The organism is Pseudomonas sp. A-RE-19 (genome assembly GCF_019956555.1).
Classification (GTDB): domain Bacteria; phylum Pseudomonadota; class Gammaproteobacteria; order Pseudomonadales; family Pseudomonadaceae; genus Aquipseudomonas.
Genome location: NZ_JAHBDQ010000031.1, coordinates 1 through 47402, shown reverse-complemented (window position 1 = coordinate 47402; position 47402 = coordinate 1). Strand labels below are relative to the sequence as shown.

The 47402-nt window shown below is 58.5% G+C and carries 41 protein-coding genes and 3 pseudogenes; 19 read left to right on the top strand and 25 right to left on the bottom strand.

What is annotated here, in order from left to right; translation table 11 throughout:
* Together KGB14_RS19350 and KGB14_RS28575 are read left to right on the top strand one after the other, a co-directional pair.
* On the top strand, window positions 1-782 hold a 782-nt coding region (locus KGB14_RS19350), incomplete at its 5' end, for a LysR substrate-binding domain-containing protein (protein ID WP_223488325.1).
* A gap of 281 nt (window positions 783-1063) precedes the next feature.
* Window positions 1064-1159 (top strand): annotated as a pseudogene (locus KGB14_RS28575) (hydrolase); the annotation flags it as partial.
* Between the two features lie 94 nt (window positions 1160-1253).
* On the opposite strand, the gene KGB14_RS19345 reads toward KGB14_RS28575, so the two are convergent.
* Window positions 1254-1490: a hypothetical protein gene (locus KGB14_RS19345; RefSeq protein WP_148057904.1), complete on the bottom strand. Its 237-nt coding sequence runs from the start codon at window positions 1488-1490 to the stop codon at window positions 1254-1256.
* On the opposite strand from KGB14_RS19345, the gene KGB14_RS19340 reads away from it, so the two are divergent.
* From KGB14_RS19340 to KGB14_RS19330, 3 genes are all read left to right on the top strand, one after another.
* Window positions 1477-1851, top strand: coding sequence for a DUF6124 family protein (locus tag KGB14_RS19340; protein ID WP_223488324.1), 375 nt, complete (start codon window positions 1477-1479; stop codon window positions 1849-1851). The two genes, KGB14_RS19345 and KGB14_RS19340, sit on opposite strands and share 14 nt — an antisense overlap.
* 34 nt (window positions 1852-1885) lie before the next feature.
* The gene (locus KGB14_RS19335) at window positions 1886-2143 is read left to right on the top strand and encodes a hypothetical protein (protein WP_223488323.1); all 258 of its coding nucleotides are present in this window, start codon (window positions 1886-1888) and stop codon (window positions 2141-2143) included.
* Window positions 2144-2370: 227 nt separating this feature from the next.
* Window positions 2371-3411: an EamA family transporter gene (locus KGB14_RS19330; protein ID WP_317851037.1), complete on the top strand. Its 1041-nt coding sequence runs from the start codon at window positions 2371-2373 to the stop codon at window positions 3409-3411.
* 63 nt (window positions 3412-3474) lie between these two features.
* Here the strand turns inward: KGB14_RS19330 and KGB14_RS19325 are convergent, their stop codons facing one another.
* The gene (locus KGB14_RS19325; RefSeq protein ID WP_223488322.1) at window positions 3475-4434 is read right to left on the bottom strand and encodes a GlxA family transcriptional regulator; all 960 of its coding nucleotides are present in this window, start codon (window positions 4432-4434) and stop codon (window positions 3475-3477) included.
* A 96-nt stretch (window positions 4435-4530) separates the two neighbouring features.
* Here KGB14_RS19325 and KGB14_RS19320 point away from each other — a divergent pair, with 96 nt between their 5' ends.
* The 5 genes from KGB14_RS19320 to KGB14_RS19300 all read left to right on the top strand — a co-directional run bounded on the left by KGB14_RS19320 (window position 4531) and on the right by KGB14_RS19300 (window position 8901).
* Complete coding sequence (locus KGB14_RS19320) at window positions 4531-4986, top strand: tautomerase family protein (protein WP_223488321.1); 456 nt, start codon at window positions 4531-4533, stop codon at window positions 4984-4986.
* 40 nt (window positions 4987-5026) lie between these two features.
* On the top strand, window positions 5027-5548 hold the full coding sequence (locus KGB14_RS19315; protein WP_223488320.1) for a GNAT family N-acetyltransferase: 522 nt from the start codon (window positions 5027-5029) through the stop codon (window positions 5546-5548).
* A gap of 295 nt (window positions 5549-5843) precedes the next feature.
* Window positions 5844-6407 carry a histidine phosphatase family protein gene (locus KGB14_RS19310; RefSeq protein WP_223488328.1) on the top strand — a complete coding sequence of 188 codons (564 nt, stop codon included), beginning with the start codon at window positions 5844-5846 and terminating at the stop codon, window positions 6405-6407.
* A 250-nt stretch (window positions 6408-6657) separates the two neighbouring features.
* A complete protein-coding gene (locus KGB14_RS19305) occupies window positions 6658-7026 on the top strand; it encodes a DUF6124 family protein (protein ID WP_223488319.1) in 369 nt (122 codons plus the stop codon).
* Between the two features lie 435 nt (window positions 7027-7461).
* Window positions 7462-8901, top strand: a complete 1440-nt coding sequence (locus tag KGB14_RS19300) for an ArnT family glycosyltransferase (protein WP_223488318.1) — start codon at window positions 7462-7464, stop codon at window positions 8899-8901.
* On the opposite strand, the gene KGB14_RS19295 is transcribed toward KGB14_RS19300, so the two are convergent.
* Window positions 8852-9715, bottom strand: a complete 864-nt coding sequence (locus KGB14_RS19295) for a phosphatase PAP2 family protein (RefSeq protein WP_223488317.1) — start codon at window positions 9713-9715, stop codon at window positions 8852-8854. The two genes, KGB14_RS19300 and KGB14_RS19295, sit on opposite strands and share 50 nt — an antisense overlap.
* 34 nt (window positions 9716-9749) lie before the next feature.
* The gene (locus KGB14_RS19290; RefSeq protein WP_223488316.1) at window positions 9750-10418 is read right to left on the bottom strand and encodes a histidine phosphatase family protein; all 669 of its coding nucleotides are present in this window, start codon (window positions 10416-10418) and stop codon (window positions 9750-9752) included.
* A gap of 261 nt (window positions 10419-10679) precedes the next feature.
* Here KGB14_RS19290 and KGB14_RS28715 point away from each other — a divergent pair.
* Window positions 10680-11693 (top strand): annotated as a pseudogene (locus KGB14_RS28715) (methyl-accepting chemotaxis protein); the annotation flags it as partial.
* A gap of 42 nt (window positions 11694-11735) precedes the next feature.
* Entirely contained in the window at window positions 11736-12599 is an 864-nt protein-coding gene (locus KGB14_RS28710) for a methyl-accepting chemotaxis protein (RefSeq protein WP_411740794.1), read from the top strand.
* 109 nt (window positions 12600-12708) lie between these two features.
* On the opposite strand, the gene KGB14_RS19280 is transcribed toward KGB14_RS28710, so the two are convergent.
* The 8 genes from KGB14_RS19280 to KGB14_RS19245 all read right to left on the bottom strand — a co-directional run bounded on the left by KGB14_RS19280 (window position 12709) and on the right by KGB14_RS19245 (window position 21546).
* Window positions 12709-13077 (bottom strand): glyoxalase superfamily protein, encoded by a 369-nt coding sequence (locus KGB14_RS19280; RefSeq protein WP_223488314.1) that lies wholly within the window; start codon window positions 13075-13077, stop codon window positions 12709-12711.
* Between the two features lie 161 nt (window positions 13078-13238).
* The gene (locus KGB14_RS19275; RefSeq protein ID WP_223488313.1) at window positions 13239-14696 is read right to left on the bottom strand and encodes an N-acyl-D-amino-acid deacylase family protein; all 1458 of its coding nucleotides are present in this window, start codon (window positions 14694-14696) and stop codon (window positions 13239-13241) included.
* A 1-nt stretch (window position 14697) separates the two neighbouring features.
* The gene (locus tag KGB14_RS19270) at window positions 14698-15558 is read right to left on the bottom strand and encodes a MurR/RpiR family transcriptional regulator (protein ID WP_223488312.1); all 861 of its coding nucleotides are present in this window, start codon (window positions 15556-15558) and stop codon (window positions 14698-14700) included.
* Window positions 15559-15573: 15 nt separating this feature from the next.
* Window positions 15574-16923, bottom strand: coding sequence for a gluconate:H+ symporter (locus KGB14_RS19265; protein WP_223488311.1), 1350 nt, complete (start codon window positions 16921-16923; stop codon window positions 15574-15576).
* A 223-nt stretch (window positions 16924-17146) separates the two neighbouring features.
* Window positions 17147-18592 (bottom strand): SulP family inorganic anion transporter, encoded by a 1446-nt coding sequence (locus tag KGB14_RS19260; protein ID WP_223488310.1) that lies wholly within the window; start codon window positions 18590-18592, stop codon window positions 17147-17149.
* A gap of 209 nt (window positions 18593-18801) precedes the next feature.
* Window positions 18802-19695 carry an NAD-dependent epimerase/dehydratase family protein gene (locus KGB14_RS19255; protein ID WP_223488309.1) on the bottom strand — a complete coding sequence of 298 codons (894 nt, stop codon included), beginning with the start codon at window positions 19693-19695 and terminating at the stop codon, window positions 18802-18804.
* A gap of 104 nt (window positions 19696-19799) precedes the next feature.
* Window positions 19800-20711 carry a LysR substrate-binding domain-containing protein gene (locus tag KGB14_RS19250; protein ID WP_223488308.1) on the bottom strand — a complete coding sequence of 304 codons (912 nt, stop codon included), beginning with the start codon at window positions 20709-20711 and terminating at the stop codon, window positions 19800-19802.
* Window positions 20712-20955: 244 nt separating this feature from the next.
* Entirely contained in the window at window positions 20956-21546 is a 591-nt protein-coding gene (locus tag KGB14_RS19245) for an NAD(P)H-dependent oxidoreductase (RefSeq protein WP_223488307.1), read from the bottom strand.
* 159 nt (window positions 21547-21705) lie between these two features.
* Between KGB14_RS19245 and KGB14_RS19240 the strand changes: the two genes are divergently transcribed.
* Window positions 21706-22020, top strand: coding sequence for a putative quinol monooxygenase (locus KGB14_RS19240; RefSeq protein WP_223488306.1), 315 nt, complete (start codon window positions 21706-21708; stop codon window positions 22018-22020).
* Here the strand turns inward: KGB14_RS19240 and KGB14_RS19235 are convergent.
* Window positions 22010-22774, bottom strand: coding sequence for a sulfite exporter TauE/SafE family protein (locus KGB14_RS19235; protein ID WP_223488305.1), 765 nt, complete (start codon window positions 22772-22774; stop codon window positions 22010-22012). The genes KGB14_RS19240 and KGB14_RS19235 overlap by 11 nt on opposite strands.
* A gap of 217 nt (window positions 22775-22991) precedes the next feature.
* Here KGB14_RS19235 and KGB14_RS19230 point away from each other — a divergent pair, with 217 nt between their 5' ends.
* The 4 genes from KGB14_RS19230 (at window position 22992) to KGB14_RS19215 (ending at window position 25369) form a co-directional block, all read left to right on the top strand.
* Window positions 22992-23876: a LysR substrate-binding domain-containing protein gene (locus tag KGB14_RS19230; protein WP_223488304.1), complete on the top strand. Its 885-nt coding sequence runs from the start codon at window positions 22992-22994 to the stop codon at window positions 23874-23876.
* 45 nt (window positions 23877-23921) lie between these two features.
* Complete coding sequence (locus tag KGB14_RS19225) at window positions 23922-24497, top strand: NAD(P)H-dependent oxidoreductase (protein ID WP_223488303.1); 576 nt, start codon at window positions 23922-23924, stop codon at window positions 24495-24497.
* 46 nt (window positions 24498-24543) lie between these two features.
* On the top strand, window positions 24544-24915 hold the full coding sequence (locus KGB14_RS19220; protein WP_223488302.1) for a MerR family transcriptional regulator: 372 nt from the start codon (window positions 24544-24546) through the stop codon (window positions 24913-24915).
* A 109-nt stretch (window positions 24916-25024) separates the two neighbouring features.
* Complete coding sequence (locus KGB14_RS19215) at window positions 25025-25369, top strand: cupin domain-containing protein (protein ID WP_007946320.1); 345 nt, start codon at window positions 25025-25027, stop codon at window positions 25367-25369.
* Window positions 25370-25506: 137 nt separating this feature from the next.
* On the opposite strand, the gene mmsB is transcribed toward KGB14_RS19215, so the two are convergent.
* Both mmsB and KGB14_RS19205 read right to left on the bottom strand, forming a co-directional pair.
* Complete coding sequence (mmsB, locus tag KGB14_RS19210) at window positions 25507-26394, bottom strand: 3-hydroxyisobutyrate dehydrogenase (RefSeq protein WP_223488301.1); 888 nt, start codon at window positions 26392-26394, stop codon at window positions 25507-25509.
* A 10-nt stretch (window positions 26395-26404) separates the two neighbouring features.
* The gene (locus KGB14_RS19205) at window positions 26405-27922 is read right to left on the bottom strand and encodes a CoA-acylating methylmalonate-semialdehyde dehydrogenase (RefSeq protein WP_223488300.1); all 1518 of its coding nucleotides are present in this window, start codon (window positions 27920-27922) and stop codon (window positions 26405-26407) included.
* A 162-nt stretch (window positions 27923-28084) separates the two neighbouring features.
* Between KGB14_RS19205 and KGB14_RS19200 the strand changes: the two genes are divergently transcribed.
* Window positions 28085-29032 carry a LysR family transcriptional regulator gene (locus KGB14_RS19200; protein WP_223488299.1) on the top strand — a complete coding sequence of 316 codons (948 nt, stop codon included), beginning with the start codon at window positions 28085-28087 and terminating at the stop codon, window positions 29030-29032.
* Window positions 29033-29913: 881 nt separating this feature from the next.
* Here the strand turns inward: KGB14_RS19200 and KGB14_RS19195 are convergent.
* The 4 genes from KGB14_RS19195 to KGB14_RS19175 form a co-directional block, all read right to left on the bottom strand.
* Window positions 29914-30687 carry a hypothetical protein gene (locus tag KGB14_RS19195; protein ID WP_223488298.1) on the bottom strand — a complete coding sequence of 258 codons (774 nt, stop codon included), beginning with the start codon at window positions 30685-30687 and terminating at the stop codon, window positions 29914-29916.
* A gap of 729 nt (window positions 30688-31416) precedes the next feature.
* Complete coding sequence (locus KGB14_RS28705) at window positions 31417-31848, bottom strand: DUF2971 domain-containing protein (protein ID WP_223488327.1); 432 nt, start codon at window positions 31846-31848, stop codon at window positions 31417-31419.
* 578 nt (window positions 31849-32426) lie between these two features.
* Window positions 32427-33173 (bottom strand): DNA translocase FtsK, encoded by a 747-nt coding sequence (locus KGB14_RS28570; protein WP_317851036.1) that lies wholly within the window; start codon window positions 33171-33173, stop codon window positions 32427-32429.
* Window positions 33174-33823: 650 nt separating this feature from the next.
* Window positions 33824-35308: a tyrosine-type recombinase/integrase gene (locus tag KGB14_RS19175; RefSeq protein ID WP_223488297.1), complete on the bottom strand. Its 1485-nt coding sequence runs from the start codon at window positions 35306-35308 to the stop codon at window positions 33824-33826.
* Window positions 35309-35355: 47 nt separating this feature from the next.
* Between KGB14_RS19175 and KGB14_RS19170 the strand changes: the two are divergent.
* Window positions 35356-35490: pseudogene (locus KGB14_RS19170) on the top strand (LysR family transcriptional regulator); the annotation flags it as partial.
* On the opposite strand, the gene KGB14_RS19165 reads toward KGB14_RS19170, so the two are convergent.
* The 6 genes from KGB14_RS19165 to recC form a co-directional block, all read right to left on the bottom strand.
* On the bottom strand, window positions 35487-35990 hold the full coding sequence (locus tag KGB14_RS19165) for an OmpA family protein (RefSeq protein WP_223488296.1): 504 nt from the start codon (window positions 35988-35990) through the stop codon (window positions 35487-35489). The pseudogene KGB14_RS19170 and the gene KGB14_RS19165 overlap by 4 nt on opposite strands.
* 5 nt (window positions 35991-35995) lie before the next feature.
* Window positions 35996-37264 (bottom strand): diguanylate cyclase domain-containing protein, encoded by a 1269-nt coding sequence (locus tag KGB14_RS19160; protein WP_223488295.1) that lies wholly within the window; start codon window positions 37262-37264, stop codon window positions 35996-35998.
* Window positions 37261-37836, bottom strand: coding sequence for a YfiR family protein (locus KGB14_RS19155; RefSeq protein WP_223488294.1), 576 nt, complete (start codon window positions 37834-37836; stop codon window positions 37261-37263). Before KGB14_RS19155 ends, KGB14_RS19160 begins: the two co-directional genes overlap by 4 nt.
* A 120-nt stretch (window positions 37837-37956) precedes the next feature.
* Complete coding sequence (gene recD, locus KGB14_RS19150; protein ID WP_223488293.1) at window positions 37957-40065, bottom strand: exodeoxyribonuclease V subunit alpha; 2109 nt, start codon at window positions 40063-40065, stop codon at window positions 37957-37959.
* The gene (gene recB / locus KGB14_RS19145) at window positions 40062-43751 is read right to left on the bottom strand and encodes an exodeoxyribonuclease V subunit beta (RefSeq protein ID WP_223488292.1); all 3690 of its coding nucleotides are present in this window, start codon (window positions 43749-43751) and stop codon (window positions 40062-40064) included. Before recB ends, recD begins: the two co-directional genes overlap by 4 nt.
* Window positions 43748-47200 carry an exodeoxyribonuclease V subunit gamma gene (gene recC / locus KGB14_RS19140; protein WP_223488291.1) on the bottom strand — a complete coding sequence of 1151 codons (3453 nt, stop codon included), beginning with the start codon at window positions 47198-47200 and terminating at the stop codon, window positions 43748-43750. The genes recB and recC overlap by 4 nt, the downstream gene beginning before the upstream one ends.
* Between the last annotated feature and the right edge of the window lie 202 nt (window positions 47201-47402).

Here is a 47402-nt window from a genome sequence, read left to right as displayed (position 1 = left end):
TATTGCACCGCAGCACCCGCAAAGTCAGCCTGACTGCGGAGGGACAGTTGTTCTATGAACGCTGCCGCAAGATCCTCGACGATCTTCAAGATGCCCGGGCGATGCTTTCCCATGCAACACAGGAACCCCGTGGAAAGTTACGCGTCAGCTTGCCCACCATCGGCTATCGCTTTCTCTTGCCCCATATGGCGCGGTTCCGCAAAACCTATCCAGAGATTGAGCTGGAACTGGACTTCAACGACCAGGTGGTGGATGTGATCGATGAAGGCTTTGACGTGGTGATTCGCAGCGGTGGGCAGGCCGACTCCAAGCTGATGGCACGCAAGCTGGGGCCTTTTAAGTTTGTCCTGTGCGCATCGCCTGACTATTTGCAGCGTAAGGGACGGCCCGTCACTATCAGTGACCTGGAGCATCACGAGTGCTTGCGTTACCGATTTGTCACGACGGGTAAAATAATGGACTGGAGTATGTCTTCGGCCCCCCAGTTCACGCAGTTACGCCTGCCAACCGCCCTGACATTGAACAACATGGAAGCCATGCTGATGGCCGTGGTGGATGGGCACGGTATCGCATTTGTCCCGGACTTCCTGGCGCGCGAAGCTATCGCCCAGGGGCGCCTGGAAACGGTGCTCGACGGTCACAGCGAAGATCAAGGGCAGTTCTGGGCATTGTGGCCGTCCAGTCGCCATCTTTCACCGAAGATCCGCGTATTCGTGGACTTTGCCGCCGAGCATCTATTTGCCATTCCTTCCGTAGACAGCCCAGATGCAACGCGCTCATGAAGCACTGTCGCGACCGCGCCGTCCTTATAGGTTGCGGCGGCTGTGCCGGTAATCGCTGACCGTCCGCTGTGGCCAGTTCACTGCCAATCATAGTTACGAAGCGTGCTGGTCAGATCGAATGCAAACGGGTGGTCAGGTGGAGCGCAGTATTCCAATTGGTATTCCAACGAAAAATTAAAATCATTATTAATGTTATAAATCAATAACTTACTTAGCCAATTCAAATTACCCCGGCCCAAGCCAAAGCCCGCCAAGTGCGGGTTTTGTTGCATCTAGGGTTTGGCATCCAAACACTCATCGACACCCTGCCCAGCGTCGCCACCATCGAACGCCACGACGAATCCAGAACCTTCAAGAAACAATTCTGGCTAGCACCCCGCTCCGTCCTAGGAAATTTCCCTCAAAACGTATCGACTTCCATGAACTAGCGGACGCTGCTTATCGAGGATAGCCTCCAGGTGTCGCTGCAAATCAGCGATCGGCTTTGACAGGCTGAAAACCGGAAACTTCCACTCTTCCTGATAAAACGGCATGCTTGCGCGCATGCAGCTTTTTCATGGCGGCTGTGCGTGGGGCATCTTCGGATGCACCGGTTTCCTGCGTTTCCGGTCTGTCAACCCGCGTATAGCTGCCACCCAATACTGTTTGACAGCAGGGTGTTGGCAGCTCCTCCAAACAACGCAGGAGCTCCACCATGAAGAAGATCACCCCCAACCCTCCAGAAACCGATACCCCTTCAGAACCCGAAACCCTCGACCTGACCCAACTCTCCAAAGCCACCCAACGCGCCGTCAGCGCCCGCTTGCGCAACCCGAAACAGCCCGATCCCGTGAGCCATGTTTTCACCATCCTCCCCGACGTCGACACACCCACCCTGCTCGCTCACGCCAGCGAAACCCTGGCCTCCATGAACGTCATGACCACCGACCTGGCCGACCAGCTCGAAGGCTCGCATCGCAACGTGGCATTGGCGATTCAGCAATTGGCCGTGCTGGCCGAGATGTTGATCAATCGAGCGCTGGATAACCTCGATTTGCCCACGCCTTCGGTCACGCCCGTCTGCCACTGAGTGATTTTGCTCGTTGATCGAATGGAGGTTTGTCATGGATCGATACATGCCGATTACCGGCATCGACTGCACCATCGCGTCGCTGCTGATCGACACCGAAGCACCGCTGGATGTGCTGCATGAAACGGCGGCTTACCGCATCCGCACCGCGACTCAATTGCTGGAGAGCTTCGCCGTAAGCGAAGGCGTTCACAGTGAGCTGGCGCGGGTGTTGGTGACTTCGTTGCGCGATGGTTGCGATTTGCTGGATGTGGTGGGGCGGCGGTTGCAGATGCAGGTTTCGGCGTCTTAACGAATCCGGCATAGGAAATCGTTGCCGCGTACCCAACGCAGAAAGGCACCTGACGAGCCTGTCGCAGGTGCCTTTTTTTTGGATTTGGAATGTTGCGAACGCCCCCGCGCGCTCAGGTATTCTTCAGGGGCCCCGCCAGTTTTCAGCGCACCCGCCGCGATTCAGTGCGCTATCCATGCATGACGGGTATCGTGTTTCTCAACCATGCCTTTGCTACGGAACAGATGATGAACAAAAGCGTTTTATACGCCTTGGGTGCTGCAGCCCTCTTTGGTGCCAGCACACCCCTTGCCAAGCTCCTGGGGCTGAACGTCTCCCCAGTCTTGCTCGCCGGTTTGCTTTATCTGGGAAGCGGCTTGGGTCTCACAATCACCAGACTGATCCGTGATCGCGGCTGGCAGCCTGTCGGTTTAACCATATCCGAATGGCCATGGCTCATTGGCGCTATCGCGTTCGGCGGAGTGCTGGGGCCGGTGTCTTTAATGTTCGGCCTTACCCTTACATCGGGTACCACTGCTTCACTGCTGCTAAACCTTGAAGCGGTGTTGACCGCCCTGCTGGCCTGGGTGGTTTTCAAAGAGAACGCCGACCGGCGGATCGTCGCTGGAATGATCGCAATCGTGGCGGGTGGCGTGCTCTTGGGGTGGCCTCAAACTTCCGCACAGACCCACGGTTGGGTTGGCCCGGTCGCCGTGGCGATTGCCTGTTTTTGTTGGGCCATCGATAACAACCTGACCCGGAAGGTTTCCGCATCGGACGCATTGTTCATCGCTGGCATCAAAGGACTGGTCGCCGGGGTCGTCAACTGCGCTTTAGGGATTGCTCTTGGAATGCATCTCCCTGAGTTGTCTCTGCTAGGGCCAGCGCTACTCGTAGGCTTTTTAGGCTACGGCGTTAGCCTGGTGCTATTCGTGTTGGCTTTACGGGGGCTTGGAACAGCACGCACAGGTGCGTACTTCTCTACTGCACCGTTCTTGGGGGCCGCCATTTCAATCCTGTTGTTAGGCGAAGCCGTGACGTGGGTGTTTTGGATTGCAGCAGGCCTGATGGGGCTTGGCGTCTGGATACACCTTACCGAGAGCCATTCTCACGAACACCAACACGATCCGCAAACCCATGACCATCCGCATATTCACGATGAGCACCATCAGCATGAACATGCCTTTGAGTGGGACGGCACCCAACCTCATAGCCATTTACATGACCACGCGCCCATCCAACACAGTCATCCGCACTTTCCCGATATCCATCACAGGCACTCACACTGAGCGACTGAGACGGACGGCAGTGTGCCGCGGATAATTGAATTGAAAAAAACATCGTCGCCGCAGTTAACGTAATTGCCGTGGTGTTGTGTTCAGCATTTTTTTCATCAGTCGCCGCAGGGATGTGGCATCTCTGTATCCAACGTGTTCGGCAATGGTGTCGATGGAGTATTTACTGTTAGCCAGCAGCTCCCGGGCTTTATTGACCTGGACTCTCTGGATCAGCCGCAACGGGCTATAACCGATGGCCTTGTGGATGTGTCGAGACAAGGTCCGCTCTGACAGGCCAAAGTCGGATGCGAGTGTGCTGACGCTGATAGTCGCCGGTAGCGAGGCTTCAATATGAGCCGTCAATTGTGCGATCAATTCGTTCCCCTGAGCCATCATTGCCGGAACCATAAAGGGCGATTGCAATTGCCGACCATCTATCAGTAACGCCCGTGCAACGGCATCAGCCAAAGCTGGGGAGAAACGGCTTCGCAGAAGATGCAACATCAGATCGCTATGACCTAGCGCTGCGCCCGCGGTAATCAACGGCGGGTCGAGGATTACCATGCGGTCGGCATCGACCTGGCACTCGGGCGCCCACTGCTGGAGTAAGGGTGCCAACCACCAAGAAGTGGTTACACAGCGCCCAGCGAGCAGGTTCGCAGCCTGCAGCACGAATACTGCAGAACATGATGCGGCTACGTTACCCCCGGCCTGCACGTGCGCGCGTAATGCCGGAACCAACAGAGCAATATCCGCCTGTTGTAATCGGTGCTCGATCATAAGGGTGTCAGCCACGCCCATGCCGGGGATGATCCAGCAAGAGCGATCATCAGGTCTGATAGCCAAGGGCTGAACCGCAATTTGCATCCCGTGGCCGAGCGTCACGCAATCCGTGTTCACCCCGCAGACTTGCCAGCGAGGTACAGCGGTGCCCTGTCGCCGGGCAAGTACGGCCGCCGTCGAAAGGATATCCAGAGTCAGTGCGACACTGGAGGCAAAGGCGTCATGAGTTACCAGAATCGTGAAATCATTCATTGGCTGATTATGCACGAAAGATGTCGAATCGGTCGCTGGTTGCAGTGTTCCAGGGCTGGCTTAATAACGCTTCCATTTCATCGAGCGTTAACCTGTATGCCAAATATCCTGATCAAGGTGCCTCAAGGTTCTTTTACTTCCGAACAACGGGCACTGCTTTGCGAAGAGATTACGAAAGTGGCCATTGAGGTCGAGCAAATCGGCGACGATCCACGTCAACGGGGCATGTGCTGGACTCTCATTGACGAAGTGACGCCTGGCTCCTGGACATGCGGCGCAGTGGATATCAGCGCTCAAGCCATCCCCTGCATCGTGCAGGTCAAGGTTCCCGGCGGTGTGCTGAATGAGGCCATGCGAGGCGACTATGTACAGCGTTTGCATCAAGCGGTAAGCCGGTCGCGAGCAGCGGACGACCAGCGGATCATCATGACGTCGATCATCCTTGATGAAGTCAAAGACGATTTCTGGGCAGCCAACGGAGCGATTTGGCATTTGGCCGATTTCATTCAGGCGGCTGGGTACCGACACCTGCAAGGGCAGGCGGAGCAGTAAGGAAAGGTCGACGTGCCTTCGAAATAAACCGGTGAGGAATATGATTAACATTCGTGAAGCGACTAAAGCCGACCTGGATGTTCTACGTGAAATCGGCTGTGAGACCTACCAAGAGCATTTTTCGGACATCTGGTCTCTCTCCGGCATGCAGGGCTTCCTCAATCAAGACTTTTCCCCTGACTCGCTCGGCAAATCACTCGAATCCCCCGCTAGCCATTTGTGGCTTATAGCCTCAGACGAAAGCGGTAGGGTCGTAGGCTTTTCCAAAGTTAACTGGTCAACGCCTGCGCCTTTAACGGGCGAATTGGGCGCGGAGCTTCAAAAAATTTACTTTCTCAAATCCGAAGCAGGACGAGGGTATGGGAAACGGCTTCTGCACTTCATTTGCAACCGAGCGATAGAGCGCGGAGAACGCTTGCTGTGGCTTGACCTACTCAAGACCAACTCAAATGCGCGGCGATTCTATGAGGGTTTCGGTTTCCAAGAAATCGGTGAAATCCCTTTCAAAACTGACCTGGTTGAAATTGGAATGGTAGCAATGGCATGTGAACTTTCCCGATAGGCACATTCGATGGCCTCCCTGTCGGTTGGTTGTCATAAACAACGACGCGGAAAAAGCCAGATGACTTTACCGGACGCTTACCCATGAATGACCATTACCCTGATCAGGGAGTAGTGATCGCCGTACCTCTGAGCCGACAGCGATTTCGCAGAGACAGGTTCACCGCTCGTCGGGGATAAAATCCGGATGCTGATCGATGCTTCAGGTTTTTTATTCAGGCATGATCACCCCTCTCCAAATGCCCGCAAGCGTGCAGCCTTTGCACTCGCGGGCCCCAGACAAGGACGTGATTACAATGGAAAGGGAAATCATCTTAATGCGTCATGGCCAGCCGGATCTGGCTGTGATTGACAAGATTTCATCACTCGATATGAAACACTGGATCGAACAATACGACCTGTCCGAAATCATCAACCAGCTCGCCCCTGAGGCGAGTGTGGAGGTGGCCGCTACCGCCAAAGTGATCGTGTCGAGTACTGCGCCTCGGGCGTTGACATCCGTTCGGGCGCTGGGCCTTCAGCCCAGCCTTGTAGATGAGATCTTCTGCGAGGCGCAGTTGCCCTATGGGCGATGGACACGGCCGCGCCTTTCACCGTTTACGTGGGCATTTATTCTTCGAATCCTATGGTTGTGCGGTTTCTCTGGGACGGTCGAGTCTGCCCGCAAGGCTAAAACGCGGGCCCATACGGCCGCTCAACACCTTCAATCCCTTGCCAACGAAGGGCCAGTGCTCCTGCTGGGTCATGGATTCATGAATCGAATGATCGCCAAGCGGTTGGAAGCTGCCGGATGGACTCGCCATAAAAGCAATGGTAGCCGGTACTGGAGCGCGACGACCTATCGGATGAATCAGGGTTAAGGCACGGCGATAGCCCTGCCTCGAAGGGTGATGGTCGCTCCGGGTCATGCGGGCTGAACGTAGCTCAAAAGGATTTCTCTGACAGATTAGAGCCACGTCATCCTGGGAAATTTCCCGCAACCCGTAGCGACTTCCATGAACTGGCGGACAAGGTTTCCGGACGATAGTCTTCACGCTTCGCTGCAAACCCTGCGGACGGTTTTGACAAGCCGAAACAGCGTAAGGATCCCTAACCCCATGGAACGCCCTTATGAAAAAAATCACCCTGCATTTAGTTGAAAATCCGGCCACTTCAGAGCCTGAAACCCTCGACCCAACCCAACGTCCCGAAACCACCGAGCGCGCCGTCAGCGCCCGTCGGCGCAACCTGACGAGGAACATCTATTCCGTCCGCCCCGACGTCGACACCCCTACCTTGCTCGCTCATGCCAGCGAAACCCTGGCATCCCTCAGCGTCATGACGGCGGACTTTGCCAACCAACTCGAAGGCTCGCAGCGTGATGTGGCGTTGGCGCTTCAGCGATTGGCGATGGTGGCCGAATTGTTGGTCAACCGAGCGCGGGAAAACCTTGATCCGATCGGGTCGGCGATCGCGGCCAAGCCGCCCATCTGCCACTGAGTGAATGATGCGACAGGAAGTCTTTGCCGCACCCTCAACATAAAAGGCACCTGACGAATATCGCAGGTGCCTGTTGCGGATTTGAACGGGTAGAGATGTTCTACGATACGGTGCCGGGCTCGAGCGACCTGCCATCCATATGAATTTTTCTTCACCCCACCGCCTCTCTCGAACCTGTACATTTCCCTCGCTCATTCAAGAAACTAAGGTTTGCCCGCCTCCCGCGGGCTTTTTTTTGCCTGTCGTTTGTTGGCGGTCATTTCAAGTGACCGGCGGCACAGGGGCACGGTGCTTCAGCGGTACAAAACACGAGTCCTGCCCTCCATTGCGCTCGGAGCACCATCACCCGATAACAAAGCGAGGCTGTTCATCTTTCGTTAAGCTTTCACCTCATATGCTTGAGTTTCCCGGTCCCTGCTCGGTAGCCAGAAGCTCATGTCACGCCCCGCCTCTTCACTGTTTCTGCTCGCCGCTCTGCTGTTTTTCTTCGCTCTGGGCAATCACCAATTACAAGGCTCCACCGAGGCTCGGGTAGCCGGAATTGCCATGGAAATGCACCTGGATAACGACTGGGTGACGCCACATTTGTTCGGCGAAGCATTTCTTGAAAAACCACCCTTGAGCTTGTGGCTCGACGCCGGGGCGATTCGTGCATTCGGCGGTACGCCGTGGGCGGTGCGGCTGACGTCGGCGTTTGCCGGGCTGTTCAGCGTGATGTTGCTGTACACGATGCTGCGGCGACTCGGCCGACCCAAGGCCATTGCCTGGACGACGGGGATTTTGCTGGCGACCATGGCCAGTTACTGGAGCAACGCGCGCGGTGTCGGTGAAGACGCGTTGCTGGCCCTCGGTGTGAGCATGGCGTTGCTCGCGTTTTTTCAGGGGACGCGGCACTCGACCGTCGGCAGCGCCCTGCTGTTTGCATCAGGGATCGCCATCGCTACCTTGAGCAAAGGCGTACTGGGGTTAGCAATGCCGGGAGTGGTGATCTTCGCGTATTTACTGGCCGAAACCTTGATGGACAAGCGCCTGAAGCCCTCGGACTGGCTGCGCCCGGGCGTGTTGACTCTGTTGGGATTGGTGCCGCTGATGATCTGGCTCGCGGTGCTGTATCAGCGTGATGGCGCGCATGCCGTGGGGGAAGTGTTGCTGACCAATAGCGTCGGACGCTTCAGTGGTTCCTTCGTCGAGGCCGGGCATTACGAACCGTTCTACTACTACCTGGTCAAGCTGCCGGAGGCCTTCCAGCCCTGGAACATTCTGGTGTACCTGGGGCTGTGGCATTTTCGCAAAAGCCTTATGGCCAATCGTTACCTGTTGTTCTTCACGGTGTGGCTGCTGGCGCAGTTCGTCATGCTGACCCTGGCGTCAAGCAAACGCACGGTGTACCTGATGTCGATGACGCCTGCGGCGGCGGTGATTGCCGCGGAATATGCGAGTGTGCTGTTCGAGCGATTTCAAGCCTACACCGGTGCGTCGACCTTGCCAGAGCTTATTGTCCGGCATCGTCGCGGAGTAGCGATTGGCGTACTGGCCGTGGTAATTGGCAGCTACCTCGCTGCGGCTCAATGGGCATTGCCTCACGCTGATCGCAAACTGTCCTTCCTGCCGCTGACCGAGCAGATTCAGGCATTCCAGGCCAGCGGGCAACAGGTCGCGTTGTTTCAGGCCAACGAGCGGGTGGGCGGCGCCAGCGTGTTCTACACCCGGCGCGTACTCAAAGGCCTGGACACCGAGGCGCAACTGCATGAGTTTCTGAGCGCCTCACCTGCCAACGTGGCGCTCATGTCTGGCACAGATGAACCCGCCGCGCCCTTGAAGGTGCTCAAGATAACGAAGGTGGGACGTCAGGCTTACTACTTTGTAAACCTGTAAACGGCTCAGCAACGGGCAGTTCAGCCGTTTGCAGCACCGGTTGCTCCAGCCGCGCCCGCCCATAGAACGCCAACGCCGTCAGCAAACACGCCAGCCACACAAAGATCCCGGACCAGAAGGTATGGGACATGTAGTGCCAGCCTTGCAGCACCCGCGTCGTGCCGTAGACGAAACCGAGCAGCAGCGAGCCGTACATCACCGCTTTGGAGTACCGCCAGCGGTAGCGGCGAGCCACGAAGTACAACGCGAGCATCGTAAAGCCGCCCGACGCGTGACCGCCCGGCCAGCAGCGACCCTCGCCGGCGACTTTCAGCAGATCGAAATTCTGGTACCACTCCTTGTGTTCGATTTTCCCGGCGTACTGAGTCGTTTCGACCGGGCAATACACACTGGTGTGACCCTTGAGGTAGTGGATAACGCCAGTGCAGATGGAAAACGCGAACACCACGTAGATGAAGTCCCGACGGTGTTTACTGGCAAACCGAAGTACCGGCGCGACTTTGATTTTTTCCAGGAACGCGATGATCTTCGAATGCTTTTCAGCCTTCAGCCGCGGCCAGAGAAACGACAGCAAAGCGCCGATGATCGCGGCCTCGCCCGTCCAGTTCGGAATGATCCGTGCCCATTTATGGGTGATCTTCTCGAACAAACGGACATGTTCCAACGGAAACACCTGGGTGACCGGATCATAAAAAAGGTCGCTGAAGGCGATGTCGATTTTGGTCATGTCGAACAGCAGGAACACCACAACCGCGCACGCCAGTGGAATACCAAAGTTCACCCAATAAAAGCGGTAAGGGGAAGAAGTCAGCATCGTACGTTCTGATCCAGAGGGATGATAGTGAGGCTCATTCGGTCGTCACCGAATGCCAGTCAGAGGCCTCGATGAAACCGAGCATGCGTGGTGCCTGAAGCGTTTCGGCGTTGATAAACAGTGAAGCCCCGTAACCGAGGGTGGAGGTCGGTAACTTGAGGTCTTTTTCAAGTTGCGCCATGCATTCGCTGTGTGTCACCAGAATCAGGTTGCGCCCGGCCACTTTGTGCGCCAGAGCATCGCGCAGCATACTGCCCCTGCAGCTGATCAACCAGTCTTCGCCGACGCTGACCTTGTTGAACATGTAACCGGCGGTCTGCACCGTACGCATCATCGGGCTGTTGTAGATGTCGGCCTTGCCCAGGCCCAGACGCTCGAATTGCGCACCGACACTCACCGCCACGCTGCGGGAGCGTTCGGTGATGCCATCATTACCGCTCAGGCAAGCAGCCGTGGAGTGATCGCAGCGCTCGACATGGCGGACCAGCACAATCATGTCGCCCTTGGCCCAACCAGACGCCAACGCTCGGGCACCCACCACGTTGCCGGCCAGGTCCGGCACGGCGGCCGGTCGCAACAGCCATACCGTCAGCGGGATCACCAACAGCGCCGAGGCAAGCACGACCATAGCGTTTCGATAACGGGCTACACGGCTCAGATCGATCGAGCGTTTTATCCCGAACAGACTCAGTCTCAATTCCACATCAAGCCGCCTCGCCGGCATGCACCCACTGTCATTCGATGCCGCAGGGTAAAGAGGCGCACGTCGGCAACCAGTGAAACCTATGTGAAAAAAAGCTTAAGACTTCCTCAAAGCCGCCAGGCGCAATCTATTCGGCAAAATCCTTTCAGCTCTCGGGATTGCTGCCGATATAGACCTGCTACACCCTCTTCGCTGGCTCTTAAAAACAACAATCTTCCAGCCAATCGACGATCAAGAAGCACAACGTTCCTGGAGGAATTGATGAATAGCTGGTTCGGTAATATCAGCGTGAACCTGAAACTGGGCCTGGGATTCGGCCTGGTCCTGGCACTGACCTGCGTTCTCGCCCTGACCGGCTGGACGAGCCTGGGCGGGTTGATTGACCGCAGCAACTGGATGAGCGACATCACTCAGCTCAACGCCGGCCTGACCAAACTGCGCGTGGTGCGCCTGCAATACATGCTGACCAATGGCGATGAGACCGCCGCACAGAATGTGCAATCCACCCTGGACAGTTTTGTTGCTCAGCAAACAGCCCTGCTGGGCAGCTTCAAAAACCCTGAAAACGTCAGAATGCTCAAAGAGCAGGCCGCGACCATCGCCGCTTATCAGACGTCGCTGAACAAAATGCGCAGCGCCTATCGCACCGGTAACAGCGCCCGCGATGCCATGGGCGCCAACGCCGACGCCGCCGGCACGCTAATCGATGCGATCGACACCCGCGTGCAGCAAATGCCCCTGAGCGATCAGCGCTTCGAACAATTCCTGGCCATCACCGCCGCCAAGGAAGCGTTCATGCTGGCCCGCTACGAAGTGCGTGGCTACACCGCCAACACCAACGCCGAGACCGAGCAAAAGGCCGTCGGCCAACTGGACACGGCCATCGCCAGCCTGAAGCAACTCAATGTGCATTTCGCCGACTCCCAGCCAGACGCCCTGCGCCAACTGGAAACCGCGCTGAGCAACTACCGCAGCGCCTTGCAAGCGTACAAAGCCGCCAACACCGATGCGGTGCAGGCGCGCAAGGAAATGACCGAACAAGGCGCCACCATCGTGACCCTGAGCGATCAGCTGTATCAATTCCAGCTCGACCGCCGTGATGTCGAAAGCGCCCAGGCCCGCACGCTGCAACTGATCAGCACCCTGCTGGCATTGCTGGTGGGCATCATTGCCGCCGTCATCATCACTCGTCAGATCACCGGCCCATTGCGCGATACCCTGGCCGTGGTCGAGCGCATCGCCGGTGGCGATTTGTCCCACGATGTCAAAGTGACCCGCCGCGATGAGCTCGGTGTGTTGCAGCAAGGCATCGCACGCATGGGCGTGACCCTGCGTGATTTGATCAGCGGCATTCGCGACGGCGTCACCCAGATCGCCAGCGCTGCCGAAGAACTGTCGGCGGTGACCGAGCAAACCAGCGCCGGGGTCAACAGCCAGAAGATCGAGACCGATCAGGTGGCCACCGCCATGCACGAGATGACGGCCACCGTGCAGGAAGTTGCGCGCAATGCTGAAGAAGCGTCCCAGGCCGCAGCCGCCGCTGACGGCGAAGCACGCGAAGGCGATAAGGTCGTCAACGAAGCCATCGCCCAGATCGAGCGCCTGGCCAACGAAGTGGCGCGCTCCACCGAAGCCATGAGCGTGTTGCAGAAGGAAAGCGACAAGATCGGCAGCGTCATGGATGTGATCAAGGCCGTGGCCGAGCAGACCAACTTGCTGGCCCTCAACGCCGCCATCGAAGCGGCCCGGGCCGGTGAAGCCGGTCGTGGCTTTGCCGTGGTGGCCGACGAAGTTCGTGGCCTGGCCCAGCGCACGCAGCAATCCACCGAGGAAATCGAAGGCCTGGTAGCCGGCCTGCAGAACGGCACCCAACAAGTGTCAGCCGTGATGAACAACAGCCGCGTCCTGACCGACAGCAGCGTCGCCCTGACCCGCAAGGCCGGCGTGTCACTGGAAAACATCACCCGCACCGTGTCGAACATTCAGTCGATGAACCAGCAGATCGCTGCCGCCGCCGAGCAACAAAGCGCCGTGGCCGAAGAGATCAGCCGCAGCATCATCAACGTACGCGACGTGTCCGAACAGACCGCCGCCGCCAGCGACGAAACCGCTGCCTCCAGCGTTGAACTGGCGCGGTTGGGTAATCAGTTGCAGATGATGGTGAGCCACTTCCGGGTTTGACGTTAAGTCAGCGGTGAATGACAGATCCAATCGCGGGCAAGCCTCGCTCCTACAGGTGACTCACTACAACCTGTAGGAGCGAGGCTTGCCCGCGAAGGCGATCTAACGCTCAGACACTAATCGCATTGCTAAACACCAACCGATTCCCGAACGGATCGGTCACCGTCATGTCCTGGCTGCCCCATGGCATGGCCTGAATCTGTGGGCGGGCGAACGAATATTCCTTGGCCAGCAATTGCTGCTGGAACGCCTCCAGTTCATCGGTCTCGATCCGCACCGCCGAACCCGGTGTGCTATCACCGTGATGTTCGGACAGGTGCAGCACACATTCGCCACGGGAGATTTGCAGGTACAGCGGGAAGTTTGTTTCGAAGCGATGCTGCCAATCGATCTTGAACCCCAGGAAGTCGACGTAGAACTCCAATGCCTTGGTTTCGTCGAAAATCCGCAGGATCGGAGTGGTTTTGCCGAAGCTCATCGAGTTGCTCCCAGATAGAGAAGGCCCGGAGTGTAGCTGGGCTGGATGTCAGCGCTTCGGCTTGGTTGCGGGATTCTTTAATGTCGCGACGCCATCATTGGGCGCAGATCAAAAGATCGCAGCCTTCGGCAGCTCCTACAGGAGTTGCGATCTTTTCGGTATCACCGAAACCCTTTATGCAAATCCCCTTCCCGCGCCAGAAACCGCCCCTCTCTTCTCCCGTTCGCCCGACCTTCGCTGTAACTCAAAACCCCATTGACCCACACCCCATCAATCCCTTCCGCCGCCCGTTGCGGATCGTTGAAGTCCGCCACATCGCGAACCGTCGCGGGGTCGAACAACACCAGATCCGCCCAATACCCTTCACGAATCTCACCGCGTTCCTTCAAGCCAAATCGCGCCGCCGACAGCCCGGTCATTTTGTGCACGGCGGTGTGCAGCGCAAACAGCCCGACGTCGCGACTGAAATGTCCGAGCACCCGTGGGAACGCGCCCCACAACCGTGGATGCGGAAACGGGTCTTCCGGCAAGCCGTCGGAGCCGACCATCGACAGCGGATGCGCGAGGATTCTTCGTACGTCGGCTTCGTCCATGCCGTAATACACCGCGCCGGCCGGTTGCAGCCGGCGTGCGGCCTCGAGTAACGGCACGTCCCACTCGGCGGCAATGTCGATTAAATCCCGGCCGCCCATTTGCGGATGCGGCGTGGACCAGGTGATGGTGATGCGATGGGCATCGGTGACTTGCTTGAGGTCCAGCGTTGAAGAGCTCGCCGCATAGGGATAACAATCGCAGCCCACCGGGTGGGTTTTCGCGGCGTGTTCGAGGGACGCCAGCAGTTGCGGACTACGTCCCCAGTTACCGGCGCCGGCACATTTGAGATGGGAAATGATCACTGGCGTTTGCGCATGGCGACCGATCTGGAACGCTTCGTCCATGGCCTCCAGCACCGGTTCGAATTCACTGCGCAAATGGGTGGTGTAGACCGCGCCGAATGCTGTCAGCTCTTCGGTCAATTGCATCACTTCGTCGGTGGAAGCGCAGAAGGCGTTGGCATAAGCCAGGCCTGTGGATAAGCCCAAGGCACCGGCCTCAAGGCTTTCGCGCAGTTGCTTGCGCATCGCGCTGATTTCATCGGCGGTGGCGGTGCGAAACAGGTCGTCCAGGTGATTGCTGCGCAGCGCCGTATGGCCCACCAGTGCGGCCACGTTCAGCGTGATATTTGCCGCTTCGACGGCGGCGCGATAGTCGCTGAAGCGCGGATAAACGAACGCCGCTGCGGTGCCGAGCAGGTTCATCGGGTCTGGCGGCTCGCCACGCAAACTCACCGGCGATGCGCTGATCCCGCAGTTGCCAACGATCACCGTGGTCACGCCTTGGCTGAGCTTGGGCAGCATCTGCGGCTGACGGATCACCACCGTGTCGTCGTGGGTGTGGACGTCGATGAAACCCGGCGCCAACACCTTCCCGGCCGCATCAATTTCTTCGGTGGCGCGAGCGTCGTGCAAGTCGCCGATACGCTCGATGCGGCCGTTCAGAATGGCCACGTCAGCGGGATAACCGGGGGCGTTGCTGCCATCGATAATCAGCGCGTTGCGGATCAACGTGTCGTACATCATGTCAGTCTCCCAGCGGCAGGTGATCGTCGCCGCCGCGGTAGTCGTCCAGGGCCAGTTTGATCCGCCGCAGACGCTCTTGGTTGTCTTCAGGATTGGCCAGCGCCAGCTCGGTGGCGAGCACGTCGATGGCCAGCAGCATGCCGTAGCGCGCCGCCGTGGGTTTGTAGATAAACGAGGTCTCGGCGCTTTGCAGCGGCAACAGCACATCGGCCATTTGCGCCAACGGCGAGCCTGCCCGGGTGATGGCAAGCATTCGCGCGCCGTAGCTGCGAGCCAGTTCCACCGCTTCGAGCAGCTCGGGGGTGATGCCGGTCAGCGAGCAGGCGATGACCGCGTGTTCAGCACCGAGGCTGGCGGCGGTAACGCGCATCATCACCGGGTCGTGACACACCGCAATCGGGTAGCCGAGGCGTACCAGGCGCACCTGCAGTTCATCGCTGCACAGGGTCGAGCAGCCGCCCATGCCGAAGGCGTGAATCATCCGCGCCTTGCCCAGCAGTTTCACCGCATCAGTGAAGCGCGACTCATCGAACGCCGACAGGTGCTGACGCAAGGTCGACTCGATATCGCCGACGATCTGCCCGTAGAACGCCGACTGTTCAGGCGTGCCCGCCGGGTCGAGAAAGCGGCTGCCGACGCCGCTGGCCTGAGCCAGTTGCAAGCGCAAATCCCGCAGGTCGCGGCAACCGACCGTGCGCGCAAAACGCGAGAGTGTGGCGGTGCTGACTTCCGCCCGCTGCGCCAGCTCATCAAGGCTGGCGGACGCGGCAAATCCTACGTCGTCGAGCATCAGTCGGGCGATGCGTCCTTCACCGGCGCTGAAGGAATCCTGACGGGCGCGGATCTGATAGAGGATGTCCATGGCAGATGGCTCCGACTAAAGCAGGTAAGAAAGACCGACGGTCAAACCGAAGGCGACCACCGAGATAATGGTCTCGAGCACCGTCCAGGTCTTGAAGGTCTGGGTGACGGTCATGTTGAAGTATTCCTTGATCAACCAGAAGCCGCCGTCATTGACGTGGGAAAAGATAACCGACCCCGCCCCCGTCGCCAGCACCAACAACTCCGGGTGGGGATAACCCAGACCAACGGCCACCGGCGCGACAATCCCTGAAGCAGTGGTCATGGCCACCGTGGCGGAACCGGTGGCGATGCGCATCAACGCGGCGAACAACCAGCCCATGAACAGCGGCGACAGCTGGAATTCATCGGCCAGGCTGACGATCTGATCGGTGACGCCAGCGTCCACCAGAATCCGGTTCAAGCCACCGCCGGCCCCTACCAGCAAGGTGATGCTGGCGGTCGGTGCCAGGCATTCATTGGTGAATTTGAGGATCGATTCGCGGTTGAAGCCCTGGGCCAGGCCAAGGGTCCAGAAGCTCAGCAAGGTCGCCAGCAGCAAGGCGATGACCGAGTTGCCAATGAACAATAAAAACTGATTGAAACCGCTGCCCGGCGTGGAGATCAAGTTGGCCCAACCACCGATCAACATCAGCACCACCGGCAACAGAATGGTCGCCATAGTGACGTCGAAACCCGGCAGGCTATCGCGTGGCTCGCGCTCGAGGAACTGGCGCTCCAAAGGGTTATCCGCCGGCAGTTGAATGCGCGGCACGATGAATTTGGCGTACAGGGGACCGGCGATGATTGCGGTCGGAATGCCGATCAGAATCGCATAGAGCAACGTCTGCCCCACCGACGCCTGATAAGCCTGCACCGCCAGCATCGCCGCCGGGTGCGGCGGCACCAGGGCATGGACCACCGAGAGCCCCGCGACCATTGGCAAACCGACCATCAGAATCGACACACCGACTCGCCGCGCCACGGTAAACGCGATGGGCACCAGCAAGACAAAACCGACCTCGAAGAACAGCGGCAGTCCTACAAGAAAGGCGATACAGACCATCGCCCAATGTGCATTTTTCTCACCGAAACGGTCGATCAACGTGCGCGCCACCTGCTCGGCGCCACCGGACTCGGCCATCATCTTGCCGAGCATCGTGCCCAGCGCCACCACCAGCGCAATGTGCCCCAGCGTCTTGCCAACCCCGGCCTCGTACGCCCCCACCACACCCGACGGCGGCATCCCGGCCAGCAGCGCCAGGCCGATGGACACCAGGGTGATGACAATGAAGGGATTAAGCCGGTAACGGGCGATCAGAACGATCAGCGCGATGATGGCGATGGCGGCGTAAACCAACAGCCAATAGCCGAAGGAAAGCGTCATGCGGTACTCCTCGAAAGGGTCACGTCGAATGGGTTGTGAAACTCATAAATCATTTCGACGGACTACTTTCAAACGAAGTGAAAGTAATTTTCGTGGAGGGATAAGGGATGTCGTGCAGAGGTATGGGAGGTCGTGAGTTATGAAAATTCGGCAGGCAGATTTTCATCATTGCCGCACTGATCGCCCTCATGGAGTACAGGAACGATCAGTGCGATCGGTAGCTTCAGTCGTGATGCTCGCTGGCGCGTTTGAGCAGTTTTTTGCAGCGTTCGGATAAATGCAGCACGCGTAGCTGCTTGCCAGCCTTGGCGTAGCGTTCGCGCAATGTCTTCAGCGCGGCGATGGCCGAGTAGTCGACGAAGCTCAGGTGGCGACAATCAAGGGTCACGTGGGCCGGATCATTGGCGGGGTCGAACTGGTTGAGGAATGGCGTGGTAGAGGCGAAAAACAGTGTGCCGTGCAGGCGGTAGAGTTTGCTGCCGTCGTTTTCCTGATGACTGTCGGCATACAGCTCGCGAGCTTGTTGCCAGGCAAAGTTGAGCGCCGCAATGATGATCCCGCACAACACGGCGATGGCCAGATCGGTGAACACCGTAATTACCGTCACCGCGATGATCACCAGGACGTCGTTCAGCGGCACCTTGTTCACCACCCGCAGCGAGGCCCAGGCGAACGTCTGCTGCGACACCACGAACATCACCCCGACCAGTGCGGCCAGCGGGATGCGCTCGATCAGCGGCGAAAGAAACAGCACGAACAACAGAATCATCCCCCCGGCCACCGCACCGGAGAGCCGACCACGACCGCCGGAGCTGAGGTTGATCACGGTTTGCCCGATCATGGCGCAGCCGCCCATGCCGCCGAATACACCGGAGACCATGTTGGCGGCACCAAGCGCCACGCACTCACGATCCGGGTAGCCACGACTTTCGGTGATCTCGTCGGTCAGGTTCAGGGTCAGCAGGGTTTCCAGCAGGCCGACCAACGCCATCAATATCGCGTAGGGCGCGATGATGCGCAGGGTTTCCAGGCTCCAGGGAATGTCTGGCAGCGCGAAGCTCGGCAAGCCACCGGCAATGTGCGCCATGTCGCCCAGGGTGCGGGTCGGCAGGCCGAGCAGGTAAACCGCCAGCCCAACGCCCAGAATCGCCACCAGTGCTGGCGGCACGGCACGCGTCAGGCGCGGCATCAGGTAGACGATGGCCATCGTCAGCGCTACCAGCCCGATCATCATGTACAGCGGCGCGCCGCTCAACCAGGCTTCACCGCTCTTGAAGTGCTCCAGCTGAGCCAGGGCAATGACGATCGCCAGGCCGTTGACGAAGCCAAGCATCACCGGGTGCGGCACCATGCGCACCAGTTTGCCCAGCTTCAACAGACCGAACGCCAGCATGATCAACCCACTCAGCAGCACAGTCGCCAGCAAGTACTGCACGCCGTGCTGCACCACCAGCGCGACGATCACCACGGCCATCGATCCGGCGGCACCGGACACCATCCCTGGCCGCCCACCAAACAGCGCAGTCAGGGTGCAGAGGATGAAAGCGCCGTACAGCCCCATCAACGGATTAAGGTGGGCCACCAGCGCGAAGGCAATGCATTCGGGTAGCAGGGCGAAAGAGGTCGTGAGTCCGGCCAGGACATCGGCGCGCAGACGTTTGGGTTTCATGGCTTACCTAAAAATACAGGCGGGGGAAGAGAGGGCGGATGTTACGGAATTGAGGGCGGGCCGGCCAGTGAATGGGCCGTCAGAAACGCAATCGCGAGCAGGCTCACTCCCACACTGGACTTGTATCGTTCCCCAACAATGGGATCGACGCAGAACTAATGTGGGAGCGAGCCTGCTCGCGATGGACGATGACGTGGTCTACAGCGAACTCACACCATCTCGCTACGAATCCATTCAACCACTGAAGTCCGCTTCGGCACCCAGCCCAACAGCTCCCGCGCATGCTTGCCGCGCACCCGGCTGTTGGAACCCAAGCCATAATTGGCCATTTCATAACCCCACTCGGCTTCGGCATCCTTCAGCGGCCAATCTTGCGGCTCGCCCAGGTTCAAGACTTTGGCCATGGCGGTGGTCATGCCGATAAACGACGCTTCACCACTTTCAACGAAGTAGAACGTACCCGGCACGTTTTTGGTCAACGCCAGCAGGTACAGGGACACCACGTCTTCGATGTGCACATTGGACCAGATGTTCTGGCCAGTCCCCACATGCCGGACCACACCACTTTTACGCGCCTGTTTGAGCAAGCGTGGCAACTGCACACTGTCGCGTTTCACGCCCAGGCTGTGGCCGTAGATCAAGGTGTTGCAGATCACTGCCGAGTTCACCCCGTCCTTTGCAGCGGCGAGGATCAGGTTGTCGATGGCCACGCGCGCCGCCTTGTCGACAGTCGGCTCCGGCAGGTTGTCTTCGAAATAGATCACGTCACTGGATTTACCGCCCGACGCATCGCCAACAATGCTCGAACCGCTGGTGTGCAGGAACACTTTGTTGGAACCGCGAAGCGCATCGAGCAAGGCCACCACCGCGCCGCGATGGTCGCTGCTGGCGGCGTTGATCACGGCGTCGGCAGCGCGAGCCTGTTCGCTCAGTAGTGCGCTGTCGTCAAGCGTGCCAATCACCGGGGTGATGCCCAGTTTGCGCAATTCATCAGCCTGTTCGGTGCTGCGCACCAGACCGGTGACCTTGTGGCCGGCGCGGACCAGGCCCGTGGCAATGGAGCCACCGATAAAACCGGCTGCACCGGTGACGAATACGTTCATGGAGAGAACTCCCTGCGTGAGTAAGTGATGCAGTCAGTATCGAGGACCGGTGCCTGAGGAAACAGACAGCGTCGCCCAATTCACTCTTGCGCAGGGATCACGAATCAGCCCTTGAAATCCGCAATCGCATAAGCCGCCAATTTGCCCTGAATGAAGTCCAGAAAGCACTGAATCCGCAGGGCAAGCTGCGAGTTGCGGTAGTACACCGCGTTGATGGGTTGGCGATATCCGCTGTTGAACTCCGCCAGCAGCACCTGCAAGCGACCGGCGCGGATGTCGTCGATGGTCATGAAGTGCGACAGGCAGGCAATGCCCTGCCCCGTCAGAGCCAGGTGCCTGACCGTCTCGCCGCTCGATGCACTGATCGATGCCTGGATCGGCCAGCGATCACCGTGGACATAGCGCAACGGCCATTGGTTGAGGCCTTCGTTATGGGTGAAACCCAGCAGCGTATGTTCGGCCAGATCGGCAACGGCGGTCGGTACGCCGTATTGCTCCAGATACGCCGGGCTGGCGACGATGTGCAGCGGGCTGCAACCCAGTGAGCGAGCGTGCAAGGTCGAGTCGGCCAGCGTGCCGATGCGGATGGCGATGTCAGTGCTTTGTTCGAGCAGGTCGATGATCAGGTCGTTGCTGTTGAGCTCGAGCTGGATGTCCGGGTAGAGACGGCGGAACTCATCGATGTAGGGCACGATGGCGTGCAGCATGAATGGCGACGCGGCGTTGATTCGCAGACGCCCGGAGGGGGTTTGCTGGCGTGAGGACAGGCGCTCTTCGAGCTCGTCCATCTGATCGAGAATCAACTTGGCGTGCTCGAAGAAGTACTTGCCCTCCTCGGTCAGGTCCATGCGCCGCGTGGTGCGGTTGATCAGCGTGGTGTCGAGCTTGGCTTCCAGCCGCGACAGCGTACGACTGACCGCTGACGGCGTTTGCCCGACCTGTTCGGCCGCAGCCGAAATCGACCCGCATTCAATCACGCAGACGAAAATCTGCAACTCATCGGATCTGGCTTTCACGTGTGTCCCTTATCGATAGTCCTGCGCCGTTCTACTGTGGCGAGGGGGCTTACCCTAATGCCAGCCAAAGTGCGGAACCTGTGGGAGCGGGCTTGCTCGCGAAAGCGGTATGTCAGTCGACATTAATGCTGGATGATAAATCGCTTTCGCGAGCAAGCCCGCTCCCACATCGATTGCGCATGACTAACTGACATTGGGGCAAGCCAACTCGCCACAGGTTCAGACTTTCGATAGTAGCTGAGCGTTATGCCTTAAGGCCAAACACCTCGGTCAAGTGCTGCTCATAACGCGCCACATCGGCTTCGACTTGCGGGCGTTTCATCACATCGACGCACAGGAAGGTCGGCAAACCGGTCATGCCCAGGAACGTGTTGGCCTTGTGGAACGGGAAGTACACCGCGTCCACGCCCTTGGCTTCGAAGAAGTCGGTCGAGTCGTCGAAGGCTTGCTGCGGGGCGTTCCAGGTCACCGACAGCATGTATTTTTTACCGTGCAACAAACCGCCGCTGCCGTACTTCTGCGACGCGTCGGAGCGCGTGCGGCCGTCGCTGGCGTAGAGGCTGCCGTGGCCTTCGGTGAAGACTTCATCGACGTACTTCTTGACCGTCCAGGGCGCGCCCATCCACCAGCCTGGCATCTGATAAATGATCACATCGGCCCAGAGAAATTTGGCGACTTCCTCCGCGACGTCGTAGCCCTCGTCGATGAACGTGGATTTCACATCCACACCACCGCGATCCAACACGCTCAGCGCCGTTTCGTGCAGCGTCGTGTTGTAGCGACCATCGGAGTGAGCAAATTTTTTGCCGCCATTGAGCAACAGGACTTTCTTCATGAGAAATCTCGCAAGGTTGAAATCGATGGCGGCAGCCTAACGATCAGCCTCGCGTGGAATAAGCGCGCAATCCGCAAAATTCATTTGACCCACACGCACGAATAGACTGGCGATTGTTGTCTTAGACTGGTGCCGTTTCTGACTTGAGGAGAGATTTTGATGAGCGAACTGCAAGGCTTCATCCTGCACGCCAAGACCCGCCCGGAAAAATCCGAGGCCTTCGAAGCGTTTTTCAGTGCCCATGTGGAAGCAAGTCGCGCCGAACCCGGTTGCATCGAGTACCACATGCTGCGAGACAAACAGGACCCGACGCTGTTTATCTTCTACGAGATCTGGCAATCCCAGGCCCACCTCGACGTGCACTCGAACTTGCCGCACATGAAGCAGTTCCTCGACATGCGCATGGAGTATCTGGAGCGGGATTTCGATATCCGCGCCATCGACATGCTCAGCCCATCGTCTGCTAGCCGCTGATCAGCAAATGGCCACCGAGCACGCCGAGGCCGATGAAGAACACGCGCTTGAACAACACGGCGCTGATCCGCTGGCGCAACCATTGCCCCAGCAGCATGCCGAGTACCGCCGGAATCAGCGCCAGCAGCGACGCGCTCAACTCGCCGCCGCCGAGGGCACCGCGCCATGACAGTCCGGCGGCCAATGCGAGGGTCGAGACGGTGAACGACAGGCCCAGCGCCTGCACCAGTTCATCCTTGCTCAAGCCCAGCGCCTGCAAATACGGCACGGCCGGAATCACGAACACGCCCGTGGCCGACGTAATAACGCCCGTCAGCACACCGCACAGCGGACCGAGCCAACGCTCGGTACTACCGCTAACGCGCAAGGTCGGCAGGAACAACCCGCTCAAGGCGTAAATCAACAACGCCGCCCCCAGCCCCCGCACGACCCAGTGTCCACCGGCCATGCCGATCCAGAGCGTGCCGGCACCGGTGCCAATGAAAACCGCCAGCAGCATCGGCCACAACCGGTTCAGCAGCCCGCGCAAATGACCACCGAATGCCAGTTGCCAGACGTTGGTCAGCGTGGCCGGAATAATCAGCAGCGCCGCAGCCTGTGACGGGGCCATAGCCAGACCGAGCAAGCCCATGGCAATGGTCGGCAGTCCGAGGCCGATCACGCCTTTGATCATCCCGGCCAGCAGGAAGGTGGCGATCACCAATAAGGACAGGGTCAAACCCAGGTGCTGGTAGAACGCGGCGAGTGTATTCATGGGGCTATGGTGGGCCCTTAAGGTTGCGCTGAAAATCCGCCATATACTGAGGCTGCCTCTTGATTTGACAGAGGCTAGAGTTTTCCATTGCGGCTGCTGGCGCCTTCGCGGGCAAGCCTCGCTCCTACAGGGATCGCCACAACAACTAAATCCTGTAGGAGCGAGGCTTGCCCGCGAAGGGGCCCGCCCAGACAACAAACTTCCCGAGGCTGTAACGATGCACTTCGACCTCACCGACCTGCGCCTCTACCTGAACATCCTCGACACCGGCAACATCACCGCCGGTGCCGCTCGCAGTCATTTGTCGCTGGCGGCGGCGAGTTCGCGCATCCGCGCCATGGAAGCTTCATTGGGCATCGAGTTCCTTGAGCGCGGTCGCCGCGGTGTCAGTCCGACCCCGGCTGGCAAGGCGTTGGCGCAGCATGCCCGAGTCCTGTTGCAGCAGGCCGAGCGCATGCAGCAGGATCTCGCCGAATACGCTAATGGCGTCAAAGGCCAGGTGCGACTGTTGTGCAATACCACGGCGATCACCGAGTACCTGCCTGAGTTGCTTGCAGACTTTCTGCGCGATCACCCCAACCTCGACATCGATCTGCAAGAGCTGCCCAGCGCGCGCATCACCCACGCCTTGCGCCAAGGTGCGGCAGACTTGGGTATCGTCTCTGATGCCGTGGAGACCGATGACCTGCAGACCCGCCCGTTTCGCGACGATCCGCTGGTGCTGATCATGCCCCGCAATCATCCCTTGACCCACGCAGGTGTAGTGAGCTTCAGCAACACCTTGCACCACGACTACGTCGGTCTGAACGCCAACAGCGCATTGGCGGTGTACCTGGAGGAACAGGCGTTGCACACCGGATCACGCATGCAAATCCGCATCCGCGCCGACGGTTTCGACGGCGTGATACGCATGGTTGCCCGGGGGACGGGGCTGGCGATCGTCCCCCTGGCGGCAGTTGAGCGCTGGCGCGGCGAACAAACCTTCAAGCACTTCGCCCTGCAAGAACCTTGGGCCACACGCAAACTGTTGCTCTGCGCTCGGGATTTCAGCGCATTGCCCGGTTACGCCAAGGCCTTGCTGCACGCCTTGACTCTCCCCTGAGGGGCAGACTTTACCCTTGTGCTTTCATCTTCAAGGACAGAGGCGATGGGCAAACGAATTCTGGTGATCCTCGGGCATCCTTCAAGTAACAGTTTTTGCGGCGCACTGGCCGAACGCTACGCACAATCGGCGCTGCGTGCCGGGCATGAGGTGCGCCAGTTGTTTCTAGGCAGAATGGATTTTGATCCGGTGCTGCGCGAAGGGTATCAGCAGGTTCAGCCACTGGAAGCCGACTTGCGCCATGCCCAGGCGGAAATTTTATGGGCCGAGCACCTGACGCTGGTTTATCCGATCTGGTGGGGCGGAATTCCGGCGTTGCTCAAGGGCTTTTTCGATCGGGTGTTCCTGCCGGGTTTCGCTTTCAAATACCGCAAAGGCAAAGCCTTTCCCGACAAACTCCTGCACGGTCGCAGCGCGCATTTGCTGGTGACCATGGACACGCCACCCTGGTATTACCGCTGGTTCTATCGCATGCCTGGGCTGCATCAGGTACGCAAAACCACGCTCGCGTTCTGCGGCATCGAGCCACAACGCACGCTCACGTTCGGCCCGATTCTCGGTTCCAGCGCTGACCAGCGTGAAATCTGGTTACGCCAGGCCCAGGCTATCGTCAGCCGCTGAGTCTGCCGATAATACGCCGGGCAACCACGGCGAAAAGGGACTTTCCATGTACATCGGCCAAGCCGCGCAGCGCTCCGGAACCACGATCAAAAGCATCCGCCATTACGAGTCGATCGGCCTGCTGCCCACCGCTCAGCGGTTGGGAAAATACCGCGTCTACGACCAGAAAAGCGTTGACCTGCTGATCTTCATCAAGTGCGCGCAGCAGCTGGGTTTCAGGCTCAAGGAATTGCAGTCGGTCTTCGCCGGACATCAGGGGCCGCAAATGCCGTGGGAACGGGCCCATCAGGTTATCGCCGCCAAGAAGCAGGAAATCAGCGAGCGGATCGCTGTGCTGTCGCAGCAGCATTCACAATTGGTCGAGTTCGAAGCCAGCCTCGAACAGAGCCGGCTCGATTGCCCGCTGAACAGCCTTTGAGGGCAATGCGCGTTTCTGGACAGCTCAATGTCGAGCACAGACAACTGACCGGTGAACAGGCGCTATAGGGTGCGACTTCAGTTCTCTAGTCCACTGCCCCGGAGTCCACATGACCGCACCTATTACCGTACTTCGCGATACCCACCCACTGCCGGTGCTCGACGCCTGCAAATGGGAAAAACTCGAAGGCGACCCGCACACCGTCAACCTCAACGCCTACACCAGCGAAGACGGCAGCAAAATCATGGGCACCTGGATCTGCACGCCAGGCAAGTGGTATGTGGAATACGTGAAGTGGGAATACTGCGATTTCCGCGAGGGGTATTGCATCATCACCCCGGAAGGAAAGGAGCCGATCCATCTGCGTGCCGGTGATATTTTCGTGATCGAGCCGGGGATGAAAGGTACGTGGGAAGTGGTTGAGACCGTGCGCAAGTATTTCGTGTTTGCCTGATAAAGCAAAAGATCGCAGCCTTCGGCAACTCCTACAGGGTGTACACATTCCCATGTAGGAGCTGCCGAAGGCTGCGATCTTTTTTCAGCCCATAAAAAACCGGGGATCTGCCCGACGCAGATCCCCGGAAAAACCTCTTACTGCGGTTTGCGATAGCTGTTGATGATCGCCGAGAAGTCCTTGCCACCTTCCCCACGCTGACTCATCGCCTGATACAACTGCTGGGCCACCGCGCCGAGCATCACTGGTTGATGCGCCTGACGTGCCGCTTCCGTGGCCAGCCCCAAATCCTTGAGCATCAGTTCGGCACCGAAACCGCCGGTATACCCCCGCGAGGCCGGCGCCGTTTCGACGATGCCCGGCCATGGGTTGTACATCTCCGAACTCCAGCAACGCCCGGTGGAACTGTTGATGATCCCCGCCAGCACCGTTGTGTCGATCCCTAGCGCATCGCCCAAGGCCATGGCCTCGCTGACGCCGACCATGGAGATCGCCAGCAGCAGGTTATTGCAGATCTTGGCGATTTGCCCGGTGCCGACTTCACCGCAATGGACGATGTTGCGGCCCATCTGCGCCAACACCGGTTGCAGGGTCGCGAACAGTTCAGGAGTGGCGCCGACCATAAAGGTCAGCGTCCCGGCCGCGGCACCGCCGGTGCCACCAGAGACTGGCGCATCGGCCATCGCCACACCTTGTTTGGCGGCCGCCGCCGCTACATCACGCGCCGTCTGCGGATCGATGGTGCTGCAATCCACGGCAGGCACGCCCTTGGCGATCCCCGCCAGTACGCCGTCTTCGCCCAGCCAGACGCTGCGCACATGCACAGCGGCGGGCAGCATGGTGATCACCAGTTCTGCGCCTTGAGCCGCTTCACGGGCCGAAGCGCTGATGCTGCCGCCCAGTTGCTCGAGCTCTGCCAGCACAGCTTTGTTCAGGTCAACCAGCCGCAACGAATGGCCGGCCTTGATCAGGTTGCGCGCCATCGGCGCGCCCATGTTGCCGAGACCGATAAAAGCGATTTTCATGTCCGGCTCCTTAACGCAAGTGGATGGTAGTGTTCACACCGTCGTTGACGCTGTCGTCGTCGAACCAGCGCGCGGTGACGGTCTTGGTTTGAGTGTAGAACTGCACCACTTGCTTGCCATACGGACCGAGGTCGCCGAGCTTCGAACCACGGGAACCGGTGAAGCTGAAGAACGGCACCGGCACTGGAATCGGGATGTTGATGCCGACCTGGCCTACGTCGATTTCCGTCTGGAATTTACGCGCCGCCGCACCGCTCTGGGTGAACAACCCCGTGCCGTTGCCGAACGGGTTGGCGTTGACCAGAGCGATAGCCTGATCGAGGGTGTCGACTTCCAGCACCACCAGCACCGGACCGAAAATTTCCTGGGTGTAGATCTGCATCTCGGGAGTCACGCCAGAGAACAGGGTCGGGCCGACGAAGTTACCCTGCTCGAAGCCCGGAACAGTGATGTCGCGACCGTCCAGTTCCAGCTTGGCGCCTTCCTTGATCCCGCTTTCGATCAGCTCGAGAATACGCGCCTTGGCCCGCTTGGAGATTACCGGCCCCACATCAGTGCCCGGCTCGCTGCCGGCATTGACCTTGAGTTTCTGCGCCAGGGCTTTCAGGTCTGGCAGCCATTGCTTGGCCGCGCCCACCAGCACCACCACCGAGGTGGCCATGCAGCGTTGCCCGGCCGCACCGAAACCGGCGCCGACCAGTGCATTGAGCGCCTGCTCGCGATTGGCATCAGGCAGCACAACGGCGTGGTTCTTGGCGCCCATCATCGATTGCACGCGCTTGCCGTGTTTGCCGGCCAGGTCGTAGACGTGAGTGCCGACCGCGGTCGAACCGACGAACGAAACAGCCTTGATGTCCTTATGGGTGCAGAGCGCGTCCACTACATCCTTGCCGCCGTGAACGACGTTGAGCACGCCCGCCGGAATGCCGGCTTCGATGGCCAGCTCCACCAGCAGCATGGTCGACATCGGATCCTGTTCGGATGGCTTGAGCACGAAGGTGTTGCCGCAGGCGATGGCCATCGGGAACATCCATAGCGGAATCATCGCCGGGAAGTTGAACGGGGTAATGCCGGCACAGACACCGATCGGCTGACGCAGGGTGTAGGTATCGACACCGCCAGCGACGTTCTCGGCGAACTCGCCCATTTGCAGGCTGCCAATGGAGCAGGCATGTTCGACCACTTCCAGGCCGCGGAAGATATCGCCTTCAGCGTCGGCGATGGTTTTGCCCTGCTCATTGCTGAGCACCACGGCAATACGCTTGGAGTGTTCGCGAATCAGCGCCTGAAGCTTGAGCATGATGCGCATCCGCGCGCCGATCGGCGTCAGCTTCCAGGTCTGGAAGGCGCGATGGGCAGCGCTGATGGCGGCATCGACTTCGGCGGCTGTGGCGAATGGGACTTTGGCCAACACTTGTTGGGTCGCCGGGTTGACGATGTCGCGCCATTCGGTGGTCTGGGATTCGACCCACTCGCCATCGATCAACAATTTGACCTTTTGCACGGTGGTTTCTAGCGATGCGTTCATATTGGTCTCCGGGACGTTGTTCTTATTTAGAGAGCGATCTTTGGAGCCAAGGCGAGAAAGTCGCCTTGAGATGAGGCGTGTGTCACGAATTGGTTGTCGGACTGTTTTTGGAGTATAGATGTGCAAACTTCTAATAAGAACGCACATAAAAGCCGGTCCATCATGCAAAAAAACATCACGTCTTTAGGCTCGTTGAACTGGGATGACCTCAAGTTTTTCCTCGAGGTTGCCCGCACTCGCAAGGCCAGCACCGCAGCCAAGCGCCTGGCGGTGGACTACACCACCGTGTCGCGACGCATCAGTTCGCTGGAAGCGGCGTTGGGCACATTGCTGTTCGAGAAGTCCCGAACCAGCGGCTTCGTCCTGACTGCCGAGGGCCAGCGGCTGCTGGGTTACGCCGAGTCAATCGAAAGCACCCTGCACATGGCGTGCGAGCAGGTTTCGGGCTCCGGCGTGGCATTGTCCGGGCACGTGCGCATGGGCTGCACCGAAGGGTTCGGCAGTTTTTTCATTACCCCGCAACTGAGCCATTTCGTCGACGCCTACCCGGCGATCTCGGTGGACATCCTGCCGCTGCCGCACTTCATCAGTCTGTCCAAGCGCGAGGCAGACATCGTCATCGCGCTGGAGCGGCCGGAACACGGTCCGTATGTCTGCTGCAAACTCTGCGACTACCGATTGCAGCTGTATGCGACCCAGGATTATCTGGACAAGCACCCACCAATCCGCCGCCCGGCAGACTTGGGCAAGCATCAATTCATCAGTTATGTCGACGATCTGGCGTTCAGCTCGGAGCTGCTGTACCTGGCGAATGTGTTGCCCGGTGCCAGTGCCAATCTGCGCAGCACCAGCGTGATCGCGCAGTTCGTGGCAGCTCAGCAGGGACGGTCACTGGCGATTCTGCCGTGCTTCCTGGCGGCTCAAGACCCGCGGTTGCTGCCGGTGTTGCCGCAAGAAATCACCATAACCCGGCAGTTCTGGATGTACTGCCGCGAGGATCTGCGCAAGCTCAAGCGGATCACGCTGTTGTGGGATTACATCAGGGAGGTCACTGAGCTGAATCGCCCATTATTGCTGGGCGAGACACGGGATCTTCGGTTCACAGACTGAGTGTCTACAAGGCGTAAGGGAGGCCTATCGTAGCGAGGTCAGCACTGCCACTGCAACCACTTGTGACAGGGGTTGGTACATGACTTGTGACATCTGAGCGACCGCTGAGCTATGACTTTCAGAGGCACCCGCGAGCGCGATAAGGACCCCGTACAGACCCACGACAAGGCTCAGACATGAAGCACCCAACGGGGGATCTTGGGAGCGTTGAAGCGTTGAGGTGGTGTCTCCCAAAATTTCGCTACTCTCTGGATGGCCTCAATGGAGACAAGGCGGCCTCCGCTGATGGTTATCACGTATGGTCCTCCTTGAGGTTAGGTTGGGGTGGATGATATTCACCACCAAACAGATCAGCCAGAGAGGGCACACAACGTCATCTATGCAGGGAACTTTGAGTCCCTCTGCTTATAGCGGGTGGTTTTGCGGGTCTTGCGGGTCTTGCTTTCTGGCTGACCTCCACGACCCAGCTACTCGACTTAATGGAAAGAGCAGATCGTGGTTCCAGAAGGGACGGGAGATTGCTGTGCGGGGAGATCCAGAGCACGGTCTGGCCTGAAAGTGTCCTTTGTGGCAAAGGGAGTAATGGTCGCAAGACCGTCCCCAACCCTGTTGGGCAGCTCAAGGAGAATTCTTTGGAGTGGTGAAATTGCTTTTTATTGTTCTTTACGATGCGCTCATAGATGGGATGGCTATTGCGAATCATCCCAAACTGAAAGTCTGCCAGTAAGCCGCCCACTGAATCTTTTGGTCCACCTTTACGCCTCTGCTTATATATGGGGGGAATTGGTGGTCTAAAAATTCTACAAGCCACGTTCTGCGAGGGCTACAGCCCGGACCACTCCATTTTGGTGACCGGACCATTCCATGTAGTCACGGGGTAATCAGAAGCACAGAGAATCAAACAATCGGTCTGGCAATGCCGTGCCTGCTGGCTCAGATATCACAGGCCCAGCGTTACCTACTCGGCTCGTCAGTTGGACGGCGCGTTCAGCCTCGGGGCCGCCCCAATTGGCAGTACTGGACGGTGTCCTGTAGTCGATTAAATTAAGCAACTGAACTTGAATCGCCTTGGCGGAGCCACCGGGGAACGCCTGAGCCAGTCGAGTGGTCGCCTCGGTAACTCTGTCGGACAGTTCAATGACCTCAGCAAGGACAGCATCCCGTTGACTTGCCGCCCGGTCGGTATCGACCCAGTCTGCAACAAATAACGCTGTCGGGTGTTTCTTCTTGACGGCCTTGCGGAGATCCTTGCGTTGCTGCTCCGTGGCGGCCTGTCGTCCATCATCAGTTAAGCCGTAGAGATCCAGAACGATTCTCCTGTAGTCGGCCCACTTTGCTCCTTGAGGGCGGCAGGCCTTCTCAGCGATCAGATCAATGGCAACCCTGCGGGGCAACGGCACGAACTCCTCGACGATGAACGGATTGTCGTCCTCAACGGTTTGAGCTTCAGCCTCAATCATCTTGGCAAGTTGGCGGCGAGATATTCCTAACTCTTCGGCGGCAGCGCGTTGGCTCATGGTTTTGAGTAGCTCGGCTGCCCGTGGCGCTCGTGCTTTGCGGTTTGGGTCAGGCAGGGCCCAAGGCTCCCGCGACAAGATCATTGTCAGCTTGGCGTGGGTGATGCGCTGGTGGTCTAACTCAGCAGGTGTCAGCATGTTGTGGTCCTCATCAGTAAGTAAGTCGGACGGGATGTCCTTCTTGCCTCTTAGTGAGGGTTTTTGCAGGGCGCCTATTAGGGCCGCCAAGGTCGAAAAAACGAAAGTACCACTGCGAGCCTGCCTCGACCCGCCTCGTTGCTCTAAAGCGATTTTGCGAGGTCTACCCTTCCAGAGGGCGACTCAGCCGCCTATTTAAGCTGGAAGGGATAGGCATCTGTAAGCTCACGAAGCACGGCTCAAGCCCCCCCGTAATCGGATTGGAATCGACACACAGTGGCGCCTGAGTCAGTTTTCAACTTCGTACTTACCGGTCTTGCAGATAGCTGGAGGGACTTTCTTGGCTACCCATTCACAGCATTGGCGCGGCCCACCGGTTACTACCAACTTGACCAAAGCAAACCTAAGAGACCACCGGTGCAGGACTTGTGATAGCCAAAAGCGTTCTCATCGTGGTGTATGAGCGCGTTGTTAAGTATCCCCGGCAAGCATCGGTATGATCGCCTAAGCGAGCGCACACGGGGGAAACTGTTCGTAAACGAGCCCATGAGGTGTCGTACCGGAAATTTCTATTGAATTCCCATCAGGGAACTCATGCGACCACAGCCAGAAAAATGTCTGAATACGCGGATACAAATTCTCAACCATGAACGCAGTAAACGTCACCGGTAGAGAACAATCTGAAGCGAACAATCAGACTGATTCAGATGGCTGGTCTCGCGATTCGTTTTAAGGGATTGAAGTTGCTTCAGGCACAACTTTGTACGACCCAAACGCGAGACGAGACCTGAATGTAGCTGCGTGTGGATACCGAGAAGTTGCAAGACCTCGAATTGTGCGCAGGGAAAGTTCGCATAGAGGGCCAAGAATGACTTCAGCAAGCTCAAGATCTTTACCGAACGGAAGAAAGTGGAGCCTTCCTTCCGATGTGGCATCAGCTAAGGGAACAAATTGTCGATACTCTGCCTCATACCTCCATCCACTGGATTTCGTTTTTAGCAGCAAGGACTTAACACTTGGATCGATATCAATGGGGTCTCCGCTGTCTCCAAGCTGTGAGCGAATTCGATCGTCCTCATATTGCACTTTCTGAAGCTTTGCACGTGGCACGTTGAAGCCTAAGCAGATCCCACGATGTTTCATTCCATAGTGGCTCCACATTACGGGTTCAGCCCAGTCTTCGCTAAAACACAGAAGTCCCGTGTGAGCATTGTACGTGTCCTTGAAGTCTCGTGTTGACCTTCGCTTTGATCGCTCACGCACGTTAAGCCCAAGAAGTTCAAACGGATCGTTCAAATCGGAGAATCGAGCTACCTTCAAACGGCCAAGGGCAATATTACTTATTGCGTATTCAGCGGTTGTCAGGTGATAGACTCGAATGACATCGGCATTTTGCGGAGGTAGACACGCAATAGCGCTCCCCATATCGGACTTGTAGCCCCGCTCTATCCAGATATCTCGATAATCGTTGTGAGCTGGCATTGCTACCTCTGATTCCGCTTATTGAAATATTTCCGATTGCCGACTCATAGTCCGCCCAATCTGACGCTACTTTTTTATTTGCGCCCTGTCTACCGCCTGCATCTTACGGACATCTAAGAGGGGCACCAGAACCTTGGCTCAATCATGGACCTTCTTCACCGTGGGTTTGAAGTCTCCCAGAAGCGGATTGAGGCGAGCAATCGTACCCTCGTCGACAGCACCGCACCCGAACTCCTCCGGAAGAACCAAGAAAACAATTATTGCGTGGGTAGGTTAACCATTACCCCAACGTTTGGTTTATCTCCAAACCCTCCCACCAGCTTCGCCCGTAACTGAAAACACGATACGCCCGCCACTCCTTGGTCCGTCATCTGCTCCACGTAACTCGCAGCATCATCTCTCGGCAGATACCCGACTTTAAAACCATCAATATAGACTGCGCAGGCATTAGCATCGTGCGGGTTGTCTGGTTCGGTGACGATGAATGCATCGAATTCGTTATCCTCAGCCATATTGGTGCTGTTGCGAATACGTCGAAGGGCTGGTTGACAATACGACTCCCCAACAATATTGAAACCAATGTTCTTGGTCCCCTTGATTCGTCCTGTCAGTGGTGGAAGGGCAGTCCTGTCAGGAAGAGAAACTCCTCTATCGCGTACGCCAATCTGCCCGCCCTCTACGTCTGAGTTTGCTGATCTAAACTTTCGGCTTTTAACGTGGGCCCCACGCTGTTCTGTTGATAGCAAAACACGTTCTCCCGCTGCGTTCAGGGGCGAAACAACTCCGTCGAACTCCATGGCATCAATGAGGCGAGCAGCGCGACTGTACCCTACTTTCAAATGACGTTGGAGCGCACTGACTGACGTAATTTTAGACTCCAGAACGAAGCTGATAGCTCGTGGATACAGCGTGTCGTCAATGTCGCTGTACGTCTCCACGGGATCAATCGTCAGACTTGAATTATCTCTGGGCAACTGGCCGAAAAATCTACTGAGCCAAGACATTGGAAACCCCTCCTTGTGCGTACTCCGCGACGAAAATCAATCATACCCTTGTGCCTGATGACCGTACTGGAAGATCAAAGCGGGGCCGTACTCCGACAGCATTTAATTAGAAATTTATGGCGCATTCGGCTGCCTGTTTCTCTTCTTCAGTCACTCTTATACACGTCCCCAGGATATCGCGACTTCTCCTGTGTGGATTTGGTCAGACGATCTCATAGGCCGTTGGGGGAGTTCCTGTAGGCCCATCGTTGCAGGCTCTGACACTCGTCTCGACAAGGTTAGGAGAACGCGGTGGCCCCTTTTCGATGGTACGCAGGGCTGCTTGCTGGGTGCCTTATCGCGTTCGAAAAGATGGACCGCAGCGGCCTGCACGGACCTGATAGTCGAAAGTCATTTCGTGGCCGGTGCTGGTGTCAATGATTGTTTTGAGTCCATCTGAAACTATGGCCATGTACTTGACCTCATATCCCTCAATCAACAGACGGAGTGCCTATTGGTATAGTGCGGGTTACTGAGAGGCCCTATCTACAAGGGCTCCGGATTTATGCAGAAGATAAACACCTGACGAAATAAAGGGCCCTTTCGGACCCTTGGGATTGTTAACTGTCCCCCCGCTACGCTCCGATCAGCCGAAGGTGCTGCGATCTTCATCAAGGCCTGAAGAGTTCCTCAAGAACTTTTGCAAGGGTCTCAACGGGCACACCAGAACCATAAGTGTCAAAAGTAATTGTCCCGGACGCATGCCCCATCACCGCCTGAGCATGAGTCGTCGGAACACCTTTGGCCTGCATCAGAGAAGCCAGCGAGTGACGCAATGAGTGATACACCAAACCACGCTCATAAGAGTCTCCGAGAGCCGCTGGAATTGCCTGTTGGTTGGCCCACTCGCCCGCTGGTCTGTAACCGATCTGCGCCAATAAATCGCTCCCACTGAACTTGCAGGCTTCGACGTACCTCATGAACGCTGCAAGGTCGAATCCATAGGCCCCATCCGTTAACGGCACCGTCCGCTCACTGCGTTTGTTTTTGATGGATTTGCCTTCGCCTGCCTCATTGATGTGAACAGCCGTGATCCCTGATGCAAGGGTATGAATGTCCCCCGTGGTCAACTGGGAGATTTCATTGAGACGCCCACCAGTAATGATGCCCAGACTTAATAACCAACGCTTCCATGAAGTCTCTGGGAGGTTGTTAGCGTAATGCATCAGCTTGGCTATCTGATCCTGAGTGAGCGCCTTACGGCTCGACTCAAGGCCCTTGGTGAACTTGAGTTTCTTATCGAAGGACTTTTCGAGGTGGCCGTTTTCCACCGCCCAGTTCAATACGGCAGAAAGCTTCATCAACATCTGATTTACCGTTGACGGTTTACGTGTGGTTACAAGCTGGTCCCTCAATGCAACAAGGTCAGCCCGTGAGTGGGTCCTGAGGTCCAAAGGCCCTAAGGCTGCACAGAGGACACCGTGCGTGAACTTGGTGGAACTGAGCGTGGTAGCTTTCTGCTCTCCCGCACGGTCAGCCAAGTACAGGCCGGACAAGACCTCAAAGGTCATGGCAGTACCGCTTACAGATAGGGACGCAGACGCATTACTGACACGTACCGAAGTGTTCTCTGGTTTGCCCTCAAGTTCTCTGATCATCTTCACCAAGGGCACTGAGTCGCCTTGAAGTCGATCTTGGGCAGCAACCATGACTCGTTTGGCGTTAGCAACATGCTCATGCTGATCAACACTCAGAGGCATCGTGGCAGCGATCTCCGTGAGATTCATCCCTACGCCTTCGTACAGATCTCCCCACATCCGCAACGAATGCACATCATGCGCAGACGACAGCAAGCCCTCAGCGACCCATATCAGGTGTTCTCTCAATTGGTGCCAAGTTGCCTCTGGATGATCCAGATGGAATGCCTTGATGGTTTCTGCGAGGTGTCGTGAAGCGTCCATAGCGGCCTTTCTATCAGTGGTCTTGAGAGAAACAGACACAGTGCGGGTGAGGCTGCCGGTTTCTCGAAGGCGCAGATAGTAAATGCCGTTACGTCTGTAGTGGTAGGGCTTGGCGAGGCGAGTCGTCGGCCTCAAGGGCAGAGCGAAACTTGTTACAGCACTTGTGACAGGAAGCGCGTCTTGAACGGTAGGCATGGCCGAAGGGTCCCGGAATCATTGGCGGAACCCTTACGTCCTTGTAGTTCTGGATGTACTGCCGCGAGGACCTGCGCAAGCTCAAGCGGATCACCTTGTTGTGGGATTACATCCGTAGCGTCACCGAGCAGAATCAAGCGCTGTTGATGGGGGAAAGTCGGGAGATGTTGTTCGCCGACTAATCCGCGCTCACCACGATCGACACCCGACGGTTCTCGGTGCGTCCGACCGCGGTGTCGTTGGAAGCGACGGGCTTGCTGCTGCCCAGGCCGCGCAGTTGGATGTTTTGTTCTTTCATGCCGACAGCGGCCAACACCTTGCCGACGCTTTTCGCGCGACGCAGGGAAAGCTGTTCGTTATAGGACTCCTTGCCCGAGGCATCGGTGTGGCCGTCGACCCTCACCCGCTCGATTTCCACACTCAATAACGCCTTGCCAATGCGTTCGACGATCTCGGTACTGGCCGGGTTGAGGTGCTCGACGTCGCTGCCGAACAGCACTTTGTCTGACAGGCCATAAGCCCAGCCATCATCCGTCATTTCGAAACCTTGCTGCTTGAGCATGGCGACCTGCGCCGGGCTCAGGCCTTTTTGCGGTGTCGTCTGGCAACCGCTCAATGTCAGAAAGGCCATGAACAGGGTGATCGTAAAAAGTCGCAGAGAACGCTGAGTGAATGTGTACACAAAAATTAGCTCCTGGTTTGAACATTGACGGCAGGGAGCTCCGGCCCTGCCGTTTGCTGTGCGCCTCGGGAAAGGCGTTTGGCCTGGTACATCGCGGCGTCGGCGGCATCGAGCAGCTCACCCGGCGTGACCCCATGATCCGGGTACACCGCGATGCCAATACTGAGTGAAGTCAGCACTTGGATAGTGCCCGGCAAGGGGATTGGCGCTTCCATGCTGGCAATGATTTTGTCGGCAATCCGTTCGGCGTCTTCGGTCTTGTGCAGCGGTGTCAGCAGGACGGCAAACTCGTCGCCGCCCAGACGCGCGACCAGATCCTCTTCACGTAGCTGTGCACGAACCCGGGTTGCCACGGCGACCAGCACCGCATCGCCAGCAGCATGGCCGAAGTTATCGTTGATCTCCTTGAACCGGTCGCTGTCGAGAAACAGCACGGCCACTCGCTCATCGAGCTTGCCGGCACTGCGCAAGGCACGCATCAGACGGCCTTCGAAAAATGCCCGATTCGGCAACCCGGTAAGGCTGTCATGGCTGGCCTGGTGGGCCAGGGTTTCGTTTTCGCTTTGCAGGTGGGTCTGCCAGGACTCGAGCTCATCGAGCAAGGCATTGAAGTCGTTGCCCAGGTTGTCGAGTTCGGCAATGTCGGCGGGCGGTACGCGCCGGTCGAAGGCACGGTCGCTGCGGGCGGCGTGAGCCACGGTAGCCAGGCCGCGCAACGGGCCGATGATCCCCCGCAATTGCCGACGCGCCAGATAGAGCGCAACCCAGGCACTGATGGCGGTACACAAGACGATTCCCACCAGACCGCTGAGCAAAAAGCTCATCAGGCTGCCACCGTGACCGATCAGCAGGATACTGCCGATTTCCTGACCTTGATGAACGATCGGCATGCTGATGGGTTTCTCCAGAATCACTCGGGCGATCTGCGTCTCAAGATCGGACAACAATCCCGTTTCCGGTCGCTGCCACCGCGCGAGCAACTCGCCTTGCTCGTTCATCACCTGTGCATCGGCCACTTCTTCGGTGGACGCAATCAACGCCAACGCTTCGGTGGCAGCGGCCTTGTCGTTGAACACCACCGCGGCTTCCACGGTGTAATTGATCGAGCGGGCGATCAGATGCAGGTTGTGGTCGGCATACACCCGCAAGGCCAGAACACCCAGCAGGGTCAGCGACACACTGGCCATCGCCACGCCCACCAGCGCGACGATCAAATGCCCGCGGCCGATAACCGAACCCAGGGTCGGACGTGTACGAGGTTTGAATAGACTCATGGTGCCGCCGGCTTGCGGCGCGACAGTTGCAGCACACTGGGATGAATGCGCACACCACTGCGGGCGACCGAGTCGAGGTTGACCTCGAAGGACACCTGTTCATCGCCGACCCGCAGGCAGAATAGACTACCGACGGTGCATTGATCGCCACCTTCGCTGATGCTCAACACCGGGCGCCCTGTCAGCGCGGCGAATAACCGACTGCGTTCATCGCTGGTCAGTTTGCCGATGTACACCGCATCACATTCACCGGCAATGGCCGGGTTGTCGGCCAGCAACCGTTGTACGGTAACGGGCCGACCCGTGGCTTGAGTGGTGCCTTTGACCAGGTCGTCGGTGTATTCGGTAGGGCCGACCACGCACAGGCGCAACTGTTGGGGCTCAACAGGCCACCGGGCATAACTGAGGATTCCGAGCACCACCTGAGTAACCGATCTGGCGCGCTGGTCGGCCTTGCTCTCGACTGTTTCCGGCTGAGCACAGGCAGCGCCCGTCAACAAACAGAGAAGGCCGGCAAACAGTACTTGCTTGCAGCCAACGACGCGCTCTGTCGCCCAGACAGCCACCTTCATGCAGGGATTCTCTTGGATCGCAACGAAATGATGCCGCAACGATAGCACAGCCCCGAAACACCAGCGAGGCCACGCACCACGGCCCTTCGGGCAGATTCCCGGCGTCTGGGCTGCGTCGTTTCAGTGACTCGGCTCGATCCCCTCTTCCAGCTCCAGCATCAACCCGCTCAAGCGCTTGACCTTGCGTCGCACGGCCTCTTCGAATACACCGGCGCGAGGCTCAATCAGAGTGAACCAGTGTTTGGCCCGGGTAATCCCGGTATAGATCAGTTCCTTGGTGAGCACAGGGTTCAGGGCGTCCGGCAGAATCAGCGCCGTATGGGCAAATTCCGAGCCCTGGGATTTGTGCACGGTCATGGCGTACACGGTGTCCACATCGTTGAGCCGACTTGGCAGGACAAAGCGCACACCGCCCTGGCCATCGTTGCGCGGAAAGGCCACACGCAGCACTTGCCGCCCAGCCTCGGGCCCCTCACGTTCCGGCAGCTTGAGGGCAATGCCAATGTCGCCGTTCATCAAACCCAGGCCATAGTCGTTGCGGGTCATCAGCACGGGCCTCCCCTCGTACCACTGATGGTCGCTGTCGATCAGCCGAGCCTTGAGCAACGCATCAGTCACTCGCTGATTCAAGCCTTCCACACCCCAAGGGCCTTTGCGTACGGCGCACAACAGCTGGAAGGCGTCGAAGGCTTGCAGCACCAATCGAGCCCAGTCGGCCCAGCGTGGATCATCGAGCGGGCTGTCGAGTGGTGGTCGGTGACTGCGCAAAAGACTCAGGTAATGCCGATAACCTTGCGGTCCCTCGCCATGGCCTTCGAGCAGCAAACGCTCCAGCGCCCGGTCATGCTCACCCTTGAGCGGCAGTGAAAACACGTCGTGGTGACTTCCAGCCGCCAACAACCGGCGGGCTTGCTCGGGTTGCTGCTGGTTGACCCAACGGGCCAACTGGCCAATGCCGCTGCCCTCGCCGAAGCGCCGCGAGTGACGCAACATCACCACTTGCTGGGCCAGGGGATGCGCTCCGTTGATGTCTTCGTGCAAATCGCTGGCATTGAGGTTTTCACCGCTGACCGTCTCCAGCCATTCGCGGGTCTGCGGGCTGTACCAACCGGCTTCGGCGTCGCGGCACAAATCACCCAGGACGGCACCGGCTTCCACCGACGCCAGTTGGTCCTTGTCACCCAGCAGCACCAGACGAGCATGGGCCGGCAACGCGTCGAGCAGATTGGCCATCATTTCCAGATCAATCATCGAGGCTTCGTCGACCACCAAAACGTCCAGTGGCAAGCGATTGCCGGCGTGGTGCCGGAAATGTCGGGTGCCGGGTCGGCTACCGAGCAAACGATGCACGGTGGTGACATCCGACGGGATTTTCTCCCGCACCGTTTCAGCAACTTTCAGGGTTTGAACCTGCTGGCTGATGGACTCGGTCAATCGTGCGGCAGCTTTGCCAGTGGGCGCCGCGAGACGAATGCGCAGCGGTTTGCCGGCCTCCACCGCGGGCGCCTGGAGCAATGCCAGCAAGCGCACGACCGTGGTGGTCTTGCCGGTTCCCGGGCCGCCAGTGACGATGCTGAATGCGCTGCGGGTAGCCAGGGCACAGGCGAGTTTCTGCCAGTCAATCACTTCATCAGGCCTGGCTGGACCGAACAGGCCGGTCAGGCGTTGAGGTAAATCACTCGGTGTTGTTTCGTGTGCCGCCAGGCGCTGACGCAGGGCGTTGTCGATGCGCCGTTCGTAAGCCCAGTAGCGGCGCAGGTACAGACGTTTACCCGATAGCACCAACGGCCTGTGTTGCGCGGCCTCACGACCATCGACTGCCAGAGCCACCAGATTGCTTGAGGCCAGAACCTTGCACCAATGGGCGCCATCCAGCGCCTCGAGCAATTGCGACGGCAGCAACATCGCGCCATTTTGCAGATCACCTTCCGGCGGCAGCGACAGGGCGAAGTCTGGCTCTTTCAGCGTTTCGAACAGATCCAGGCAGACATGGCCGTGGCCCAGCTGGTGACTGGTCAACGCAGCGGCCAGCAGCACCAGAGGGTCATCGTCGGGGGCGAGTTCGTGGAGAAAGGCGACGAAGGCTTTGTCCAGCGCCCGCAACCAGCCGCGTTCGACCCAGCGCGTGAGCAGCAGCAACAAATCGTCCGCGCGACTCAACGGCGCCAGATCCGCCAGACTTTCGGCCGCCAACGGCGTAGGTAACAAGTCAGCGAAAGTGCGACTCATAGCAGTACTCCCTGTTCCCAGGCGGGCTCAGCCTTGGGCTCTGGCTTGCCCTGGAACAACCGGTCCAGACGCTCGATCAGCTCCCGTGGCGGGCGGGCGAAATACACGCCCTGGCTGGCCGCGCGCGTACCGCGAAGGAACAGGTACAACGCCCCACCGACATGCCGATCGTAATCGTAATCGACCAGCCGCGCCTTGAGCTGGCGATGCAGGGCGAGCAGGTACAACACATATTGCAGATCGTAACGGTTATCGAGAATCGACTGCTCCATGGCCTGCTCGGTATAGGCCGCGTCATCGACGCCCAGCCAGTTGGATTTATAGTCGGCGACGTAATAACGACCGTCGTGCTCGAACGTCAGGTCGATGAAGCCTTTGAACATGCCATTGAGCAGCACCGGTTCAGCGGCCAACCTGGCCACGCCGTTGTGGGTGTATTGGCGCACCAGTTCATCGAGCTTGAGCACATCGACTTTATGGCTGGCGAACCAGAACTCCATCTCGACCCGGTATTGGATGAGTTGCTCGAACACCACCGGTGCTTGTCCGCCACCGATGTGCAGCGGGGATTTGAGCAGGTGTTGCAGCCATTCGCTCAGCGTGGTGATCCAGCCTTCCCAGCCACGACGGTTGCAGCGGCGAGCGATGGCATCTTTCAGGGTTAGCGGTTCAGCGTTAAAACCTTCATCACCGGCCCATTCGAGTAACCCATGAAGAAACGTGCCGGGATTCGGGCCACGAGGAAATCGATGAATATCAGCACCGCCAGCGGCAACCTCTCGCGGTGCTTGCGGATCAAGGCGTTCGTCGTCAAAAAGTTTTTGTGCTTGCGGGCTCTCCGGCGCTTCGTCGCTGCCCACACTCAGACTGTCACCCATGCGTAAGGCACTATAAGAAGCGATCCACCAGTTTTCGCTGGCCTTGCGCTTGGGTATCAGCGGCGCAAGCAAGGTCGCTTCGTTGCGCGGCGGATGATAATGCTCGGTGGTCGCGTCAGGCATCTCACCATAGTTCAGCGCCGGACAGTCTTGCCGCAGGTCTTCCAGCCAACGCCGCAAACCTGCCGACTCGGTCAACGGCGCGCCACCACCCAGCAGATAACCCAATGCACAAAGGTGCAGAACCGAGCCGTTGTTATTGCCGCGTTTGAGATCAGTCACACCGAGCCAGCAAGCATGTTGTGCCCGGGTCAGAGCTACATAGAGCAGACGAAGATCTTCGGCCAGACGCTCGTCATCGGCCTGCGCGATCAACTCGGTCGTCGGCTTCAAACTCACCTGAGCCTTGCCCGCGGCGTCGTGGTAATGCAAAGGCAAACGACTGCCATCCACTGGTTTGGCCGAGCAAATGAACGGCAGAAACACCAAGGGATACTCAAGCCCTTTGGATTTGTGGATAGTCACGACCTTGACCAGTTGCTCGTCGCTCTCCAGACGCAGGATCTGTTCTTCGCCGGCCTGACCGGACAGCGCCAGATGCTCGGACAAGTGACGGATCAAGGCTTGTTCACCATCAAGTTCGGCAGCCGCCTGTTGCAGCAACTCGGACAGGTGCAGCAGGTTGGTCAATACCCGCTCGCCATCGCTGCGCGCGATCAATGCCTGGGGCAGCTGGAAGTCATGCAGCAGACGTCGCAGCATTGGCAATACACCCTGCTTGCGCCATAACTCGCGATAACCGCGGAACTGCATGACCCGCGCTTCCCAGGCCAGTTCATCCTGATTCAACCGCTCCAGTTCAGCCAGCGAAAGGTTCAGCGTGATACACGCCAACGCAGCACGGAGGGGACGCTCAACATCTGGCTCGGCGCATGCCTTGAGCCAGCTCAGCAGGTCATGGGCTTCCTGCGCGGCGAACACTGAGTCCTTGTCTGAGAGATAAACACTACGCACACCGCGGGCAGATAATTCGCCGCGCACGGCCTGGGCTTCTTTGCCGTCACGCACCAGGATCGCGATATCCGCCGGCAGCAGACCTCTGAAGTCCTTACCATCCTGGATGAAGCCCGCATGGCCTTGCTGACCGCCATTGAGCAGCGCGGTGATTTCACTGGCGCAGGCGGCGGCCAATTGTTGTCGGTACACCGCGCCAGACAGTGGCTGATCGGCGGACAGGTGCCAGATGTTCAGCGCGGGAACCACCTGACCATCAATGTGCAGGACTTCTTTACGCCCCTGGGATTCGACGGGTAAAAACGGTACCGGGTTTTCGCCATTCTTCTCACGGAACAGGAATGCTCCGCGCCCCTGCTCACGAGATTCGGCGCGTTCGAATACATGGTTCACCGCACTGACCATGCCATGACTGGAACGGAAGTTGGTGCCCAGGGTATGCAGGCGGCCAGTGGTGGCCTGGCGGGCGCGCAGGTAGGTATAGATGTCGGCACCACGGAAGGCATAGATCGCCTGCTTCGGATCGCCGATAAGGAATAAACCGGACTCAGGGTTGTTGTCTTCGATGCGATAAATGCTCTCGAAAATCCGATACTGCACCGGGTCGGTGTCCTGAAACTCATCGATCAACGCGACCGGGAATTGCTCACGAATCAACGTCGCCAGGCGCTCACCGCCGTCGGACTGCAGCGCTGCATCAAGGCGCAACAGCATGTCATCAAAGCCCATTTCCGCGCGGCGACGTTTTTCTTCCTCGAACCGAGCACCCACCCAATGTGCGGCGTGTTGCAGCACGGCGGCATCAGGGGTCGGCAAATCATCGAGACGGGTCTTGAGACCGGGCATCGCATCGAGACCGGGATGACGGGGGGCTTCACCCTTCCAGGCTTCAGCCATGCCATCGGGGGTCAGGCGAGTGAAGCCGGTGCCAATGTCCAGTTGCTCGAGAGACTCATCTTCGGCCCAGGCCCGAAGTTTTTCGAACCAGGGTTCAAAGTAGCGCGCCTGCATCTTGCGACCATCGACGCTCTTGCTTGCAACGCCCTGGTGACAGATGGCAAGCAACTCATCCGCCCATTGGCGCCAGGGCATCTTGAGTTCGAGCAAGGCGGCCCGTCGTTCCTGCAGGCAGTCGGCGATCAACTCGGCCGGCTCTTTACTTTCAACGCTGTCACGCTCGCTGGCGAACAACCCACGCACTCGCGGCAACAACGCCGCCGGGCCACCCCAATTGCCGCGAACCCAATTCAACGCATCGCCTTGCATCGGGTAGCAGAACAGCCGCCAGTAGTCGCGCAGGACTTCGCCGAGCAAATCGCTGTGATCGGTTTCCAGGGTCTGGGTGAACAGACTGCCACTGTCGAACGCATGTTCGCGCAGCATGCGCTGGCACCAACTGTGGATGGTCGATACCGCCGCTTCATCCATCCACTGGGCGGCGATGTCCAGGCGGTTTGCACACCCGGACCATTGTTCAGGGAGGTACTGCTCGCGCAATTCGGCAATGAGGCCATCCGGTGCCGGTGTCTCATCGCGGAAGAACCGGGCGGCTTCGGCCAGCCGAGTGCGAATACGCTCGCGCAGCTCTTTGGTCGCGGCATCGGTGAAGGTCACCACGAGGATTTGCGGCGGCAGTAATTCACGGCCGAAACCACTTGATTCGCCGCCATGGCCAAGGACCAGACGCAAGTACAGCGCTGAAATGGTGAAGGTCTTGCCGGTCCCGGCGCTGGCCTCGATCAGTTGGCTGCCACGCAGGGGGAAGGCCAGGGCCAGCGGTGTTTTCGTGGTCATGAGCGCGCCTCCTCGCTGGTCAATGAACGCCAAGGGGCCTCAAACAGCGGCCGATACAAGGCGTTGCACCAATCAGGGAAGGTCTCGTCGGCAATCAGTGCATCGTAATCGGCGAATTGCCGAGCGAGTGCCGGGCTTTCGCGGCGCTCACCGTCAGTGGTCTGGCCGTCGCCTTCATAGGCCTTGCGGGCAGCGGCGTCAGCTTTGCTCGAGTCGGTTTGAGCGAGCCAGGCGAAGGCTGTTTTTACTGCAATCGGCAGCGGCTGGCGCATGCCCGTTTGCCAGGCCAGCAACAGATCGCCCAGCATCCGGGATGCAGCAGCCGCCTCCATCGGACCGAGCAGCAGACTGTCGTCGCTGGCCACCAACGCGGTTGTCATCGGCATGCCGCTGGCGCAGGCAACCAGGTGATTGACCCAAGGTCGCGTCAAACGATGCCACTTTCGGGTCTTGGTCGAACCGATACTGTTGGGGATCGTGGTCACCGACAACAACCCGCCATCCGCGCGTTGATGCAGACCACTGAGCCAACCCTCCAGACGCAGCCCGTGCAGCTCCAGACTCACGGGCAACGCGCTGGTGAGCGGGGTCGGCCATAACGCCAGAAGCTGCCGATAGCGCTGCAACAGATCCGGCAGCGGTTCGATCAACTCTCGCTGCAGGCATTCGCCAAAACCGGCCATGGGCAAGAGCCCGCTGTTTTGCAGGCGTTTTGCCTGGGCCTCCAGTACCTGATCGGTTTGGTCCAGTTGCCCCAGTGCCGCTTCGAGCAAGCTGTCGCTGAGGCTATAGCGTTGCAGCGCATCGAGGACGAATGGCTCTTCATCCGCCAAAGGCACCTCGGCTGCCTCAAAGAACACCTTGAGCCGCTGACTGAAGAAATGTCGTACAGGGTTGCGCAGAAAATCCTGCAACTGACCCAGGCTCAGCGGTTCGTCCTGGACGTAGGGTTCAAGCACTTCGATATCAGTCGTCAGATCGCTGGCTTGATGGAGAAGCTGCCACTCGCTGGCGTAGCTGAACAGATCATCGCCCTCATGAAAATAGCGATGGCTGAAGGGTTGCAGCGGGTGTTCCTGGGTCATGGATTCAAGCAGGTCATCATTGTCATCGCGCAGTCGCCAGCCACTGGCGAGATGGTCACGCAACTGCCCTATCAACACCGAAGCAGGGCGCTCACTGTTGTCCCGGATACTGCGACCGACCCAGCTGATATAGAGTTGATCGCGCGCCGATAACAATGCTTCCAGCAATAGATAGCGGTCATCTTCACGTCGGGAACGATCGCCGGGGCGGTAGTCACTGCCCATCAGGTCGAAATCCAGCGGCGGCTGCGCGCGAGGGTAATCGCCGTCATTCATGCCAAGCAGGCAGACCCGTTTGAACGGGATCGCTCGCATGGGCATTAAGGTACAGAAGTTAACGGCCCCGGCGAGAAAACGCTGAGACAGTCGGCCTTGGTCCAGACCCGCCAGCCAGGCTTCCCGGACTACCGTCAGCGGTAACTCATCCTGCAAACCTACGGATTCGCAGGTTTCAAGCCAGGTCTCGCGCAGCTCTTCGAGTTGGGCCAGCAAGTAGTCGTCATGCTCGTTACTGGCCAGGAAGAACAACTGCACCAGCGCTTGCAAGCGCACGCCCCATTGTTTGGGTGGGGCTGGTTGAGTGAGCTCCCGGTGAGCGATCTCCAGCGCATCCAACAGGGCGACCAAAGGACCAATGAGCGCAGCATCCAGACCACCGATTTCATCGTAGGGCTCGATCCCCTCGCAGGCACTGGCGCTGCCCACGGCATAACCGAGCAGCATCCGTCGCAGACCGAAACGCCAACTGTTTTGCTCCAGCTCTTCAGGTAATCCCAAACCCGCGCGCTGCTCGGCATTCATTCCCCAGCGAATGCCCGCGCCTTCGATCCAGCGATGCAAGGTCGGCAGGTCACGTTCCTCTACGCCAAACCGAGCGCGTAATGCCGGAACGTCGAGCAGATCAAGAATTTCGCTGACAGGGAAGCGACTGTCCGGCAACTTGAGCAGATGTTCGACAGCGATCAGTAGCGGATCCCGGCCGCGCTGGCCCTGATCCGCGAGCGTGAAGGGAATGAAACGTGGATCAAAGCGTTCAAGCTGGCCAAAGACAGCGCGGATGTGCGGGGCATAACTGTCGATGTCCGGAACCATCACGATCACATCGCGAGGCCTAAGGCCTGGGTCAGCACTGAATTGCGCGAGCAACTGATCGTGAAGGATTTCCACTTCGCGTTGAGCACTGTGGGCGATGTGAAAGCGGATCGATTCGTCCTTATTCAGGTCGACCGCAGGCCAACGTTCGCGAGTCTCGTTCAGGGGGCGCAATTCCAGGATGTCGTCCTGCAACTGATTGAGCATGTTCTGGGGCTGGTTTTCGCTGAAAAGGTCGATGCGTCCGTCGCGAAATGCAGAGCGATAGCTATTGGGATCGTCGTAACTGTCGAGCAGGTTGATGTAGTCCCGCCCCTGCTTTCCCCATGCTGCCAGTAATGGATGGGCATGCTGATGAAGGGTCTGCGGATCGAGCACAACCGGCATGCCGTGCTTGCGAGCCTGACGTTTGTATTGATGCCGCAGCAGGTCTTTATCGGCGACGATGTCCGCCCAATGGTGACGACAGGGGTTATGCACGCATAACAAAACCTGGCTGAACCGCGCCAGTCCTGCAAGGGCTTCAAGAGCTTGGGCGGGCAGCGAGGAAATCCCGAAAACGATTACCCGTGAAGGCAGTCCACTGGGTGCGACGTCAAGGTTGTTGATGCGCTCTATAAAGCGTTGATGGACGCCCGCACGGCTTTGCGCCATACCTTGCTCACCGACATCCAGTAATAGCGCACGCCACAACTCTGCCTGCCAGCAGTTGGCCGGGGGCAGGGATTTCGCTTCGCCCCTGCCGTTGCGTAATTGATGGCGACCTTCTGCCCAGTCTTCGAGCCAGTCGGCACGGTAGACCTGGTATTGGTCAAACAGATCCGCCAGTCGCTCGGCCAACTGATAGCGTTTGCGTAAGTCGGTGTCATTCGTAAGGAAGCGCTGCAGGGGTTCAAAGTGCGCCTGATTGATCAACTGTGGTAGCAGACGCATCAGACGCCAGGTCAGCGGGGCTTTATCGAGCAGGGATTTGGCCGGGATTTCGTCACGCCCCAGCACCATGCGATAGAGCTGCCACATGAAGCTGCCTGGTAACTGCACATCGATGGCTGCGGCAATTCCGCAGCCGCCCATATCGTCATCTTCGGGATCTTCGGCCAGTGCCAGCTTCAGCCATTGGGCGATGCCGTTACTCTGGACCAGAGCGATTTCATTTTCCAAGGGAGCCAGTGGGTAGCGCCGCATCCAGCTGACTACCAGGCTGCGCAACTCGTCCAGGCGGTTGCCATGAACCACCATAAAACCAGCACTGAGGGACGCGGCGTCCGGCATAAAGGCTTCCTTGGGAAAATACAAAAGCTAGGGCCGAACCTTAGCATTGTCGGGAGACGGTGACAGCCGGGAGCGGTCCGATGGTGCTGTACGAACTTTCCTGCGGACAAAACAAAACCCCTACCTGCATACGCAGATAGGGGTTTCGGAATTTAATCTTGACGATGACCTACTCTCACATGGGGAAACCCCACACTACCAT

Bases quoted from the DNA above. Each gene is read 5' to 3' on its own strand.
- KGB14_RS19340 (WP_223488324.1), top strand. From the start codon at position 1,477: ATGAAGAAGATCACCCCCAACCCTCCAGAAACCGATACCCCTTCAGAA.
- KGB14_RS19335 (WP_223488323.1), top strand. From the start codon at position 1,886: ATGGATCGATACATGCCGATTACCGGCATCGACTGCACCATCGCGTCG.
- KGB14_RS19330 (WP_317851037.1), top strand. From the start codon at position 2,371: ATGAACAAAAGCGTTTTATACGCCTTGGGTGCTGCAGCCCTCTTTGGT.
- KGB14_RS19325 (WP_223488322.1), bottom strand. From the start codon at position 4,434: ATGAATGATTTCACGATTCTGGTAACTCATGACGCCTTTGCCTCCAGT.
- KGB14_RS19320 (WP_223488321.1), top strand. From the start codon at position 4,531: ATGCCAAATATCCTGATCAAGGTGCCTCAAGGTTCTTTTACTTCCGAA.
- KGB14_RS19315 (WP_223488320.1), top strand. From the start codon at position 5,027: ATGATTAACATTCGTGAAGCGACTAAAGCCGACCTGGATGTTCTACGT.
- KGB14_RS19310 (WP_223488328.1), top strand. From the start codon at position 5,844: ATGGAAAGGGAAATCATCTTAATGCGTCATGGCCAGCCGGATCTGGCT.
- KGB14_RS19305 (WP_223488319.1), top strand. From the start codon at position 6,658: ATGAAAAAAATCACCCTGCATTTAGTTGAAAATCCGGCCACTTCAGAG.
- KGB14_RS19300 (WP_223488318.1), top strand. From the start codon at position 7,462: ATGTCACGCCCCGCCTCTTCACTGTTTCTGCTCGCCGCTCTGCTGTTT.
- KGB14_RS19295 (WP_223488317.1), bottom strand. From the start codon at position 9,715: ATGCTGACTTCTTCCCCTTACCGCTTTTATTGGGTGAACTTTGGTATT.
- KGB14_RS28710 (WP_411740794.1), top strand. From the start codon at position 11,736: ATGGGCGTGACCCTGCGTGATTTGATCAGCGGCATTCGCGACGGCGTC.
- KGB14_RS19280 (WP_223488314.1), bottom strand. From the start codon at position 13,077: ATGAGCTTCGGCAAAACCACTCCGATCCTGCGGATTTTCGACGAAACC.
- KGB14_RS19275 (WP_223488313.1), bottom strand. From the start codon at position 14,696: ATGATGTACGACACGTTGATCCGCAACGCGCTGATTATCGATGGCAGC.
- KGB14_RS19270 (WP_223488312.1), bottom strand. From the start codon at position 15,558: ATGGACATCCTCTATCAGATCCGCGCCCGTCAGGATTCCTTCAGCGCC.
- KGB14_RS19265 (WP_223488311.1), bottom strand. From the start codon at position 16,923: ATGACGCTTTCCTTCGGCTATTGGCTGTTGGTTTACGCCGCCATCGCC.
- KGB14_RS19260 (WP_223488310.1), bottom strand. From the start codon at position 18,592: ATGAAACCCAAACGTCTGCGCGCCGATGTCCTGGCCGGACTCACGACC.
- KGB14_RS19255 (WP_223488309.1), bottom strand. From the start codon at position 19,695: ATGAACGTATTCGTCACCGGTGCAGCCGGTTTTATCGGTGGCTCCATT.
- KGB14_RS19245 (WP_223488307.1), bottom strand. From the start codon at position 21,546: ATGAAGAAAGTCCTGTTGCTCAATGGCGGCAAAAAATTTGCTCACTCC.
- KGB14_RS19240 (WP_223488306.1), top strand. From the start codon at position 21,706: ATGAGCGAACTGCAAGGCTTCATCCTGCACGCCAAGACCCGCCCGGAA.
- KGB14_RS19235 (WP_223488305.1), bottom strand. From the start codon at position 22,774: ATGAATACACTCGCCGCGTTCTACCAGCACCTGGGTTTGACCCTGTCC.
- KGB14_RS19230 (WP_223488304.1), top strand. From the start codon at position 22,992: ATGCACTTCGACCTCACCGACCTGCGCCTCTACCTGAACATCCTCGAC.
- KGB14_RS19225 (WP_223488303.1), top strand. From the start codon at position 23,922: ATGGGCAAACGAATTCTGGTGATCCTCGGGCATCCTTCAAGTAACAGT.
- KGB14_RS19220 (WP_223488302.1), top strand. From the start codon at position 24,544: ATGTACATCGGCCAAGCCGCGCAGCGCTCCGGAACCACGATCAAAAGC.
- KGB14_RS19215 (WP_007946320.1), top strand. From the start codon at position 25,025: ATGACCGCACCTATTACCGTACTTCGCGATACCCACCCACTGCCGGTG.
- mmsB (WP_223488301.1), bottom strand. From the start codon at position 26,394: ATGAAAATCGCTTTTATCGGTCTCGGCAACATGGGCGCGCCGATGGCG.
- KGB14_RS19205 (WP_223488300.1), bottom strand. From the start codon at position 27,922: ATGAACGCATCGCTAGAAACCACCGTGCAAAAGGTCAAATTGTTGATC.
- KGB14_RS19200 (WP_223488299.1), top strand. From the start codon at position 28,085: ATGCAAAAAAACATCACGTCTTTAGGCTCGTTGAACTGGGATGACCTC.
- KGB14_RS19195 (WP_223488298.1), bottom strand. From the start codon at position 30,687: ATGCTGACACCTGCTGAGTTAGACCACCAGCGCATCACCCACGCCAAG.
- KGB14_RS28705 (WP_223488327.1), bottom strand. From the start codon at position 31,848: ATGTGGAGCCACTATGGAATGAAACATCGTGGGATCTGCTTAGGCTTC.
- KGB14_RS28570 (WP_317851036.1), bottom strand. From the start codon at position 33,173: ATGTCTTGGCTCAGTAGATTTTTCGGCCAGTTGCCCAGAGATAATTCA.
- KGB14_RS19175 (WP_223488297.1), bottom strand. From the start codon at position 35,308: ATGCCTACCGTTCAAGACGCGCTTCCTGTCACAAGTGCTGTAACAAGT.
- KGB14_RS19160 (WP_223488295.1), bottom strand. From the start codon at position 37,264: ATGAGTCTATTCAAACCTCGTACACGTCCGACCCTGGGTTCGGTTATC.
- KGB14_RS19155 (WP_223488294.1), bottom strand. From the start codon at position 37,836: ATGAAGGTGGCTGTCTGGGCGACAGAGCGCGTCGTTGGCTGCAAGCAA.
- recD (WP_223488293.1), bottom strand. From the start codon at position 40,065: ATGAGTCGCACTTTCGCTGACTTGTTACCTACGCCGTTGGCGGCCGAA.
- recB (WP_223488292.1), bottom strand. From the start codon at position 43,751: ATGACCACGAAAACACCGCTGGCCCTGGCCTTCCCCCTGCGTGGCAGC.
- recC (WP_223488291.1), bottom strand. From the start codon at position 47,200: ATGCCGGACGCCGCGTCCCTCAGTGCTGGTTTTATGGTGGTTCATGGC.